Origin of the sequence: Pseudomonas sp. NBRC 111119, from assembly GCF_001320125.1 — a bacterium.
Classification (GTDB): domain Bacteria; phylum Pseudomonadota; class Gammaproteobacteria; order Pseudomonadales; family Pseudomonadaceae; genus Aquipseudomonas; species Aquipseudomonas parafulva.
This window is the reverse complement of record NZ_BCAV01000045.1, coordinates 1-57,671: the sequence shown is the minus strand read 5'-3', so window position 1 is coordinate 57,671 and position 57,671 is coordinate 1. Positions and strand designations below refer to the sequence as shown.

The 57,671-nt window shown below is 62.8% G+C and carries 49 protein-coding genes and 1 pseudogene (1 of these 50 running past the window's edge); 33 read left to right on the top strand and 17 right to left on the bottom strand.

Translation table 11 applies throughout. From position 1 onward, the window contains the following. Both APH25_RS17205 and pdeM read left to right on the top strand, forming a co-directional pair. Nucleotides 1-673: the end of a ligase-associated DNA damage response DEXH box helicase gene (locus APH25_RS17205; RefSeq protein ID WP_028633230.1), read on the top strand. It extends 1,772 nt beyond the left edge of the window; only the last 673 of its 2,445 coding nucleotides appear in the window; its start codon lies beyond the left edge, outside the window; it ends in the stop codon at nt 671-673. A gap of 76 nt (nt 674-749) precedes the next feature. Continuing rightward, nucleotides 750-1,403 (top strand): ligase-associated DNA damage response endonuclease PdeM, encoded by a 654-nt coding sequence (gene pdeM / locus APH25_RS17200; RefSeq protein ID WP_028633231.1) that lies wholly within the window; start codon nt 750-752, stop codon nt 1,401-1,403. A gap of 6 nt (nt 1,404-1,409) precedes the next feature. Here pdeM and APH25_RS17195 read toward each other — a convergent pair whose 3' ends face one another. Beyond that, nucleotides 1,410-1,637, bottom strand: a complete 228-nt coding sequence (locus APH25_RS17195) for a hypothetical protein (RefSeq protein ID WP_028633232.1) — start codon at nt 1,635-1,637, stop codon at nt 1,410-1,412. Nucleotides 1,638-1,733: 96 nt separating this feature from the next. Continuing rightward, complete coding sequence (dcd, locus tag APH25_RS17190; RefSeq protein ID WP_028633233.1) at nt 1,734-2,300, bottom strand: dCTP deaminase; 567 nt, start codon at nt 2,298-2,300, stop codon at nt 1,734-1,736. 339 nt (nt 2,301-2,639) lie between these two features. Between dcd and APH25_RS17185 the strand changes: the two genes are divergently transcribed. After that, nucleotides 2,640-2,849 (top strand): cold-shock protein, encoded by a 210-nt coding sequence (locus APH25_RS17185; protein ID WP_003254922.1) that lies wholly within the window; start codon nt 2,640-2,642, stop codon nt 2,847-2,849. Nucleotides 2,850-2,949: 100 nt separating this feature from the next. Here the strand turns inward: APH25_RS17185 and apbC are convergent, their stop codons facing one another. Further along, nucleotides 2,950-4,044, bottom strand: a complete 1,095-nt coding sequence (gene apbC / locus APH25_RS17180) for an iron-sulfur cluster carrier protein ApbC (RefSeq protein WP_060482771.1) — start codon at nt 4,042-4,044, stop codon at nt 2,950-2,952. A gap of 158 nt (nt 4,045-4,202) precedes the next feature. Between apbC and metG the strand changes: the two are divergent. From metG to APH25_RS25720, 3 genes and pseudogenes are all read left to right on the top strand, one after another. Then, nucleotides 4,203-6,241, top strand: a pseudogene (gene metG / locus APH25_RS17175) (methionine--tRNA ligase). Between the two features lie 137 nt (nt 6,242-6,378). Next, entirely contained in the window at nt 6,379-7,017 is a 639-nt protein-coding gene (nth, locus tag APH25_RS17170) for an endonuclease III (RefSeq protein WP_060482770.1), read from the top strand. 104 nt (nt 7,018-7,121) lie between these two features. Then, a complete protein-coding gene (locus tag APH25_RS25720) occupies nt 7,122-7,298 on the top strand; it encodes a PA3496 family putative envelope integrity protein (RefSeq protein ID WP_177331196.1) in 177 nt (58 codons plus the stop codon). 41 nt (nt 7,299-7,339) lie between these two features. Here APH25_RS25720 and APH25_RS17165 read toward each other — a convergent pair whose 3' ends face one another. Beyond that, a complete protein-coding gene (locus APH25_RS17165; protein WP_060482769.1) occupies nt 7,340-7,963 on the bottom strand; it encodes a response regulator transcription factor in 624 nt (207 codons plus the stop codon). 366 nt (nt 7,964-8,329) lie between these two features. Here APH25_RS17165 and APH25_RS17160 point away from each other — a divergent pair, with 366 nt between their 5' ends. Continuing rightward, entirely contained in the window at nt 8,330-8,809 is a 480-nt protein-coding gene (locus APH25_RS17160) for a hypothetical protein (protein ID WP_060482768.1), read from the top strand. A 64-nt stretch (nt 8,810-8,873) separates the two neighbouring features. Here the strand turns inward: APH25_RS17160 and APH25_RS17155 are convergent, their stop codons facing one another. Beyond that, on the bottom strand, nt 8,874-10,091 hold the full coding sequence (locus APH25_RS17155; protein WP_028633240.1) for an argininosuccinate synthase: 1,218 nt from the start codon (nt 10,089-10,091) through the stop codon (nt 8,874-8,876). A gap of 129 nt (nt 10,092-10,220) precedes the next feature. Next, on the bottom strand, nt 10,221-11,189 hold the full coding sequence (locus tag APH25_RS17150; RefSeq protein WP_060482767.1) for an OmpA family protein: 969 nt from the start codon (nt 11,187-11,189) through the stop codon (nt 10,221-10,223). Between the two features lie 130 nt (nt 11,190-11,319). On the opposite strand from APH25_RS17150, the gene pyrC reads away from it, so the two are divergent. Continuing rightward, nucleotides 11,320-12,366 (top strand): dihydroorotase, encoded by a 1,047-nt coding sequence (pyrC, locus tag APH25_RS17145; protein WP_060482766.1) that lies wholly within the window; start codon nt 11,320-11,322, stop codon nt 12,364-12,366. 59 nt (nt 12,367-12,425) lie between these two features. Then, the gene (gene rnt, locus APH25_RS17140; RefSeq protein ID WP_236403960.1) at nt 12,426-13,031 is read left to right on the top strand and encodes a ribonuclease T; all 606 of its coding nucleotides are present in this window, start codon (nt 12,426-12,428) and stop codon (nt 13,029-13,031) included. Nucleotides 13,032-13,139: 108 nt separating this feature from the next. On the opposite strand, the gene APH25_RS17135 is transcribed toward rnt, so the two are convergent. Next, nucleotides 13,140-13,742, bottom strand: a complete 603-nt coding sequence (locus APH25_RS17135; protein ID WP_012273884.1) for a peroxiredoxin — start codon at nt 13,740-13,742, stop codon at nt 13,140-13,142. 215 nt (nt 13,743-13,957) lie between these two features. Between APH25_RS17135 and APH25_RS17130 the strand changes: the two genes are divergently transcribed. Together APH25_RS17130 and bfr are read left to right on the top strand one after the other, a co-directional pair. Beyond that, entirely contained in the window at nt 13,958-14,176 is a 219-nt protein-coding gene (locus tag APH25_RS17130; protein WP_028633244.1) for a bacterioferritin-associated ferredoxin, read from the top strand. A 200-nt stretch (nt 14,177-14,376) separates the two neighbouring features. Continuing rightward, the gene (gene bfr / locus APH25_RS17125; protein ID WP_028633245.1) at nt 14,377-14,850 is read left to right on the top strand and encodes a bacterioferritin; all 474 of its coding nucleotides are present in this window, start codon (nt 14,377-14,379) and stop codon (nt 14,848-14,850) included. A 56-nt stretch (nt 14,851-14,906) separates the two neighbouring features. Here bfr and grxD read toward each other — a convergent pair whose 3' ends face one another. Together grxD and APH25_RS17115 are read right to left on the bottom strand one after the other, a co-directional pair. Further along, complete coding sequence (gene grxD, locus APH25_RS17120) at nt 14,907-15,242, bottom strand: Grx4 family monothiol glutaredoxin (protein WP_028633246.1); 336 nt, start codon at nt 15,240-15,242, stop codon at nt 14,907-14,909. 83 nt (nt 15,243-15,325) lie between these two features. Continuing rightward, nucleotides 15,326-17,434, bottom strand: coding sequence for a molybdopterin oxidoreductase family protein (locus tag APH25_RS17115; RefSeq protein ID WP_060482796.1), 2,109 nt, complete (start codon nt 17,432-17,434; stop codon nt 15,326-15,328). Between the two features lie 376 nt (nt 17,435-17,810). Between APH25_RS17115 and argF the strand changes: the two genes are divergently transcribed. Together argF and APH25_RS17105 are read left to right on the top strand one after the other, a co-directional pair. Continuing rightward, nucleotides 17,811-18,731, top strand: a complete 921-nt coding sequence (argF, locus tag APH25_RS17110; RefSeq protein WP_060482765.1) for an ornithine carbamoyltransferase — start codon at nt 17,811-17,813, stop codon at nt 18,729-18,731. Beyond that, nucleotides 18,728-19,837 carry an ABC transporter ATP-binding protein gene (locus APH25_RS17105; protein WP_028633249.1) on the top strand — a complete coding sequence of 370 codons (1,110 nt, stop codon included), beginning with the start codon at nt 18,728-18,730 and terminating at the stop codon, nt 19,835-19,837. Before argF ends, APH25_RS17105 begins: the two co-directional genes overlap by 4 nt. 31 nt (nt 19,838-19,868) lie before the next feature. Here the strand turns inward: APH25_RS17105 and ybaK are convergent, their stop codons facing one another. Further along, a complete protein-coding gene (gene ybaK, locus APH25_RS17100) occupies nt 19,869-20,339 on the bottom strand; it encodes a Cys-tRNA(Pro) deacylase (RefSeq protein ID WP_028633250.1) in 471 nt (156 codons plus the stop codon). Between the two features lie 153 nt (nt 20,340-20,492). After that, on the bottom strand, nt 20,493-20,645 hold the full coding sequence (locus tag APH25_RS25515; protein ID WP_154660062.1) for a hypothetical protein: 153 nt from the start codon (nt 20,643-20,645) through the stop codon (nt 20,493-20,495). On the opposite strand from APH25_RS25515, the gene APH25_RS17095 reads away from it, so the two are divergent. The 4 genes from APH25_RS17095 (at nt 20,644) to glpD (ending at nt 25,672) form a co-directional block, all read left to right on the top strand. After that, a complete protein-coding gene (locus tag APH25_RS17095; RefSeq protein WP_060482764.1) occupies nt 20,644-21,495 on the top strand; it encodes an MIP/aquaporin family protein in 852 nt (283 codons plus the stop codon). The genes APH25_RS25515 and APH25_RS17095 overlap by 2 nt on opposite strands. A 45-nt stretch (nt 21,496-21,540) precedes the next feature. Beyond that, nucleotides 21,541-23,040, top strand: coding sequence for a glycerol kinase GlpK (glpK, locus tag APH25_RS17090; RefSeq protein ID WP_060482763.1), 1,500 nt, complete (start codon nt 21,541-21,543; stop codon nt 23,038-23,040). A gap of 135 nt (nt 23,041-23,175) precedes the next feature. Further along, a complete protein-coding gene (gene glpR, locus APH25_RS17085) occupies nt 23,176-23,931 on the top strand; it encodes a DNA-binding transcriptional repressor GlpR (protein ID WP_028633253.1) in 756 nt (251 codons plus the stop codon). A 211-nt stretch (nt 23,932-24,142) separates the two neighbouring features. After that, on the top strand, nt 24,143-25,672 hold the full coding sequence (gene glpD / locus APH25_RS17080) for a glycerol-3-phosphate dehydrogenase (protein ID WP_060482762.1): 1,530 nt from the start codon (nt 24,143-24,145) through the stop codon (nt 25,670-25,672). 34 nt (nt 25,673-25,706) lie between these two features. Here the strand turns inward: glpD and APH25_RS26000 are convergent, their stop codons facing one another. Next, the gene (locus APH25_RS26000; RefSeq protein WP_256217576.1) at nt 25,707-26,804 is read right to left on the bottom strand and encodes an NEL domain-containing protein; all 1,098 of its coding nucleotides are present in this window, start codon (nt 26,802-26,804) and stop codon (nt 25,707-25,709) included. Continuing rightward, the gene (locus APH25_RS17075) at nt 26,805-29,828 is read right to left on the bottom strand and encodes a dermonecrotic toxin domain-containing protein (protein ID WP_256217575.1); all 3,024 of its coding nucleotides are present in this window, start codon (nt 29,826-29,828) and stop codon (nt 26,805-26,807) included. It lies immediately after the preceding gene. Nucleotides 29,829-30,170: 342 nt separating this feature from the next. Between APH25_RS17075 and APH25_RS17070 the strand changes: the two genes are divergently transcribed. The 7 genes from APH25_RS17070 (at nt 30,171) to APH25_RS17040 (ending at nt 37,044) form a co-directional block, all read left to right on the top strand. Beyond that, nucleotides 30,171-31,088 (top strand): glutamate/aspartate ABC transporter substrate-binding protein, encoded by a 918-nt coding sequence (locus tag APH25_RS17070; RefSeq protein ID WP_060482761.1) that lies wholly within the window; start codon nt 30,171-30,173, stop codon nt 31,086-31,088. Between the two features lie 142 nt (nt 31,089-31,230). Then, on the top strand, nt 31,231-31,977 hold the full coding sequence (locus APH25_RS17065; RefSeq protein ID WP_060482760.1) for an amino acid ABC transporter permease: 747 nt from the start codon (nt 31,231-31,233) through the stop codon (nt 31,975-31,977). Then, nucleotides 31,978-32,649 (top strand): amino acid ABC transporter permease, encoded by a 672-nt coding sequence (locus APH25_RS17060; RefSeq protein WP_033727986.1) that lies wholly within the window; start codon nt 31,978-31,980, stop codon nt 32,647-32,649. Further along, entirely contained in the window at nt 32,646-33,380 is a 735-nt protein-coding gene (locus tag APH25_RS17055) for an amino acid ABC transporter ATP-binding protein (protein WP_060482759.1), read from the top strand. The genes APH25_RS17060 and APH25_RS17055 overlap by 4 nt, the downstream gene beginning before the upstream one ends. A 72-nt stretch (nt 33,381-33,452) precedes the next feature. Continuing rightward, nucleotides 33,453-35,357: an ATP-binding protein gene (locus APH25_RS17050; protein WP_060482758.1), complete on the top strand. Its 1,905-nt coding sequence runs from the start codon at nt 33,453-33,455 to the stop codon at nt 35,355-35,357. Further along, complete coding sequence (locus APH25_RS17045; protein WP_060482757.1) at nt 35,354-36,682, top strand: sigma-54 dependent transcriptional regulator; 1,329 nt, start codon at nt 35,354-35,356, stop codon at nt 36,680-36,682. The genes APH25_RS17050 and APH25_RS17045 overlap by 4 nt, the downstream gene beginning before the upstream one ends. A gap of 26 nt (nt 36,683-36,708) precedes the next feature. Continuing rightward, nucleotides 36,709-37,044: a GlpM family protein gene (locus APH25_RS17040; RefSeq protein ID WP_028633262.1), complete on the top strand. Its 336-nt coding sequence runs from the start codon at nt 36,709-36,711 to the stop codon at nt 37,042-37,044. Between the two features lie 29 nt (nt 37,045-37,073). Here APH25_RS17040 and APH25_RS17035 read toward each other — a convergent pair whose 3' ends face one another. After that, nucleotides 37,074-38,069 (bottom strand): alpha/beta fold hydrolase, encoded by a 996-nt coding sequence (locus tag APH25_RS17035; RefSeq protein WP_060482756.1) that lies wholly within the window; start codon nt 38,067-38,069, stop codon nt 37,074-37,076. Nucleotides 38,070-38,265: 196 nt separating this feature from the next. On the opposite strand from APH25_RS17035, the gene metR reads away from it, so the two are divergent. Beyond that, a complete protein-coding gene (metR, locus tag APH25_RS17030) occupies nt 38,266-39,183 on the top strand; it encodes a transcriptional regulator MetR (protein ID WP_028633264.1) in 918 nt (305 codons plus the stop codon). Here the strand turns inward: metR and APH25_RS17025 are convergent. Continuing rightward, the gene (locus APH25_RS17025) at nt 39,167-39,580 is read right to left on the bottom strand and encodes an NUDIX domain-containing protein (protein ID WP_060482755.1); all 414 of its coding nucleotides are present in this window, start codon (nt 39,578-39,580) and stop codon (nt 39,167-39,169) included. The genes metR and APH25_RS17025 overlap by 17 nt on opposite strands. 119 nt (nt 39,581-39,699) lie before the next feature. Here APH25_RS17025 and APH25_RS17020 point away from each other — a divergent pair, with 119 nt between their 5' ends. From APH25_RS17020 to APH25_RS17000, 5 genes are all read left to right on the top strand, one after another. Next, nucleotides 39,700-44,028, top strand: coding sequence for a DEAD/DEAH box helicase (locus APH25_RS17020; RefSeq protein WP_060482754.1), 4,329 nt, complete (start codon nt 39,700-39,702; stop codon nt 44,026-44,028). A 29-nt stretch (nt 44,029-44,057) separates the two neighbouring features. Next, on the top strand, nt 44,058-45,677 hold the full coding sequence (locus APH25_RS17015) for an FMN-binding glutamate synthase family protein (protein WP_060482753.1): 1,620 nt from the start codon (nt 44,058-44,060) through the stop codon (nt 45,675-45,677). Nucleotides 45,678-45,796: 119 nt separating this feature from the next. After that, complete coding sequence (locus APH25_RS17010; protein ID WP_060482752.1) at nt 45,797-48,943, top strand: transglycosylase domain-containing protein; 3,147 nt, start codon at nt 45,797-45,799, stop codon at nt 48,941-48,943. Nucleotides 48,944-49,026: 83 nt separating this feature from the next. After that, complete coding sequence (locus APH25_RS17005; protein ID WP_060482751.1) at nt 49,027-49,569, top strand: PadR family transcriptional regulator; 543 nt, start codon at nt 49,027-49,029, stop codon at nt 49,567-49,569. Then, nucleotides 49,562-50,323, top strand: a complete 762-nt coding sequence (locus APH25_RS17000; RefSeq protein ID WP_060482750.1) for a siderophore-interacting protein — start codon at nt 49,562-49,564, stop codon at nt 50,321-50,323. The genes APH25_RS17005 and APH25_RS17000 overlap by 8 nt, the downstream gene beginning before the upstream one ends. Nucleotides 50,324-50,337: 14 nt before the next feature. Here the strand turns inward: APH25_RS17000 and APH25_RS16995 are convergent, their stop codons facing one another. After that, nucleotides 50,338-50,958: a Pr6Pr family membrane protein gene (locus tag APH25_RS16995; RefSeq protein WP_060482749.1), complete on the bottom strand. Its 621-nt coding sequence runs from the start codon at nt 50,956-50,958 to the stop codon at nt 50,338-50,340. 1 nt (nt 50,959) lies between these two features. Next, on the bottom strand, nt 50,960-51,181 hold the full coding sequence (locus APH25_RS16990) for a VF530 family DNA-binding protein (RefSeq protein ID WP_003252112.1): 222 nt from the start codon (nt 51,179-51,181) through the stop codon (nt 50,960-50,962). A 162-nt stretch (nt 51,182-51,343) separates the two neighbouring features. Here APH25_RS16990 and APH25_RS16985 point away from each other — a divergent pair, with 162 nt between their 5' ends. The 3 genes from APH25_RS16985 to APH25_RS16975 all read left to right on the top strand — a co-directional run bounded on the left by APH25_RS16985 (nt 51,344) and on the right by APH25_RS16975 (nt 57,395). Continuing rightward, nucleotides 51,344-53,389, top strand: a complete 2,046-nt coding sequence (locus tag APH25_RS16985) for a TonB-dependent receptor (RefSeq protein ID WP_060482748.1) — start codon at nt 51,344-51,346, stop codon at nt 53,387-53,389. 231 nt (nt 53,390-53,620) lie between these two features. Then, a complete protein-coding gene (locus APH25_RS16980; RefSeq protein WP_060482747.1) occupies nt 53,621-54,955 on the top strand; it encodes a carbohydrate porin in 1,335 nt (444 codons plus the stop codon). 28 nt (nt 54,956-54,983) lie between these two features. Next, the gene (locus APH25_RS16975) at nt 54,984-57,395 is read left to right on the top strand and encodes a glucose/quinate/shikimate family membrane-bound PQQ-dependent dehydrogenase (RefSeq protein ID WP_060482746.1); all 2,412 of its coding nucleotides are present in this window, start codon (nt 54,984-54,986) and stop codon (nt 57,393-57,395) included. Nucleotides 57,396-57,671: the final 276 nt, after the last annotated feature.

The window sequence follows — 57,671 nt, the reverse complement described above, 5'->3', positions numbered from 1 at the left end:
CCATTGGTCGTCATTGCCGACGTGTACAACGCTGCTGGCTGAGACGTTCAAATCCCGCCAGGGCTGGCACCTGTTCATGTACCCGTTCGCTGGTCGCATGGCCAACATGGGGCTGGCCAACCTGATCGCCTGGCGCGTGAGCCGTGAGCAGCCCTTGTCGGTGTCCATCGCCGTCAATGACTATGGCTTCGAGCTGCTCAGCCCCGGCCAGGTGGACTGGGCAACCTACCTGCCCCGCGCGCTCAGCCCGGAGCATCTGCTGGATGACGTACTGGCCAGCCTCAATGCCGGCGAAATGGCGCTGCGCCGCTTCCGCGAAATTGCCCAGATCTCTGGGCTGGTCTTCGGCGGGTACCCTGCAGCGCAGAAGAGCATGCGCCAGATACAGGCCTCCAGTGGGCTGTTTTACGAAGTATTTCGCAAGCACGACGCGGGCAACCTGCTGCTGGGGCAAGCGCGTGACGAGGTGCTCAATGAGGAACTGGAAATCGAGCGGCTGAATCGCCAGTTGTTGAAGATGGCAGGCCTGAAGCTGGACCTGCAGGTACTGAAACGCACCGGGCCGCTGGCCTTCGCGTTGCTGGTGGAAGGCATGCGCGAAACCCTTTCTACCGAAAAGCTGGCGGACCGCATCGCGCGGATGGTCGCCGAACTGGAGAGTGCAGCAGGTTGAGGCAATTGACGAATATCACGCGGTGTCGGGTTCTACGGTCTGTGACGTACACGGGCCGGCGGCCAAGGAGGCGGCCATGACCACCCATTGTGCAATCGAGTTGTGCGGCCAGAAACTTTGGTTGCTGCCGGACAAGGCGATTTACTGGCCCGCCCGCCGGGCGCTGTTGGTAGCCGACGTGCATATCGGCAAGGCCGCCAGTTATCGCGCCCTGCACCAACCCGTGCCACGGGGCACCACCCAGGCCACCCTGGCCAGGCTCGATACCTTGCTGGCTGAGCATGAATGCGAGCTGCTCATCGTGTTAGGGGACTTTCTGCATGCGCGTACGGCGCGCGCGCCTGCCACGCTGGCGCTGGTGCAGGCGTGGCGAGAACGCCATCCACAGCTAAGCATCGTGCTGATCCGCGGCAACCACGACCGCCATGCTGGGGACCCACCCGTTTCACTGGGGATCGATGTGGTTGATGAGCCTTGGATAATGGGGCCCTTTGCGCTGCAACACGAGCCCGAAGCGCACCCTACGCATACCGTGCTGGCAGGCCACGTGCACCCCGCATTCGTACTGCGTGGCAAAGCGCGCCAGCGCCTGCGCCTGCCCTGTTTCGTGATCGACAACGAGGTGTGCCTGCTGCCGGCCTTCGGCGAGTTTACCGGGGGCTGGGAAATTGAGCCTACCCAGGCCAGCCGTATTTATCTGGCTGGCGCAGGGCGCGTCTGGCCGCTGTAGCAGCCGTCAGGCCACGGGGGCGGGTGGCGCCTCATCCGGCAAGGTTGGCTCGCCGGGTTCCATGGGCGGCGTATCGCCAGGCTGACCCGGCTGGGGTGTATCCGGGTCGGGCTGACCCGGCACGCCCCCGGCATGCATGGGCAAGGGCTGAGCCAGCAGCGACCACGACAGCAATCCGATGTGATTGGGCTGCAGGCCTGCCAGCTTTGCACTGATGGTGGGATGGAGTTTCATTGGCACCTCCTGACATCAGCCGATAAGCGTCATGCATACCGGCACGGTTACAGGTTGGAGTGCCAAAGGCGCGTGAAATTCCCCGCGCCGGTCGGGTCAGGTGCGCGGCAGTGTCACACCGCGCTGGCCCTGGTACTTGCCGCCGCGGTCTTTGTAGGACACTTCGCACTCTTCGTCCGACTGCAGGAACAGCATCTGGGCCACGCCTTCGTTGGCGTAGATCTTCGCCGGGAGCGTGGTGGTGTTGGAGAACTCCAGGGTCACGTGGCCTTCCCACTCGGGTTCGAGCGGCGTCACGTTGACGATGATGCCGCACCGGGCATAGGTGCTCTTGCCCAGGCAGATGGTCAGCACGTCGCGGGGGATGCGGAAGTACTCCACGGTGCGGGCCAGGGCGAACGAGTTGGGGGGGATGATGCACACGTCGCTCTTGATGTCGACGAAGCTGCCCTCATCGAAATTCTTCGGGTCGACGGTGGCCGAGTTGATGTTGGTGAACACCTTGAATTCGTCGGCGCAGCGAACGTCGTAGCCGTAGCTGGACACGCCGAAGGAGATGACCCGGCTGTCTTGCTCACCGCGGACCTGGCGTTCGACGAACGGCTCGATCATGCCGTGTTCCTGCGCCATGCGGCGAATCCACTTGTCCGATTTGATGCTCATGGCGGGCTGTCCTGAAAGAAGGTGCAAGGTAAAAATACAGACGCGCATCTTACCGGTCCTGGCCCGGTCTTCAAAGTTTCATCCGTATCAGGGCTGCAATCCACGCAGGCCGGGGCTTGCAGCTGCCACCGATCTGAATTTGGGTAAAGCCGCTTCTGACCATTGGCAGGTTGCAGAAAGTGGGGTAAGGTGGCGCCACTGTGCTGCACGTGACACCGAGAATCTCTAGTTTGATGCACGATCCTGATCGGCCCATCGCTGAATTTTCTGCTCTCTTTGCGCTCAGTCCCGGGCAGGGTTTTTCCTGACCGTAATCAAATTGTCCAAGGAGACAGAAAAATGTCCAACCGTCAATCCGGTGTTGTCAAGTGGTTCAACGATGAGAAAGGCTACGGCTTCATCACCCCTCAGTCGGGCGACGACCTGTTCGTGCACTTCAAAGCCATCCAAGCTGACGGCTTCAAAACCCTGAAAGAAGGCCAGGCTGTTACTTTCGTCGCTACCCGCGGCCAGAAAGGCATGCAGGCTGAAGAAGTTCAGATCGCCTAAGTCGATCTAGCTTCCCGGCTTTCAAAAAAACCCGCCTCATGGCGGGTTTTTTCATGCCTGGCATTTGAGGGTGTGGCGCCGCTGGCGCGGCGCAGGTGGCTCAGTCGTCGCTAACGGTGATGCTCGGCATGGCAGGGGCTGTGGCTTCACGCAGCACGATGCGCGCACCCACCTGCCGGGCCAGTTCCTGGTAGATCATGGCGATCTGGCTGTCCGGCTCGGCAATCGCCGTCGGCTTGCCGTTGTCAGCCTGCTCGCGAATCAGCATCGACAAGGGCAACGAAGCCAGCAGGTCGACGCCGTACTGGGCTGCCAGTTTTTCACCGCCGCCCTCACCGAACAGGTGCTCGGCATGGCCACAGTTCGAGCAGATGTGCACAGCCATGTTCTCGACCACACCCAGCACCGGGATGTTGACCTTGCGGAACATCTCCACACCTTTACGCGCATCCAGCAGTGCCAGGTCCTGCGGGGTAGTGACGATCACCGAACCTGCCACCGGCACCTTCTGCGCCAGCGTCAGCTGAATGTCGCCGGTGCCCGGTGGCATGTCGATGACCAGGTAGTCCAGGTCGTCCCAGGCGGTCTGCGTGACCAGTTGCAACAGCGCGCCCGACACCATCGGGCCACGCCACACCATGGGCGTGTTGTCATCGGTCAGGAAGGCCATGGACATCACTTCGACGCCATGGGCCTTGATCGGCACGAACCACTTCTGCTCGCGAATCTGTGGGCGGGTGCCCTCGGCGATGCCGAACATCACACCCTGGCTGGGGCCGTAGATATCGGCATCCAGAATACCCACGCGCGCGCCTTCGCGGGCCAGCGCCAAGGCAAGGTTGGCCGCTGTGGTGGACTTGCCCACCCCCCCCTTGCCCGACGCAACGGCAATGATGTTCTTGACGTTGGCCATCGCGGGCACCTGGGCCTGGCCCTTGTGCGGGGCGATCACGCAATCGATGGCAACCTGGGCGCCGGCAACCCCCTCAAGGTTGCCGATGGCGGTCTGCAGCACCTGAGCCCAGCCCTGCTTGAACAGCCCGGCGGCGTAGCCCAGTTGCAACTGCACGTTGACCTGCCCGCCGTCGATCTCGATGGCACGCACACAGCCGGCGCTGACCGGGTCCTGGTTGAGGTAGGGGTCGGTGTACTGGCGAAGCACGCCTTCGACGGCGGCGCGGGTGACGGCACTCATGAACACTCCCATTGGCAAACTGAATGTAAAACAGGCGCCTATCCTAACCCGTCAATCGTCAACAGATGCGTGCGCGGGGTGAAATATCTTCGCCAGCCCTTTATAGTGGCCGATCATCCTCATTTTCACCCCGTCGCCAGGAAAGTAGCCGAGCCACCATGTCCGAGCCACGTCAGATTCTCGTCACCAGCGCCTTGCCCTATGCCAATGGATCGATCCACCTTGGCCATATGCTCGAGTACATCCAGACAGACATGTGGGTTCGCTTCCAGAAAATGCGCGGCAACCAGTGCATCTACGTCTGCGCTGACGATGCCCACGGCTCGGCAATCATGCTGCGTGCCGAAAAGGAAGGCATTACCCCGGAGCAGTTGATCGCCAATGTGCAGGCCGAGCACAGCGCCGATTTTGCCGACTTCCTGGTGGATTTCGACAACTTCCACTCGACCCACAGCGAAGAGAATCGCGAGCTGTCGAGCCTGATCTACACCCGCCTGCGCGAAGCCGGTCACATTGCCACCCGTTCGGTGACCCAGTACTTCGACCCAGAAAAAGGCATGTTCCTGGCCGACCGCTTCATCAAGGGCACCTGCCCCAAATGTGCGGCCGAGGACCAGTACGGCGACAACTGTGAAAAGTGCGGCGCTACCTATGCGCCTACCGAACTGAAAGACCCTAAATCTGCTATTTCCGGGGCCACCCCGGTGCTGCGCGATTCCCAGCATTTCTTCTTCAAGCTGCCTGATTTCCAGGCCATGCTGCAGCAGTGGACCCGCAGCGGCACACTGCAGGACGCCGTCGCCAACAAACTGGCCGAGTGGCTGGATGCCGGCTTGCAGGAGTGGGATATCTCCCGTGACGCGCCGTATTTCGGCTTCGAGATCCCAGGGGAGCCAGGCAAGTACTTCTACGTGTGGCTGGACGCACCGATCGGCTACATGGCCAGCTTCAAGAACCTGTGCGCCCGCCGCCCGGAGCTGGATTTCGACGCGTTCTGGAGCCAGGGCTCCAAGGCCGAGCTGTACCACTTCATCGGCAAGGACATCGTCAACTTCCACGCCCTGTTCTGGCCAGCCATGCTTGAGGGTGCGGGCCTGCGCAAGCCCACGGCAGTGAACGTGCATGGCTACCTCACCGTCAACGGCGCCAAGATGTCCAAGTCGCGCGGTACCTTCATCAAGGCCCGTACCTACCTCGATCACCTGCAGCCCGAGTACCTGCGCTACTACTACGCAGCCAAGCTGGGCCGTGGCGTCGACGACCTGGACCTCAACCTCGAAGACTTCGTGCAGAAGGTGAACTCCGACCTGGTGGGCAAGGTGGTCAACATTGCCAGCCGCTGCGCCGGGTTCATTCACAAAGGCAACGCCGGTGTGATGGTGGCCGGCGATGCGGCGCCCGAGCTCACGCAGGCCTTCCTGGCGGCAGCCCCGTCCATCGCCGAAGCCTACGAGGGCCGCGACTTCGGCCGCGCCATGCGCGAAATCATGGCCCTGGCCGACCGCGCCAACGCCTGGATCGCCGACAAGGCCCCCTGGTCGCTGGCCAAGCAGGAAGGCAAGCAGGACGAAGTGCAGGCTATTTGCGCCCAGGGCGTGAACCTGTTCCGCCAGCTGGTGATTTTCCTGAAACCGGTACTGCCGGTGCTGGCGGCGGACGCCGAGGCCTTCCTCAACGTGCCACCTCTGGCCTGGGGCGACCATGCCACGCGCCTGGAAAACCACACACTGAACCCGTTCAAGGCGCTGATGAGCCGCATCGAACCTGCCAAGGTCGAAGCCATGGTCGCAGCCAGCAAGGAAGACCTGCTGGCCGCCGAGGCCAAGGTTACGGTCGGTAATGGCGAGCTGGCCAAGGACCCGTTGCCGCCGAGATCGAATTCGATACCTTTGCCGCCGTCGACCTGCGCGTGGCGCTCATCGTCAAAGCCGAGGCGGTTGCCGGCGCCGACAAGCTGCTGCAACTGACCCTGGATATCGGCGACGAGCGCCGCAACGTGTTCTCGGGTATCAAGTCGGCTTACCCAGACCCGTCCAAGCTCGAAGGCCGCCTGACCATGATGGTGGCCAACCTCAAACCCCGCAAAATGCGCTTTGGGGTGTCTGAAGGCATGGTCATGGCTGCCGGCCCTGGCGGTGAAGAGATCTACCTGCTGAGCCCCGACAGCGGCGCCAAGCCAGGCCAGCGCATCAAGTAACTGTCGACCGGGGCCGCTGATGCGGCCCCACTCTCAAACAGCGGGCAGTGGCCAGGGGCGCTGGCCGCCATCACGCATTACGTGGCTGATGCCTGGCTCATCTGCCCATCAACGCCTTCCAGGAACACCTCGACACCATGAATGCCGCCAAACGCCTGGAAATTTTCCGCCGGCTGCACGAAGACAACCCCGACCCCAAGACAGAGCTCGCCTACACCACGCCGTTCGAGCTGCTGGTGGCGGTAACCCTGTCGGCCCAGTCCACCGACGTGGGGGTCAACAAGGCCACCGCGCGCCTGTTTCCAGTGGCCAACACCCCCGAGGCCATCCATGCCCTCGGCGTTGAAGGCCTTAGCCAGTACATCAAGACCATCGGCTTGTACAACAGCAAGGCCAAGAATGTGATCGAGGCGTGCCGCCTGTTGATCGAGCGTCATGGCGGCCACGTGCCAGAAACCCGCGAAGCCTTGGAGGCCCTGCCCGGTGTCGGGCGCAAGACGGCCAACGTGGTACTCAACACGGCCTTCCGCCAGCCCACGATGGCCGTGGACACCCACATCTTCCGGGTCAGCAACCGCACCGGCATCGCACCGGGCAAGACCGTACTGGAAGTGGAAAAGAAACTGGTCAAGTTCGTGCCCAAGGACTACCTGCTCGACGCCCACCACTGGTTGATCCTGCACGGGCGTTACGTCTGCCAGGCCCGCAAGCCGCGTTGTGGAAGCTGCCGTATCGAAGACTTGTGCGAATACAAGCACAAAACCGGCGACGATTGAGCCGATAGCTGAAAACAGCCCGTCTCGATTGAAAAAATCTTTTTTACCAGTGTGCGCTTTCTGGTTATAAGGTCGGCCATCGGCCCCTTGGCTTGGAGCGACGCATGAGTACCGACAAAGACGACCTGTCGATCGAAGATGATTTTGTTGCCACTGAAGATGATGCAGAGCCTCAAGTGGAACCGGCAAAGACCAACCTGAGCAAACGTCGCACCATCGATAACCTGCTTGAGGAACGCCGCCTGCAGAAGCAGTTGGCTGATTTCGACTACGACTTCTAGCCTTGGTAAAGCCTCCCTGCAGGAGGCTTTACCCATGGGGGTCAGTTCAGCCCCTGCCGCTGCGCCAGTTCGATAAGGTCCACCAGGGAACGTGCATTGAGCTTGAGCAACAGGCGAGACTTGTAAGTGCTGACCGTTTTGTTGCTCAGGTACATGCTGTCGGCTATTTCCTTGTTGGACCGCCCCCTTGCCAGTTGCTGCAATACCGTCATCTCGCGCGCCGAGAGGCGGTTGACCATCTCTGTTTCGCTACCCCCGCCCCTGCCACGCGAGGCATGCAGTGCCTGGTTGGGGAAATAGCTGTAGCCCGACAGTACAGCCTTGATGGCGCTGAGCAACTCGGTGAGTTCCTGCTGCTTGCACACATAGCCTGCCGCCCCCGCCTGCATGCAGCGCATGGAGAAGTTACCCGGCGCCTGGGAGGTCAGCACCAGCACCTTGCTGCCCGGGCTGGAGCTGGCCATGCGCGCGATTACCTCAAGGCCATCGAGCTTGGGGATACCAATGTCCAGTACCACGATGTCCGGGAGATGCTGCCGGGTGAGCTGCAGGGCCGCCACCCCGTTGTCGGTCTCTGCGACGACGTCATACCCATGTCGCTCCATCAGCATGCGTACGGCCAGACGTATCACCGGATGATCGTCCACGATAAGCACTTTGTTCATGCGATATCCATTCATTGCTGTTGCGTTAGTGCGCCACGATAACCGACAGAAGTAAGGATGGCGCGGGGTTTTATCTTGGAAATAGATGAACAGAAGGGCCTTACAGCACTTACAGAAATTTCCTACAACTAATAATTATAGTTGTAACAAGACTATTATCTAGACCTGTAAGTTAGCGTAACAGCGCCACCCACTCGATACGATTGGAATAAGTAACAATGGCTTGGGCGACAGTGGAAACTATCAAGCCGAAAATGAGGTTCATCGGGCAAATCTGGCGATATTTCCCAGCCGGGGAAACAGTGCAGGCTTCTACGTGAACAGCCGTATAGGGTAATCATGGGTCCACTCCGCAGGAGACGGCCCATGCCCCAAGCACAACCAGTTGCCCCGCTGACCATCATCGCCATCTTCGCCGGCATTATCGAAGCCTCCGCGCTCGCCACACTGCCGTTCTTGAGCGAGGCCAGCCAAAAGCTCTACACGTGGTTCCTGGTCGGCTTCCCGTTTTTTTTAACGGCATTGTTCTTCTTGACGCTGAACTTCAATTACAAGTCGTTCTACAGCCCCGCCCTTCCCCGGGCGGTCTCGGTTGATGGGGCACCCACACGCGATACGGATTCAAAAACGGCAGCGCTGAACAATGAACCGATAAACGCCGAGCAGGTGACCTTCATGTTTTCCGGGCCAGATGCCTGCCAATTACTGGAAAAGCAACTGCTGCTCACGTTGGCCGAGCCCGCGGAACCGGCACGCACCTGGCAATTCTGCAACCTGCAAACATGCCAACGCATTCGCCTTTCCATCAGCCCGATGAACACGCCGAGCCCCGCTGTGGCGAGCTGAGCGCGCTTTCACGCATAAAAAAACCCCCGCACAGGGCGGGGGTCCTTCAGGCAGCCGTTGAGGCTTAGAGCATCGAGCGACCTTTGTTCGCCGCAATGCGCATGCGCAGGGCATTGAGCTTGATGAAGCCGGCAGCGTCCTCCTGGTTGTAGGCGCCCCCGTCTTCTTCGAACGTCGCGATGTTGGCATCGAACAGCGAGTCGTCCGATTTGCGGCCAACCACGGTCACGTTGCCCTTGTACAGCTTCAGGCGAACCACGCCATTCACGTTCACCTGCGAAGCATCGATCATTTTCTGCAGCATCAGGCGCTCTGGGCTCCACCAGTAGCCGGTGTAGATCAGGCTGGCGTACTTGGGCATCAGCTCATCCTTCAGGTGAGCCACTTCACGGTCCAGGGTGATCGACTCGATGGCACGGTGTGCCTTGAGCATGATGGTGCCGCCAGGAGTCTCGTAGCAGCCGCGCGACTTCATGCCCACGTAGCGGTTCTCGACGATATCCAGACGGCCGATACCGTTGGCGCCGCCGATGCGGTTGAGGTCGGCCAGCACGGTCGCAGGGGTTTTCTCTACACCGTCGATGGCGACGATGTCACCGTTGCGGTAGGTGAGTTCGATGTAGGTCGCCTGGTCCGGGGCACTTTCCGGGGACACGCTCCAGCGCCACATGTCTTCTTCGTGCTCGGTCCAGGTGTCTTCCAGCACACCGCCCTCATAGGAGATGTGCAGCAGGTTGGCGTCCATCGAGTAAGGCGACTTCTTCTTGCCATGGCGCTCGATCGGGATGCCGTGCTTTTCGGCGTAGTCCATCAGCTTCTCGCGGGACAGCAGGTCCCACTCACGCCATGGCGCAATCACCTTCACGCCTGGCTTGAGAGCATAGGCACCCAGTTCGAAGCGAACCTGGTCGTTGCCTTTGCCGGTAGCACCGTGGGAAATGGCATCGGCGCCGGTTTCGTTGGCGATCTCGATCAGGCGCTTGGCGATCAGCGGACGGGCGATGGAAGTACCCAGCAGGTACTCACCCTCGTAGACGGTGTTGGCACGGAACATCGGGAACACGAAGTCGCGAACGAACTCTTCGCGCAGGTCGTCGATGTAGATCTCCTTGACGCCCATCGCCTGAGCTTTGGCGCGCGCCGGCTCGACCTCTTCGCCCTGCCCCAGGTCAGCGGTGAAGGTCACCACTTCGCAGTTGTAGGTATCTTGCAGCCACTTGAGAATCACCGAAGTATCAAGGCCGCCGGAATACGCCAGTACGACCTTTTTTACGTCCGCCATGCCATCACTCCACGGGGTTGTACGGAAAAGGCCCGATTCTAACGGCGTTGCGTGCGGATTTACAGTGGCGCGACAGCTTCTGACGACAAAGCGACAAGAAATTATGGCGGCGCGACGGAGTTTCAGGCCTCAGGGTGCCTTGGCAGCCGGTGCCTGGGCAGGTGCTGCAGCGCCAGCGCCCGTCGCAGCAGGTGCCACGGCAGGTGCCGCCTGCTGCGCGGGTTTCTCAGCCGGCTTTTCAGCCACGGCAACGCGCTCCAGTTCGATACTGACGCGTCGATTGCGTGCTCGGTTCGCGGCCGTGGAGTTCTTCGCCAGCGGATAACGTTCGCCGTGGAAGCGCACCGTGATGTGTTCCTCCGGCACGCCGTGAGCAATCAGGTAATCCGCCACGGCCAAGGCACGACGGCGCGACAGGTCGCGGTTGGTCAGGCGGTTGCCGCTGTTGTCCGAGTGGCCATTGAGTTCCACCTGGTTGACCGTGGGGTCGGCCTTCATATAGTCCAGGATCACGTCCAGGCGCGCCTTGGCGTTCTGGTCCAGGTCGATACCCCCGCCTGGGAAGCCGACCTGGGTCTGGCGCACCTGGTCGTAATTGACCGGCAGCAGCTTGGCCGCACACACCTGGTAATCGCCATAGGCCTTGGCGAAACTGACCGGCAACACGCGCACCTCCATCGGCCTGCCGGCCTCGCCGGTAAAGTTGCGCACCACGGTGCTGCGCCCGTCCAGCAGGCCGTTTATCAAGCGGCTGGCCTGGCCTTGGGACGAGCTGAACAACAGCCCCGTGCGCGCCAGCCGCACATTGCCCAGGTTGATGTCACCCCGCCCGGGCTGCCACGGCGCCGCCGCTGCCAGCAGGCTGGCGCCGCCGGCGCCCAATGCGTTGGTGTCCGAGCGCAACTGGAAGACCGGTTGTTCGCCGGCACGGCGCACGAACTCGCCACTGCCGAAACCCTCGATGGGCTGGATGAGCCGGCATTCGAACAGGTCACCTTCGACCTTCCAGGCGATATTCTCCATGCGCGTCTGGAATGTCAGCGCGCCGGCCGGCAGGCTGGCGCACAAGGTGAACAGGGCTAGGTAACGCTGGCGCACGGGTGGCTCCACAGAGTTCGACAACTTACTTTCAGGCTATCGGACAGCACGCGGAAAACTTGATACCCGTGCTCGCCCGGGGGTTTTCCGGTAGCATTGCGCCTTGAGTTCGACCCGCCTGGAATCCTCAATGTCCGATCGCCTGACCCTCCTGCGCCCCGACGACTGGCACATCCATCTGCGTGATGGTGCCGTCCTGCCCCACACCGTTGGTGATGTGGCGCGTACCTTCGCCCGCGCCATCATCATGCCCAACCTGGTACCACCGGTGCGCAATGCCACTGAAGCCCAAGCCTACCGTGAACGCATCCTGGCGGCGCGGCCGGCCGGCAGCCGGTTCGAGCCCCTGATGGTGCTGTACCTCACCGACCGCACCAGCCCCGAGGACATCCGGGCCGCCAAGGCCAGCGGCTTCGTGCATGCGGCCAAGCTGTACCCGGCAGGCGCCACCACCAACTCCGATTCGGGCGTGACCAGCATCGACAACATCTTCCCGGCCATCGAGGCGCTGGCAGACGTCGGCATGCCGCTGCTGGTGCACGGTGAAGTCACCCGCAGCGAAATTGACGTGTTCGACCGCGAGAAGCGTTTCATCGACGAGCACATGCGCCGTCTGGTCGAGCGCTTCCCTACCTTGAAGGTGGTGTTCGAGCACATCACCACCGCGGATGCCGCCCAGTTCGTCACCGAGGCCTCGGCCAACGTCGGCGCCACCATCACCGCGCAGCATTTGCTGTACAACCGCAACCACATGCTGGTTGGCGGTATCCGCCCGCACTTCTACTGCCTGCCCATCCTCAAGCGCAACACCCACCAGGTGGCGTTGCTGGATGCTGCAACCAGCGGCAACCCAAAGTTCTTCCTGGGTACCGACTCGGCGCCCCATGCCCGCCACGCCAAGGAAGCCGCCTGCGGTTGTGCTGGCTGCTACACCGCTTATGCCGCCATCGAGCTGTATGCCGAGGCGTTCGAGCAGCGCAACGCACTGGACAAGCTCGAAGGCTTTGCCAGCCTTCATGGCCCGGCGTTCTATGGCCTGCCGGCGAACACCGACACCATCACCCTGGTGCGTGACGAATGGACCGCCCCTGACAGCCTGCCGTTTGGCGAGCAGACCGTGATTCCGCTACGCGCCGGAGAAAAGCTGCGCTGGCGCCTGCTGGAGGAACGCGCGTGAGCGAAGACCTGTACGAAGACGACCTGGACACCCAGGGCAACACGGGCTCACGCCACCCCATGGCCGAGCGCTTCCGCGGTTACCTGCCCGTGGTGGTGGATGTGGAAACAGGCGGCTTCAACAGCGCCACCGACGCCCTGCTGGAAATTGCAGCCGTCACCATCGGCATGGACGAAAAAGGCTTCCTGTTCCCGGAGCACACCTACTTCCACCGCGTGGAACCGTTCGAGGGTGCCAACATCGAGGCAGCGGCCCTCGAGTTCACCGGCATCAAACTGGACCACCCATTGCGCATGGCGGTCAGCGAAGAAGCGGCACTCACCGACATCTTCCGCGGCATCCGCAAGGCGCTGAAGGCCAACGGTTGCAAGCGTGCCATTCTGGTCGGCCACAACAGCAGCTTCGACCTGGGCTTCCTTAACGCTGCAGTAGCGCGCAACGACCTCAAGCGCAACCCGTTCCACCCCTTCTCCAGCTTCGATACCGCCACCCTGGCGGGCCTGGCCTACGGTCAAACGGTGCTGGCCCGTGCCTGCCAAAGCGCCGACATCGATTTCGACGGTCGCGAGGCCCACTCGGCCCGCTATGACACGGAGAAAACCGCCGAACTGTTCTGCGGCATCGTCAACCGCTGGAAGGACATGGGCGGCTGGCGCCAGGGTTGATACCCGGTACCGCCGACCCTGCGGCAAAAAAAAACCGATGCCCATTTGCGAGCATCGGTTTTTTTGTGCCCCCAGGGCAGGTTCAAGCCCTTGGGCAAATGGCTGGCATTACAGCTTGCCGGCGTTCTCGCTCAGGTAGGCAGCAACGCCTTCTGGCGAAGCGTTCATGCCCTTGTCGCCTTTTTTCCAGTTGGCAGGGCAGACTTCGCCGTGCTCTTCGTGGAACTGCAGGGCATCGACCAGACGCAGCAGCTCGTCCATGTTACGGCCCAGCGGCAGGTCGTTGATGATCTGCGAGCGAACCACACCGTTGGTGTCGATCAGGAACGCGCCACGGAACGCCACGCCGCCTTCGGACTCAACGTCGTAGGCCTTGCAGATTTCGTGGGTCATGTCGGCAGCCAGGGTGTACTTCACCTGGCCGATACCGCCATTGTTGACCGGGGTGTTACGCCAGGCATTGTGGGTGAAGTGCGAGTCGATCGAGACGCCGATCACTTCCACGTTGCGGGCCTGGAAGTCTGGGATGCGGTTGTCCAGCGCGATCAGCTCGGACGGGCAGACAAAGGTGAAGTCCAGCGGGTAGAAGAACACCAGGCCGTACTTGCCCTTGATGGCCGAGGCCAGGTTGAAGCTATCGACGATTTCGCCATTGCCCAGCACGGCCGGTACAGTGAAATCGGGGGCTTTCTTGCCAACGAGTACGCTCATTGTAATCTCCTGATGAGGGTGAATAACCTGTTGCCGGGCCCTGCCCGACATCCAGCAAAGGTTGACCATCATACACGGCTTCTCATGACAGGCCGACTCCGGTGATGAGCGACCGTCGGTCGCCTTCGGCAAATGCCTTCTGAAACAACTTTGACAAGCATTCTCATTCACATTAAGCTCCACCCCATCGATCCCGCCAGCGATGGTCAGCCCTTATGTATGTGTGTCTTTGTGTCGGCGTCACCGACGGACAGATCCGCGATGCGATCTATGAAGGATGCTGCAGCTACAAGGAAGTCCGTGCCGCGACCAATGTCGCCAGCCAATGTGGCAAATGTGCGTGCCTGGCCAAGCAGGTGGTGCGCGAAACGCTGACCGACCTCCAGGTCAGCCAGGCGGCGCTGCCCTACCCCGTGGAATTTACCACTGCCTGAATACCACCGTTTCCCGAAACCGGACCTCGTGTCCGGTTTTTTTATGCTCATAATTCAATAAGTTAGGGCTCCAACGCGGTTCACAAACATTCTTATTCCTATTAATTTTCATTTATTATTCAATAACTTAGGTTTGACAGGCCCGGGCATCCAGCTCAAACTTCGCCGTATTGGCACACTTCGACAGGGCAGGAACACCCATGAAAGGCGACATCAGCGTCATCCAGCATCTCAACAAGATCCTCGGAAACGAGCTGGTCGCCATCAACCAGTACTTCCTGCATGCCCGCATGTATGAAGACTGGGGCCTGAACAAACTCGGCAAGCACGAGTACAAAGAATCCATCGACGAGATGAAGCACGCTGACAAACTGATCAAGCGTATTCTGTTCCTCGAAGGCATTCCCAACGTTCAGGACCTGGGCAAGTTGCTGATCGGCGAGCACACCAAGGAAATGCTCGAATGCGACCTGAAGATCGAGCAGAAAGGCCTGCTGGACCTGAAAGCCGCCATCGCCCACTGCGAAACGGCCGGGGACTTCGGTTCGCGTGACATGCTCGAAGACATCCTCGAATCCGAGGAAGAGCACATCGACTGGCTGGAAACCCAGCTGAGCCTCATCGACAAGATCGGCATTGAGAACTACCTGCAGTCGCAGATGGGCGAGGAATGATCCCAACGCCATAAAAAAACCCGCCATTGGCGGGTTTTTTTATGGCTCGCTGCCTATCAGGCTTCGGCAGCCTTGGCCTTGGCGGCGGCATCCTTGATGAGCGTCTGCAGCTCACCGTTTTCGAACATTTCCAGCACGATGTCGCTGCCGCCAACCAGCTCGCCACCCACCCAGAGCTGGGGGAAGGTTGGCCAGTTGGCATATTTAGGCAGGTTGGCGCGGATTTCCGGGTTCTGCAGGATGTCGACGTAGGCGAACTTCTCGCCGCAACCCATGACTGCCTGGGAAGCACGCGCAGAAAAACCGCATTGCGGTGCATTCGGCGAGCCCTTCATGTAAAGCAGAATGGTGTTGTTGGCAATCTGCTCTTTGATCGTTTCGATGATATCCATGTAGCACCTCGGCTTAACTTTGCGACGTCGTCGTCGGCACGGTGAGGCATTGTAACGGAAAGCCGAGCGGCATGCTCGTGCCCTCAGGCGGCCTCTACCTGCACGGGGACGCCATTGAGCGCTGCGTTGCCCGACACCGGGTCACGCAGGCGTTCGTCGGTCAGGTCGTTGGCGCTGGCACCTGGCTGGCGCTGGGCTACCTGCATGTGCACACCCTTCAACCCATGACCATAACCGTGTGGCAGGCTGACCACGCCGGGCATCATGTTGTGGCAACCCCGCACCTCAACTTCCACGGTGCCGGTGCGGGAACTCACCCGAACCTGCTGGCCATCCTGCAAGCACCTGTGCTGCATGTCATCAGGGTGCATCAGCAACTGGTGCCGTGGCTTGCCTTTGACCAGCCTATGGAAGTTGTGCATCCACGAATTGTTGCTGCGCACATGCCGACGGCCGATCAGCAGCAGTTGGCCTGGCGCCGGAAGGGCCTGCAGGGCCAGGCGCTGCAAGTCCTGTAGCAACACCTGGGGTGCCGCCTGGACGGTGTTTTCGGCTGTCGCCAGGCGCGCGCCCAGGTTGCGCTGCAGCGGGCCGAGGTCGAGGCCATGAGGGTGGGAATCCAGCGCCTCCAGTGACAGCTTCCAGGGCGTGTCATGGCCATAGCGGCCGCTGCGCAACGCCAGGTCGATCATGTGCGCGGGCGGCACGGTGGGTTTCAGCGGCTGCTGTGCACGTGCGGCAAATGCCTGGGCAAGGCCTACGAAGATTTCCCAGTCGTGCAGCGCCCCTTCGGGCTTGGGCAGAATGGCGCGGTTGAAGCGGGTGACGTTGCGGACGGCCAGCAGGTTGAACGTGCTGTCGTAATGGTCGTTTTCCAGCGCCGACGTCGACGGCAGGATCAGGTCGGCATGGCGCGTGGTTTCGTTGATGTACAGGTCGATGCTGAGCATGAACTCCAGCCCCGCCAAAGCGCCGTCTAGTTGCCGACCGTTAGGCGTTGACAGTACCGGGTTGCCGGCCACCGTCACCAGTGCGCGCACCTGCCCCTCACCCGGCGTGAGCATCTCCTCGGCCAAGGCGGCAACCGGCAACTCGCCGCCATATTCGGGCAGCCTCGACACCCGGCTTTGCCAGGCATTGAAGTGACCACCCGAGGTGGCCGCCACCAGGTCGACGGCAGGCTCGGTGCACAATGCGCCGCCTGGGCGGTCGAGGTTACCAGTGACCAGGTTGATCAACTGCACCAGCCAGTGGCAGAGCGTGCCGAACACTTGGGTGGAAACGCCCATGCGGCCATAGCAAACGGCCTTGTCGGCAGCCGCGAAGTCACGTGCGAGCTGGCGGATGCCTGCTGCAGGGATGCCACAAAGCGGGCTCATGGCCTCGGCCGTCATAGGGGCTATCGCCGCCTGCACGGCCGGCACGCCGCTCACGGGCAGGTGTGTGCCTCTGGCCAGGCCTTCTTCGAACAGGGTGTTGAGCAGGCCGCACAACAGCGCGGCGTCGCCGCCGGGGCGAATGAACAGATGGGTGTCGGCTATCGCCGCCGTTTCACTGCGCCGCGGGTCCACCACCACCAGGCGCCCTCCCCGTGCGCGCAGGGCCTTGAAGCGCTTTTCCACATCCGGCACGGTCATGATGCTGCCGTTGGAGGCCAGCGGGTTGCCACCGAGAATCAGCATGAAGTCGGTATGGTCGATGTCGGGAACCGGCAGCAGCAGCCCGTGGCCGTACATCAGGTGGCTGACCAGGTGCTGGGGCAATTGATCTACCGAGGTGGCAGAAAACCGGTTACGGGTTTTGAGCAGGCCAAGAAAGTAGTTGCTGTGGGTCATCAAGCCATAGTTATGCACGCTCGGGTTACCCTGATACACCGCCACGGCATTGCGCCCGTGAGCCTGCTGCACCGCCCAGAGGCGCTCGGCTGCCAGGGCGAAGGCTTCCTCCCAACTGATCGCCTGCCACTGCTCCCCAACCCTGCGGTGGGGCTGGCGCAGCCGATCAGGGTCGTTCTGGATGTCCTGCAAGGCCACTGCCTTGGGGCATATGTGGCCGCGGCTGAAGGGGTCCAGCGGGTCGCCCTTGATCGAACTGATCTGCGCCGTGCCATCAGCGCCGTGGCTCAATTCGATGCTCAAGCCGCAAATGGCTTCACACAGGTGGCAGGCACGGTGGTGCAAGGTCTTGTTCATGGCCGCTTTTGCCTGGGTCAGGAAAGAAGCCAAGACTATGGCGCCGCCTTGCCGCCCGGGCCAGCGTGCTTCGTGGCGTGAATCCAGCGACATCAGGCGCACGATTCACGACAGTGGTTTGCCAAATCGCCAGCAAGCCGTGTACAAAACCCCTGTAGCAAATAAAAAACAGCTACAGGGGCAACGCCGACACCCTTTGCAACACCCTGTGCAGGTGGCCGTTGTTTCCCCCCCTTGGTTTCAGGCGACATTTAATTATAGTATTGCGCCTTTCCCCATTTCGTCCGCCCCGTGCGGCTTACGCCGCAGGTCACTCCCGTTGTTAAAAAAAACCACACGGTGGGCCTGCATACTGTTGCAGATAAGGTAGTCAATCATGAGCGCTAGGCACTTTCTCTCCCTGCTGGACTTCACCACCGACGAATTGCTCGGGGTGATCCGCCGCGGCATCGAGCTGAAGGACCTGCGCAAGCGAGGCGTGCTGTTCGAGCCCCTGAAAAACCGCGTGCTGGGGATGATCTTCGAAAAGTCCTCCACCCGCACCCGGGTCTCGTTCGAGGCCGGCATGATCCAGCTCGGCGGCCAGGCGATCTTCCTGTCCCCGCGTGACACGCAACTGGGCCGTGGCGAGCCCATTGGCGACAGTGCCATTGTGTTGTCGAGCATGCTCGACGTGGTGATGATCCGCACCCACGCCCACAGCACGCTCACCGAGTTCGCCGCCAAGTCCCGCGTGCCGGTCATCAATGCGCTGTCGGACGAATCCCACCCGTGCCAATTGCTGGCCGACATGCAGACCTTCCTGGAGCACCGTGGGTCCATCCAGGGCAAGACGGTTGCCTGGATCGGTGACGGCTTCAACATGTGCAACTCCTACATCGAAGCGGCGCGCCAGTTCGGCTTCCAGCTGCGCATCGCCTGCCCCGAAGGTTACGAGCCCGATCCGCGTTTCATGGCTATCGGCGGCGACCACGTGCAGATCGTGCGCGACCCGCTGCTGGCCGTGCAGGGTGCTCATCTGGTTACCACAGATGTCTGGACTTCCATGGGCCAGGAAGAGGAAACTGCTCGCCGCCTGGCGCATTTCGCGCCCTACCAGGTCACGCGGCAAATGCTTGACCTGGCGGCACCCGACGCCCTGTTCATGCATTGCCTGCCTGCCCACCGTGGCGAGGAAATCAGCCATGACCTGCTTGACGACCCACGTTCGGTCGCCTGGGACCAGGCTGAAAACCGCCTGCATGCACAGAAGGCCCTTCTCGAATTCCTTGTCGAACCGGCTTACCACCACGCATGAGTCAACCTCTACTGCTCAACCTGCGCAACCTCGCCTGCGGCTATGGCGATCAGCGCATCGTCCAGAACCTCAACCTGCACCTCAATGCCGGCGACATCGGTTGCCTGCTGGGTGCGTCCGGTTGCGGCAAAACCACCACCCTGCGCGCCATCGCGGGTTTCGAACCGGTGCATGACGGTGAAATCCAGCTTGCAGGCGAGGTCATCTCCCGGGCCGGCTTCACCTTGGCGCCGGAAAAGCGCCGTATTGGCATGGTGTTTCAGGACTACGCCCTGTTTCCGCACCTGACCGTTGCGCAGAACATTGCCTTCGGCATTGCCAAGCATCCCCGCCAGGCGGCGGTGATCGAAGAAATGCTGGAGCTGGTCAAGCTTGGCGGCCTGGGCGGGCGATACCCGCACGAGCTGTCTGGCGGCCAGCAGCAACGTGTAGCCCTGGCCCGGGCGCTGGCACCTGAACCTCAGTTGCTGTTGCTCGACGAGCCGTTCTCCAACCTGGATGTGGAGCTGCGCAGGCGCCTGAGCCATGAGGTGCGGGACATCCTAAAAAGCCGTGGCACCAGCGCCATCCTGGTCACCCATGACCAGGAAGAGGCCTTTGCGGTCAGCGACCAGGTGGGCGTGTTCAAGGAAGGCCGGCTGGAGCAGTGGGACACCCCCTACAACCTTTACCACGAACCGCAGACCCCTTTCGTGGCCAGCTTCATCGGCCAGGGGTACTTCATTCGCGGGCAGATGATCAGCCACGAAGCGGTCAGTACCGAACTGGGTGAGCTGCGTGGCAACCGTGCCTACACCATGACCTCGGGCAGCTCGGTGGATGTGCTGCTACGCCCCGATGATATCGTGCACGCACCCGACAGCCCGTTGCGGGCCAGCATCGTGGGCAAGAGTTTCCTGGGGGCCTCCACCTTATATCGCCTGCAACTGCCCACCGGCAGCCAACTGGAGGCAATCTTCCCGAGCCATGTCGATCATCAGCTTGGGGCGGACGTAGGCATTGCAGTGAAAGCCGATCACCTGGTGCTGTTCGCTGTCCCCGGCAGCGTGGCAGCACAGGCGTTGCAGCAGCACAGCGGCGTGCGCCGTCACAGCTCCGCGCACTGAGGACGCTGCAGGAGGTCGCCTGGCGGCCTCCCTACCCCCTGCCGATCGGCGCAAATATGCCTTGGGTATATTCGGCCAGCACCGCTGCCGCCAACTCCACTTCCAGCCCCCTGCGCCCGGCACTGACATGGATGCTGGCAAAATTCTGCGATGAGTCGTCGATAAAAGTGCGCAGCCGCTTTTTCTGCCCCAGCGGGCTGATCCCCCCCACCAGGTAGCCTGTAGCCCTTTGCGCCTGGGCAGGGTCTGCCATTTCGCACTTCTTCACCCCGGCAGCATGCGCCAGGGCCTTGAGGTCCAGTGAACCCACCACCGGCACTACCGCGACCAGCAACTCGCCCTTCTCGCTACTGGCCAGCAAGGTCTTGAACACCTGTTGCGGGTCCAGCCCCAGCTTCTCTGCAGCCTCGAGCCCATATGACGCCGATTTGGGGTCGTGTTCGTAACTGTGCACACGGTGCTCGGCGCGGTGCTTCTTCAACAGGTCCAGGGCAGGTGTCATGCAGGGGCTCCGGTGTAAGACGAATCGGCGGCTACTTTAGGACAATTCACACATCCCAGCCAGCACGGCGCAATGGCGCCGCTCTAGCTCGCGCAGTCGCGCCCGAATTAACTGCCCAAAACGTGACTGATCGTTCACTTTCGACCTTTGACATCAGCGTTTCTTGTCTATATTTTTTCGTTTCTGAATAAAGGGTGCACTTTTACGGTGCATTTCATAGAGGTGCCCGGGGTCGATGGGGATAGGCGCCGGGCTTTTGCTGTCGAGCGCCACGCGACTCACAACAAAAACAATGAGGTCATACATGACAATTGCTCAAGGCCAACCCACCCTGCCCAGCCAATGCCTGGCCGAGTTTCTCGGCACTGCGTTGCTGATCTTTTTCGGGACCGGCTGCGTTGCCGCGCTCAAGGTGGCGGGCGCCAGCTTCGGGCTGTGGGAAATCAGCATCATCTGGGGCGTAGGCGTCAGCATGAGTATCTACCTCACCGCCGGCATATCAGGTGCGCACCTGAACCCGGCCGTGAGCATCGCCCTTGCCCTGTTCGCAGGCTTCGACAAACGCAAGCTGCCCTTCTACATGCTGGCCCAGGTGTGCGGCGCCTTTTGCGGCGCTGCATTGGTATACACCTTGTACAGCGCCCTGTTCTTCGATTTCGAACAGGCGCACGCCATGCTGCGCGGTAGCGAAGCCAGCCTGGAGCTGGCCGCAGTGTTCTCCACCTACCCGCACCCGGCGCTGTCCACCGGCCAAGCGCTGTTGGTGGAGGTGATCATCACAGCCATCCTGATGGCCGTGATCATGGCACTGACCGATGACAACAACGGCCTGCCCCGTGGCGCCATGGCACCGCTGCTGATCGGGCTGCTGATCGCCGTGATTGGCAGTGCCATGGGCCCACTGACCGGCTTTGCCATGAACCCGGCCCGGGACCTGGGGCCCAAGGTGATGACCTTCCTCGCAGGCTGGGGCGAAATCGCCTTTACCGGCGGCCGTGATGTGCCTTACTTCCTGGTGCCGGTATTCGGGCCTATCATCGGCGCCTGCCTGGGTGCTGCGGCGTATCGCGGGCTCATTGCCCGCCACCTGCCGGACGTACCTGCTGCCACCACCCGCACGGGCGATGATCGCCAAGGCGATACCCAAGTCAATTGATGGCGGCTTCCAGCCCAGACCCCTATTTTTGCAAGGCCTAAGACCATGACAGATACCCAGGACAAGCACTACATCATCGCCCTGGACCAGGGCACCACCAGTTCGCGCGCCATCATCTTCGACCGCGATGCAAACGTGGTAGGTACCTCACAGCGCGAGTTCGCCCAGCATTACCCGCAAGCGGGCTGGGTAGAGCACGACCCGATGGAAATCTTCGCCACCCAGAGCGCGACCATGGTCGAAGCCTTGGCCCAGGCCGGCATCAGCCACGCCCAGGTGGCCGCACTGGGTATCACCAACCAGCGTGAAACCACCGTGGTATGGGACAAGGAAACCGGGCGCCCGGTCTATAACGCCATCGTCTGGCAGTGCCGGCGCAGCACAGAGATCTGCGCCCAGCTCAAACGCGACGGCCACGAAGCCTACATCCGTGACACCACCGGCCTGGTCACAGACCCCTATTTCTCCGGCACAAAGCTGAAATGGATCCTGGATAACGTCGAAGGCGTGCGGGAGCGGGCCGAACGCGGTGAGCTGCTATTCGGCACCATCGATACCTGGCTGATCTGGAAGTTCTCCGGTGGCAAAGTGCATGTCACCGACTACACCAACGCCTCGCGCACGCTGATGTTCAACATCCATACCCTGCAGTGGGACGAGAAACTGCTGCAAATCCTGGGTATCCCCGCCCAGATGCTGCCGCAGGTCAAACCGTCGTCGCAGGTGTACGGCCATACCAAGAGCGGTATCGCCATCGCTGGCATTGCCGGTGACCAGCAATCGGCGCTGTTCGGGCAAATGTGCGTGGAGCCGGGCCAGGCCAAGAACACCTACGGCACCGGGTGTTTCCTGCTGATGAACACCGGTGACCAGGCGGTCAAGTCATCCCACGGCCTGCTCACCACCATCGCCTGCGGCCCACGCGGCGAGGTGGCTTACGCACTTGAGGGTGCGGTGTTCAATGGTGGTTCCACCGTGCAATGGCTGCGTGATGAACTGAAGATCGTCAACGACGCGCTGGACACCGAATACTTCGCCAGCAAGGTCAAGGACAGCAACGGCGTGTACCTGGTGCCGGCATTCACCGGGCTGGGCGCCCCCTATTGGGACCCGTATGCACGGGGTGCCTTGTTCGGCCTGACCCGCGGGGTCAAGGTGGACCACATCATCCGCGCTGCACTGGAATCCATCGCCTACCAGACCCGCGACGTGCTCGATGCCATGCAACAGGACAGCGGCAAGCGCCTGTCTGAATTGCGGGTGGATGGCGGCGCAGTAGCCAACAACTTCCTCATGCAGTTCCAGGCCGACATTCTGGGCACCTGCGTGGAGCGGCCGAAAATGCGTGAAACCACTGCCCTGGGTGCGGCCTACCTGGCTGGCCTGGCCTGTGGCTTCTGGAGCGGCCTTGACGAGTTGCGCGACAAGGCGATCATCGAACGCGAGTTCAGCCCCCAACTGGACGAAGCCCAGAAAGAAAAGCTGTATGCCGGCTGGCAGAAAGCCGTGGACCGCACCCGCGACTGGGAAGACCACGACGCCTGACCTCGCACCGGGGGCGGCCTGTGGCCGCCCTCCCTTTACACCCTCGATGAATCCTCTTGCCGATAGTCCGCTGGCTGTCGTCCCTTTCCTACGGCATCATTGCAGCATTTGTCAGGCAGCCCCAAAGGACCGCCCATGAATCTGCCCCCCCGCCAACAACAAATCCTCGAACTGGTGCGCGAGCGCGGTTACGTCAGTATCGAAGAAATGGCGCAGTTGTTCGTCGTCACCCCCCAGACCATTCGCCGCGACATCAACCAGCTTGCCGAACTCGACCTGCTGCGGCGCTACCACGGCGGAGCGGCCTACGATTCCAGTATCGAAAACACCGCCTACGCCATGCGTGCCGACCAGATGCGTGACGAAAAGCAGCGCATCGCCGACGCAGTGGCCCGGCAGATTCCCGACCATGCCTCACTGTTCATCAATATCGGTACAACCACCGAATCGATTGCACGCGCCCTGCTCAACCATAACCACCTGAAGATCATCACCAATAACCTGCACGTGGCGTCCATTCTGGCTGCGAAGGACGATTTCGAAGTGCTGGTGGCCGGTGGCACGGTACGCCGCGACGGTGGCGTGGTCGGCCAGGCCAGCGTCGACTTCATCAACCAGTTCAAGGTCGATTTTGCGCTGGTGGGCATCAGCGGCATTGATGAAGACGGCAGCCTGCTGGACTTCGATTACCAAGAGGTGCGGGTCTCCCAGGCGATCATCGCCAACGCACGCCAGGTAGTGCTGGCCGCCGACTCCAGCAAGTTCGGGCGCAACGCCATGGTGCGCCTGGGCTCGATCGGGCTGGTGGATTGCCTGGTCACCGACCAGCCGCCCACCCCAGCCCTCACCCAGCTACTCAATCAGAACAAGATACGCCTCGAAGTGGTGTAGCACCGACCGTTGTGCTGCGATCACGCCAATGTGGCGCCAAACCTCCCCGGCGCCACGTGGCGGTGCATGTTCGTAAATGTTCATATTCTTGTAATCCGATCAGTTTTTTCTATAAAGACTCACTGGCGGGTGCGCTGCGGTTGCGCTAGTATTTTCGGAAACGAACATTAATGTTCATATTCGATGCAAACTGCTTCAGGAGGCCTTGCCCGTGTCCCAGCCCGATTCGACCCGCCCCTCGCTGCCCGACTGCTATGACCTGGTTGTGATCGGCGGCGGCATCAATGGTGTCGGTATTGCCGCCGACGCTGCCGGGCGTGGCCTCAAGGTGTTCCTTTGCGAAAAGGACGACCTTGCCCAGCACACCTCCTCGGCCAGCAGCAAGCTCATTCACGGTGGCTTGCGCTATCTGGAACACTACGAGTTCCGCCTGGTGCGCGAGGCCTTGGCCGAGCGCGAAGTGTTGCTGGCCAAGGCGCCCCACATCGTCAAGCCGATGCGCTTCGTACTGCCGCACCGCCCGCACCTGCGCCCCGCCTGGATGATCCGCGCCGGGTTGTTTCTGTATGACCACCTGGGTAAACGCAAACGCCTGGGTGCTTCGCGCAGCCTGCGCTTTGGCCCTGGCTATCCGTTGAAGCCAGCCATCAGGCGGGGCTTTGAATATGCCGACTGCTGGGTCGACGACGCCCGCTTGGTGGTACTCAATGCCATGGCCGCTCGGGAGCAGGGTGCACACATCCATACCCGCACCCTGTGCCTGGGTGCCAAGCGTGTACAAGGTTTGTGGGAAGTGGATGTTCAGCATGCCGACGGCAGCGTGCACAAGGTGCGTGCGCGAGCGCTGGTGAATGCCGCAGGGCCGTGGGTCGCGAAGTTCATCAAGAACGACCTCAAGCTGGATGCCCCCTACGGCATTCGCCTGATCCAGGGCAGCCACCTGATCGTGCCCCGCCTGTACGAGGGCGAGCAGGCCTACATTCTGCAGAACGAAGACAAGCGCATCGTGTTCTGCATCCCCTACCTGGACCGTTTCACGCTGATTGGCACCACCGACCGGGAATACAGCGGCGACCCGTCAAAAGTCGCCATTACCGAGCAGGAAACCGACTACCTGCTGAACGTCGTCAATGCCCACTTCAACCATCAGCTCAGCCGTAGCGACATCTACAGCACTTATGCTGGGGTAAGGCCACTGTGCAACGACGAGTCGGATAACCCGTCGGCCGTGACCCGGGACTACACCTTGGCCCTGTCGGGAACCGCCGGCGAAGCCCCGTTGTTGTCCGTGTTCGGCGGCAAGCTCACTACCTACCGCAAGCTGGCCGAATCGGCCATGGCCGAACTCAAGCCTTTCTTCAGTGCCATGCGCGGCAGCTGGACCGCCAGTGCTACCTTGCCAGGCGGTGAAAGCATGACCACCCCGCACGCACTGGAGCAAGCGTTGCTGGCCCGGCACGGCTGGCTGGCTCCGGCCATTGCCAAACGTTGGGCGCTGACCTATGGCAGCCGTGCCTGGTCGCTGCTGGAGGGCGCCGAAGGGCCGCAGGACCTGGGCCAGCCGATTGGTGCAGGGTTGTTTACCCGTGAGGTGGATTACCTGCGCGAACACGAGTGGGCCAGCAGCGCAGATGACATCCTCTGGCGCCGTACCAAGCTTGGCCTGTTCACCACCCAGGCTGAACAGCATGCCCTGGCGGACTACCTTCAGCAGGTCAAGCTGCACAGCAACGCAGCCTGACGCCTCGGGCGGCCCGGTCGCGGCCGCCCTTGCTTTAACCCCGCTCGTTCGCCTCGGTGGCCAGAGCAAGGTACAGCGCCTGCTCCTGGGCATTGAGTTCAGCCATCATGGCCGCGGCCTGGTCCAGATAGGCCTGTTCGCCCGTTTGTGCTGTTTCTTGCTCACTGGCCTCAAGCCTCTCGTGAAAGGGCGCCGCGAGCGCCTCGAAACGTTCCCGATAACGGCTGCGGACGAACGCCTGCCAGAACTCTCGGTGCGCCAGCGAAGCACTGAGCGCTGCGCGGCTTTCCCCCGCCAGCACCGTGTCACCGGCCAGGCGGATTTGCCGGCTGCTGACGCCACTGAACTCGGGAAAATTCATGTAAGCCGGTTGTACGGGAAGGCCAAGGCGCTGGGCCAGGTTTACCCGATAGGCGAGGTAGACTTCAATATCATCCACCAAGGCGTAGGGGTCCCGGCGCATCTGCCGGATATGCACCGCAGCGATACGGTCAACTTCATCCAGCCTGTAAAGTGAACGCCCCAAGCGCACCAGCGCAGATTCAGTCTGCGCTTCGCCGATACCCGCCGTGTGCAGGGCAATGTGCAATCTCAGCTCGAGCTGGCTCAGCAGTAACAGCAAGCGATCATCGCAGGTTTGTGGGCCCTGCACCTGCAGGAACACGGCCTCACGCACATCGGTGTTTTCGCTGCACAACTCGAGGATGCGCCAGATCCTGGCGCGGTAGTAATGCGCGCGTTCGTTGAAATCTTCGGACTCGGCAAAATCGGCGAGGAACCTGAACAGGTCTGCAGATTCGCGTTCCTCGATCAAATCTGCCCAGATCTGCCTATACCGACTGCTCACCTCGGCCGTGGCTTGGCCGATCCAGCGATCACGCAGTTCGTTGTCAGCGATCATGTGCACCGGTGACGCGCGACCGGCACCCTCCCCCATACCGCTGGCTTCATTGAGCAACCGTCGGCTGACCTCATCCAGCGGGTTGTCATGCAAATACAGTTGCTGCAGCCGGCCACCCAGCGTCTGTAGCTGCGCGCTGACCTCACGGATCTGGTTTTCCCGGAAGTCCGCCAGCCCGCGCCACGGCAACTGTGCACCGTCGCCCAGGTCCTGCAGCCCAGTGCCGCGCAACTACACTTCCCGCAGGCCGCGCAAACCGGACAAGTCGGGCATCAAACCCAAGGGGTTGCTACTGAGGTCCAGGACTTCCAGCTGGGCTAGCCTGCCCAGCGTCTCAGTGGCACGGGGGCCTAGTGCGATGCGATTGCGCCCCAACCGCAGAACGCGCAACTGCCCGAGCAGTTCGAGGCCCGCAGGTAACTGGGTGAGCTGATTCTCGCGCAAGTCGAGCTCGTGCAACTGGGGGAAGCGCAACAGAAACTCCGCGCGAATCTGCTCCAGCCCAAGGTTGCGTAGCGTCAGGCGGCGAACGTGCTGAAAGTCGATATCTGCGGGCAAACTGGGCAGGCTGCCTACGCGTTCGTCCACCACATGCAGCACGTAGTCCCCGCGCTCGCCCTCCCCGGTCTTGCGTCGCCAGGCCCGTCGAATCTGTGTGGCAACTCGACGGCGGCGGCGCCCATCGAGAAAGCTGATGCGCTGACGTTCCCAAGCTTCCAGGGCCTGCCGCAAGCCATGAAGACGCAGCTCCAACTCACCAAGATGATCCCACAAGCCAACCCCCTGATCGATAAGCCGCTGGATGTAAGCATCCAGCTGAGCATCGCTGAGCATTGGATAAATGGCACGGATACCGTAGCGCAGGGCTTGTCGGCTGCTCTCCCCCCTGCCGCTCAACGGATAACCCACACGCCCGTCCTGCAGCCGCCGGGGTGGCCTGAAACGTCCGCCAAAGGCAGCCAGCCCCATCGCCTGTGCAGCCGCGGCCCGGTCTACCGAGGCCTGGCGCAGCAAACCATCCCCCAGGTCGCCCGCAGTTGCCTGGGCGCCACCAAAGGCGTTTTTCTGAGGGCCGTCCAGCGTCATCAGCAGGCAGTCCAACAAGGTCTGGTCCGTGGCCTGGGGACCTCCCCCTTCAAGATGGAAGCCGTCGCTGGTCCGTACGATCACCCACGTGGGCAGGCTACCCGGCGCCCCTCTGCATGCCAGCACACGCCCTTGGGGCTCGCCTTGGCGCACTTCCACCCGCACGCTTTCCATCCACGGGGCGATCTGATCCAGCAGCGCCAGCGCCAGGCGCAGGGTGTCCTCATTGACGGCCGTAGCGTGTTGGAGCCCCATGAGCGCGCGGTCCAGCCGGCTTTCCCGCACCGCCCAGCGGGCCCGCTCGGCCAAGGCGAGCGGCACCTTGCCGCTGCCCAGCGTGGCAACTTGCTCGCCGGTGGCATGGTGCAGGATCTCTTCGGCAACCTGCACCGTCAGCCCGGTGAACGTGTGCATCAACTGCGCAGCCGCAGGGCTGGGCGCTTGCGTCTGCGCCATCAGGGCACGCTCAACGGCGGCGGGCCGCAGCAGGGGTTCAAGGGAGTGAAGCTGGTTGCGTGCATGGGCATCAACCAACCGGGCGGGTGCCGGCTCGCCCTGCAGGTGCAGGCCCCTCAACCCCTCGCACGTCAGGCCGGTGATGTGCAGCAACGCATTGGCGGCATCGTCGGAGGTGTCGGCCAGTGCGCCTGCGAACTTGCGAACCAGAACGCCTGCATCATCCAGGTAATGGGGCGACTCGGGCAGCTGTCGCAAGCGAAAACGGCACTGGCCTTCGTACACCGGGGTCAAGGCATCAACGAAACCGAAGCGCTCGAGGGCGTACCCCGCCCCAGCCTGGCCCACCCCCTGCAACGCGCCGATGGCGAAGGTCTGCGCCACATTGAACAAGTGGTCCAGCGCCCCTTGCCGATCACCAAGCCGCCAGGCCTCATAGCCGCCATATACCTCACCGGCGATGTCCGCAGCCGCCGCAACCAGCATCGCTTCGCCCAGCCCGGGGATGAACAGCGCTGCCAGGTTGACGAGCTCAAGCCCTGCGCCTTTGAGGGCTTCGAGGCGCTGATGCCGCTCCAGAATGGTCTGATCCTCGGTAGGCACAGCCAGCACACGGGCATCGTCCAGCATTTTCTGCATCAGCCGCCCCCGCAGGTAGGCGAAGACGGGCTCCTCGATTGCAAAGTGCCGCCCGTCGAGCTCAAGCGGCTGGTGGCTGTTGCCCGTCTTGATCAAGCGCTCCAACTGGGTGGTGAATGCAGGTCGGTCCCGCTCGGTAATGAAGCGCGCGAAATAGCGGGCATACCCTGGCTTGCGCAGGCGCACGCCCATATCATCGAACAACGCGTCCCAGCAGGTGTGCTGGGTTATCGCCCGCACCGGGTCTGCCGGCAGCCAGCAGACCAGGTTCTGCAGAGGGCCTTCGGCCGTTTCGCGCAGCTCCAGTACAAGCCCCCCTTCCACGCACTTGCCCAGCAGGTACAACTGGCGCGGCATCACAGTCCCTGGCCCCGCAGCAGTGACGGGTTGCCGGGCGATCAGCGGTAGCAGGCGCAGGTACGGCGCTTCATCCAGCTGGCCCCTGATCCTGGCCATTCGCACGGCCACCTCCAAGCCGGCCCGCTGATACTCTTCGAATGACCGGCGGACCGCCGCCTGAGCGAAGTCTGCAGAGGCGGGGGGTCGACTTTTAGGGAACAACCGCGCCCGCAGCAGTTGCTGATACTGGCCACCCAGGTCAAGCTGCCGGCACAGGCGTGCGAACGTCTCGAAGGGCAGCGCCAGCACCTGGCCCTGGGCATCGAGCAGGTGCGCACGGCGGTGCAACGCGGCAAAGGTTTCACTTTCGTGAAAGTTGTGCAGCGCAGCCGCCAGCAGTGACTGGCTACTGTGCAGCGTCTGCAGGGGCTCATGCAGGCGTGGAGCCGCGCTGGGCAACGCCACTTTCTGCTCGATGACCACGCGGGCAGCCAGCACATCGATCCCGGGCAACCCCTGTGCGCTCAGGGCCGCCTCCAGCAGCGGCTGGGCAAATGCGTCCAGCCCAGGCAGGCCGTCGAGCCGTTTGCGCACGCTATCCGCTGCAGCCTGCTGGTAGCGCAGTGCACGTTGGAAGGTCAGTAGCAGGTCGATATCGACACCGCGCAGCCACGAGGGCAATTGGCGCGCCACCAGGGCATCGACAGAGTCGGAAGGGATCAGGGTATCGGCCACGGCGTTAGCTCCTCGCAGAAAAACGCCGAGCACAACATGCAGTTGTCACCACCAGGTGTTACTTATGGCTGGGTACTGAACACGCATGACACCCAGGCATTCGTTCGGGTTACCGAACGCAAAACGGGGTAGCCATTCGAATTACCGATCAACCTTTGTCAGCAGAAAACCTGCCTATGGGGGTTACGCCCAGCGTTTTCGCGGGGCTACCATCAGTTGGGGGGCTTGGCACGACTCATGCTCTGTTCTGTTCACCGGATGCACGCGCAGCTGCTGTATTCGTTGAACGAAAGAGTCTGCCAACGGCTCCATAAAAAAAACAAACACGTCGAGGAAAATTTGATGCGTATCGTTCGTCAATTGCTGGGCGCCGCCATCGCGGCCGCTGTGATCGCTTCGCCAGCCATGGCTGAGGAGCTGACCGGCACCCTGAAGAAGATCAAGGATTCGGGCACCATCACCCTGGGCCACCGCGACTCCTCCATCCCGTTTTCCTACCTGGCTGGCAAGCCCGAGCCGGTGGGCTATTCCCATGACATCCAGCTGGCCGTTGTCGATGCCCTGAAAAAGCAACTGGGTACGGACATCAAGGTCAAGTACAACCTGGTCACCTCCCAGACCCGTATCCCGCTGGTGCAGAACGGCACCGTCGACCTGGAATGCGGCTCCACCACCAACAACGTCGAACGCCAGCAGCAAGTCGGCTTTACCGTGGGCATCTTCGAAGTGGGCACGCGCCTGCTGACCAAGGTGAAAGACGGTCAACCTGCGTACAAAGACTTCCCTGACCTGGCGGGCAAGAACGTGGTGACCACCGCTGGCACCACGTCCGAGCGCCTGCTCAAGGCCATGAACGCCGACAAGCAGATGAAGATGAACGTGATTTCCGCCAAGGACCACGGTGAAGCCTTCAACATGCTCGAAAGCGGCCGTGCGGTGGCCTTCATGATGGACGACGCCCTGCTTGCCGGTGAAATGGCAAAGGCCCGCAATCCTAAAGACTGGGTGATCACCGGTACCCCGCAGTCGTACGAAATCTACGGCTGCATGGTGCGCAAGGATGACGCGGCCTTCAAGAAAGCCGTCGATGACGCCATCGTGGGTTACTTCGAGTCGGGCGAAGTCAACAAGAGCTACGACAAGTGGTTCCAACAGCCGATCCCGCCGAAGGGCCTGAACCTGCAGTTCCCGATGAGCGATGAGCTGAAAAAACTGATCGCCGAGCCTACTGACAAAGCGGCCGACGACAAACAGTCCTGACCCCCAGCCCGGGGCCTGCAGCGCTGCACAGCGCCAATTAACCCTGCAGGCCTCCCGTTAGTGTCTAACCTTTCATCCGAGGGCCCTGCGCTCTCGGATGCTGGAAGGTGCCCGTGAAACAACCGTCTGAGGGGAAATCCCGATGAATTACAACTGGGACTGGGGCGTATTCTTCAAGTCCACCGGCGTGGGCAGCGAAACCTACCTGGACTGGTACATCACCGGCCTGGGGTGGACCATCGCCATCGCCATTTCCGCCTGGATCATCGCCTTGCTGCTGGGGGCGGTGCTGGGTGTCATGCGTACCGTGCCGAACCGCCTGGTATCCGGCATTGCCACCGCCTATGTCGAGCTGTTCCGCAACGTGCCTTTGCTGGTGCAGCTGTTCATCTGGTACTTCCTGGTACCCGACCTGCTGCCCGAGGGCTTGCAGGAATGGTTCAAGCAGGACCTTAACCCCACCACCTCCGCGCTCATCAGCGTGATCGTGTGCCTGGGCCTGTTCACCGCCGCGCGGGTGTGCGAGCAGGTTCGCACGGGTATCCAGGCCTTGCCACGGGGCCAGGAGTCCGCAGCCCGGGCCATGGGTTTCAGCCTGTCGCAGATCTACACCAATGTATTGCTGCCCCAGGCCTTCCGCATCATCATCCCGCCGCTCACTTCGGAATTCCTGAACGTGTTCAAGAACTCTTCCGTGGCCTCGCTGATCGGCCTGATGGAGCTGCTGGCGCAGACCAAACAAACCGCCGAGTTCTCGGCCAACCTGTTCGAAGCGTTCACCCTGGCCACCCTGATCTACTTCACCTTGAACATGGGCCTGATGCTGCTGATGCGTCTGGTCGAGAAGAAAGTCGCCGTGCCTGGCCTGATCTCCGTGGGGGGTAAATAAATGGACATGGATTTCAGCGGCATCATCCCTGCCCTGCCTGCCCTGTGGGACGGCATGGCCATGACCCTCGAACTGATGGTCATGGGCGTTGTAGGCGGTATCGTGCTGGGCACCCTGCTGGCCCTGATGCGCCTGTCGTCCAACAAGCTGCTGGCCAACGTGGCCGGGGCCTACGTCAACTACTTCCGCTCCATCCCGCTGCTGCTGGTGATCACCTGGTTCTACCTGGCGGTACCGTTCGTGCTGCGCTGGATCACCGGCGAAGACACCCCGATCGGTGCATTCACCTCCTGCGTGGTCGCCTTCATGATGTTCGAGGCCGCGTACTTCTGTGAAATCGTCCGGGCTGGCGTGCAGTCGATCTCCAAGGGCCAGATGGGTGCCGCGCAGGCGCTGGGCATGACCTACAGCCAGACCATGCGGCTGATCATCCTGCCCCAGGCGTTTCGCAAGATGACCCCGCTGCTGCTGCAACAGAGCATCATCCTGTTCCAGGACACCTCGCTGGTCTACACCGTGGGCCTGGTGGACTTCCTCAACTCGGCACGCTCCAACGGCGACATCATCGGGCGCTCCCATGAGTTCCTGATCTTCGCCGGTGTCGTGTACTTCATCATCAGCTTCTCCGCTTCGTGGCTGGTCAAGCGCCTGCAAAAAAGGATCACCGTATGATTTCCATCAAGAACGTCAACAAGTGGTACGGGGACTTCCAGGTACTGACCGACTGCAGCACCGACGTCAAGAAAGGTGAAGTGGTCGTGGTCTGCGGGCCGTCCGGCTCGGGCAAGTCCACCCTGATCAAGTGCGTCAACGCCCTGGAGCCGTTCCAGAAGGGCGACATCGTGGTGGATGGCACTTCAATCGCCGACTCCAAGACCAACCTGCCCAAACTGCGCTCCCGGGTGGGCATGGTGTTCCAGCACTTCGAGCTGTTCCCTCACCTGACCATCACTGAAAACCTCACCATTGCCCAGCGCAAGGTACTGGGCCGCAGCGAGGCGGAGGCCACCAAGAAGGGCCTGGCGCTGCTCGAGCGCGTAGGCCTCAGCGCCCACGCCAAGAAGCACCCGGGGCAGTTGTCTGGTGGCCAGCAGCAGCGTGTAGCCATCGCCCGTGCGCTGTCGATGGACCCTATCGTCATGCTGTTCGACGAACCGACCTCCGCACTGGACCCAGAGATGGTCAACGAAGTGCTGGATGTGATGGTGGAACTGGCCCACGAAGGCATGACCATGATGTGCGTGACCCACGAAATGGGCTTCGCCCGCAAAGTGGCAAACCGCGTCATCTTCATGGACAAAGGCCACATCATCGAGGATTGCCAGAAGGAAGACTTCTTCGGTAACCCAAGCGGCCGCCACGAACGTACCCAGCACTTCCTCAGCAAGATCCTGCAACACTGATTTTGCCCCATCGAACCGGCCGGCACCGCTGCGCATTCGGGCAGCGGTGCTGGCCGTGACAGGGCCACTGTGATGAAATGCGACCCCTCGCTTCTTCTCCCTGCCAAGCCTGCCGTGAACGCCCGTCTTCTTCGTCAACTGCTGCTGCCGCCCCTGATCATCCTGCTGATGGTCGGCTTGGGGATGGCTGGTTTTGTGATCAGCGAAAACAACGGCATCCGCACCCTCAGCGAAACCGGCGAGCGCCAGCTGGAGCTGCACGCGCGCACCGTGGAAAGCGAGATCAGCAAGTACACCTACCTGCCGAGCCTGCTGGAGCTGGAAGACAGCGTGTCGCACCTGCTGACCGACCCTGACGGCGAATCGCGGCAAACCGTCAACGAGTACCTCGAAGGCCTGAACCGGCGTAGCCGCAGCCGGGCGATCTTCGTCCTGGACACCAATGGCCGGGTACAGGCCACCAGCAACTGGCGCGACGCCGACTCGTTCCTTGGCGAAGACCTGTCGTTCCGCGCCTATTTCCAGACTGCTGTGCGCGGGGAGCCCGGGCGCTTCTATGGCATCGGCAGCACCACCGGTGAAGCCGGTTACTACCTGGCGCATGGGCTGGAAGAGCACGGCAAGGTCATTGGCGTGGCCGTGATCAAGGTGCGCCTGGATACCCTCGAAGAACGCTGGCAACGGGCCCGCCTGGAGGCGTTCGTCAGTGACGAGAACGGCATCATCATCTTGTCTAGCGACCCGGCGCGGCGCTTGAAGTCGGTGCGCCCACTGACGCCCCAGATCAAGGAGCGTCTGGCCCGCAGCCTGCAATATTACTGGTGGCCGCTGAACGAGCTGCAACCGCTGGGCCGTGAAACCCTGGCCGATGGCGTAGAAAAACTCACCTTCCCGGCCAACAGCGAAACCGCTCAGGGCAAGCCTCACGAAGTGGCATACCTGGCCCAGACAAGGCGCCTGGCGGACACCCCCTGGCACTTCACCCTGTTGACCCCTTTGCAGGACCTGCGCCGCGAGTCCATGGTGCAGGGCATACTGGTGGCTGTCGCGTTTGCCCTGCTGGCCATTCTGGGCATCGCCTGGAACGAACGGCGCAAGGTCATCGCCACCCGCCTGGCCGCCCGCGAGGCGCTTGAAGAAGCCAACAGCCAACTGGAAAGGCGCATCGCCGAACGCACCGCCGACCTGCGCGCCAGCAACGAGCGCCTCAAGGGGCAGATACGCGAACGCCGGCACGCCGAACAGACCCTGCGCCATGCCCAGGACGAACTGGTGCAGGCCGGCAAGCTGGCGGCGATCGGGCAGATGTCCACCAGCATCGCCCACGAGCTCAACCAGCCCCTGGCAGCGCTGCGCACGTTGTCTGGCAACACGGTGCGCTTCATCGAACGCGGCGCGCTGGAAACTGCCAGTGCCAATTTGCGCACCATCAATGACCTGGTTGACCGCATGGGGCGCATCACTGCCAGCCTGCGCTCGTTCGCCCGGCGCGCCGATGACAATGGCCCCGCGTCCCTGGCCAGCGCTGTCGATGCCAGCCTGCAAGTGCTGGCCGACCGCATCAGCAATTGCCACTTGCAGTTGCATCGGCAGTTCGAGGATACACTGCTGGCGATCGACCAGACCCGCCTTGAGCAGATTCTGGTGAACCTGATTGGCAATGCCCTGGATGCAATGGCCGCCCAGCCGCTGCCGGCGCTGTGGCTGGACGGTGAACTGCAGGGCGACAAATACCGCCTGCAGGTGCGTGACAATGGCCACGGCATCGACGCCGAAGCCCGCAAGCACCTGTTCGAACCCTTCTTCACCACAAAACCAGGCGAACATGGCCTGGGCCTGGGCCTGACCTTATCAGCAAGCCTTGCCGCCGCGGCCAAAGGCAGCCTCAACGTCGAGCACCCCGCCACTGGCGGCACGGCATTCGTGCTGACCCTGCCATTGGCTTCTCCCCCCAGCGAATTGGCAGAGCACACATGAACCCAGCACCTCTTTCCGTCCTGATCGTCGAAGACGACCCGCATGTGCTGCTTGGCTGCCAACAGGCCCTGGCGCTGGAGGACATCGCCTGCGAGGGCGTGGGCAGCGCCGAGCAGGCACTGGAGCGCATCGGTGATGACTTTGCCGGCATCGTGGTCAGTGACATCCGCCTGCCGGGTATCGATGGCCTGGAATTGCTCAACCGCCTGAAAGCGCGCGACCGCAGCCTGCCCGTGGTGCTGATCACCGGGCACGGTGATATCGACATGGCTGTCGGCGCCATGCGCAATGGCGCCTATGACTTCATGGAAAAACCCTTTTCACCGGAGCGGCTGGTGGGCGTGGTACGCCGCGCGCTGGAGCAGCGCGGCCTGTCCCGCGAGGTATCGGCCTTGCGCCGCCAACTGGCCGGCCAAAGCAGCCTGGAGGGCCGCATCATCGGCCGCTCGCCGGCCATGGAGCACCTGCGCGAGCTGATCGCCAACGTCGCCGACACCTCGGCAAATGTGCTGATCGAGGGCGAAACGGGCACTGGCAAAGAGCTGGTCGCCCGCTGCCTGCACGACTTCAGCCGCCGCCAGGGCCAGCCGTTCGTCGCCCTGAACTGTGGAGGCCTGCCGGAGAACTTGTTCGAAAGCGAGATCTTCGGCCATGAGGCCAATGCCTTCACCGGTGCCGGCAAACGCCGCATCGGCAAGATTGAACACGCCAACGGCGGCACGCTGTTCCTCGATGAAGTGGAGAGCATGCCGATCAATTTGCAGATCAAACTGCTGCGCGTGTTGCAGGAGCGCACCCTGGAGCGGTTGGGGTCGAACCAGAGCATTGCCGTGGATTGCCGCGTAATCGCCGCCACCAAGGCCGACCTCGACACCTTGGGGCAGAGCGGGCAATTTCGCAGCGACCTGTACTACCGGCTGAACGTGGTGACCCTCGAGCTGCCACCCTTGCGTGAGCGCCGTGAGGACATCCTGCAGTTGTTCGAGCACTTCCTTCATCAATCGGCACTGCGCTTCGACCGTGAAACACCCGTACTGGACAGCCAGACCCTGTCACGCTTGATGTCCCATGACTGGCCGGGCAATGTGCGGGAGCTGCGCAACGTGGCGGAGCGGTACGCGCTGGGGCTTCCGGCATTCAAGAAGGGCCCGAGCGGTGGCGCCAGCCAGGGCCTGGGTTTTGCCGAGGCGGTGGAGGCGTTCGAACGCAACCTGCTCAGCGATGCCTTGCAACGCACCGGGGGCAACCTGAGCCAGGCCAGCCAGGAGCTGGGCATGGCAAAGACCACGCTGTTCGACAAAGTGAAAAAATACGGCCTCGGCTGACCTTCTACCCGATCAGGAAATACAACGTGGACCTGGTATTCAAAGCTGCGCTGGGGGCTGGCGTGGTCGTGCTGCTGGCGATGCTGTCGAAAACCCGTAATTACTACATTGCCGGGTTGGTGCCGCTGTTTCCGACCTTTGCCCTGATTGCCCATTACATCGTCGGCAAAGGCCGCAGCATCGCCGACCTGAAGACCACCATCCTGTTTGGCATGTGGTCGATCATTCCGTATTTCGTGTACCTGGCCACCTTGTATGTACTGGTCGACCGGCTGCGGCTGGAAGCTTCGCTGGCACTGGCGACCGTGGCCTGGCTGATGGCCGCTACGGTACTGGTCACGCTGTGGGTGCGGATGCACTGAACATGGCCGACGACCGCCTCTTACCGGGTTCACAACCCGGCGATATGCGTCACATCCTGACGGTGCGCTCGCAGATACGGCAGTACCGCACCCAGTAGCGGCGCCTTGAAGGGCTCCTGAAAGCGGTGCGCCAGCCCGGGAATAAGGCGCAACTGGCTGCCCTGTATGTGCGCCGCCAGGTGCACCCCGTGCATCACCGGCAACAGCCGGTCCGCCGTACCATGCACCACCAGCGTTGGTACCCGAAGCCGGTTCAGTAATTCCACGCGGCTCGGCTCGGCCAGTATTGCCATGATCTGGCGCTTGGCCCCGTCCGGGTTGAATGCACGGTCATAGGCCAACGCGGCCTGGTGCAACAGCACCGCACGGTCGTCACGTACCTCGGGGCTACCCAGCGCCGCCAGCAGGTCAGCCTGCTGTTCAATGGCCACTGCCCGACTTGGCGCGCTGCGCCGGGCCAACAACTGCACCAGCGCTGGGTCGGGCCCCGGCAGCCCGGCGGCGCCCGAGCTGGACATGACCAGCGTCAGGCTGCGTACACGCTCGGGGGCCATCGCAGCCAGATGTTGGGCGATCATGCCGCCCATGCTCACACCCAGCACATGAAACTCACGCACACCCAGGGCGTCCATCAGGCGCAAGCCATCATCTGCCATATCGGTCAGCGTATAGGGCGCGGCCACCGGCAGGCCCAGTTTGTAGCGCAACAGTTCAACCGTCAGGTTTGCCGACGGCGGTAGCTGGTTCCAGCGCGACAGGCCCACGTCACGGTTGTCATACCGAATCACCCGAAAGCCCTGGCGGCACAACGCCTCGACCACATCATCGGGCCAATGAATCAGTTGCCCGCCCAGGCCCATGACCAACAGCAAGGCCGGGTCACGGGGTGCCCCCACACTTTGGTAGACCAGGCTGACCGCGCCCAGCTCGGCGCGCTGCACCGGCACCTGTGCGTCACAACGCGGTGCGGCAAAGCTGGCTGGAACACTGAAAACGAAGAGAAGAAAAATCCAAAAAGCCCGCATGAAAGAAACACCAGAATGCAAATCCCCACTGAAGCGCGAGTCTGATGAATTTCGTAGCGGCGCGCTGCCACAGTTCAGTGACAGTTTCATGACCAGTGCCAAACGGTAGCACCTGTGAGCAGTCGACACAGGGAGCAACATGAGGGAAACTCAACTCCATTGCCCGCCCCTTTCAATCCATACACCGGAGTTATGTGTGCTGGAGATCCGTCACCTGAAAACCCTTCATGCCCTGCGCGAATCTGACAGCCTGGTAGAGGCCGCCGAGCGGCTGCACCTGACGCAGTCGGCGTTGTCGCACCAGTTCAAGGAGCTTGAAGAACGCCTGGGGATGGCACTGTTCGTGCGCAAGACCAAGCCCATCCGCTTCACCAGCGCCGGGCTGCGCCTGCTGCAACTGGCCGATGCCACCCTGCCGCTGCTGCGCGGTGCGGAACGAGACATCGCACGCCTGGCAGGCGGCACGGCCGGGCGCCTGCACATGGCTATCGAATGCCACAGCTGCTTCCAGTGGCTGATGCCTACCATCGACCAGTTTCGCGATGCCTGGCCCGAGGTGGAGCTGGACCTGGCCTCGGGTTTTGCCTTCGCACCCCTGCCGGCTTTGGCACGGGGCGACCTGGACTTGGTCGTCACCTCCGACCCACTGGACCTGGCCGGTATCACCTACGTGCCCCTGTTCACCTACGAAGCCATGCTGGCGGTCGCCAACCAGCACCCGCTGGCGAGCAAGCCCTACATCGTGCCACACGACCTTACCGACCAGACCTTGATCACCTACCCGGTCGAGCGTGACCGCCTGGATATCTTTACCCGGTTCCTGGAACCGGCAGACATCGAGCCGGCCGCCGTGCGCACCTCAGAGCTGACGGTCATGATGATGCAGTTGGTGGCCAGCGGCCGTGGTGTCTGCGGTATGCCGCACTGGGCGCTGCACGAGTACAGCTCGCGGGGCTACGTGAAGGGCAAGCGGCTGGGTGAAAAAGGCCTGTTCGCCACGCTGTACGCCGCAGTGCGCACCGACATGCTCGATGCACCCTACATGCGCGACTTTTTGCTGACGGCCAAGGACACCTCGTTCGCCACCCTGGACGGGGTCAGCGCGGTGCGCTGACCGCCTGACGGTACAGCGGCAGGATCAGGTCCCGGGTCAGCGGCGCCAACGCCATGGCCGGGGCCTGTTCGGCGCCCAGCCAGACCACTTCTTCGATTTCGGCGGCCGGCGCTACCGGTGCAGCGCTATTGACCCGAAACAGCTCCGCCTGCACCTCGAAGCCCGGCTCGTTGGCCGCCGGTGCGCTGAACCTGCCCAGGTGCAAGGCCTGGGAAGGGTCGATGCGCAGGCCCAGCTCCTCGAACAGTTCACGCACCAGCGCCTGCACCGGCGTCTCACCGGCATCGATCTTGCCACCGGGTTGCATGAAGGCCTCCGTGCCCCGTTTGCGCACCAGCAAGGTACGGCCCTGGGGGTCGATGAGCAGGGCGGCGGCGATGCGGATCACATTGGGCATGCGGGTAGGCTCCGTGGAAATGGCGGGGGAGCATCCCATGGGTGACCGAGCCATACAAGGCCGGCTGGGCAGACGAACGGCTACTTGCCAAGCGACCGCCGACCCGCCATAACCACGCTATGAACCTGCCCGCCCATCAACACCCCGCGCTCGAGCTGTTCCACCCGGCTGTCGCCACCTGGTTCCGTCGCCAGTTCGCCACGGTCACGGGCGCCCAGGCCCAGGCCTGGCCGCTGATCCACGCCGGGCAGTCGACCCTGCTCGCCGCCCCCACCGGCTCGGGCAAGACCTTGAGTGCGTTTCTGGCAGTGCTCGACGGGCTGTTCCGCGAGGGGCTGGAACACCAGGGCCAACTGCCTGCCCGTACCCAAGTGGTGTACGTGTCGCCCCTCAAGGCGCTGTCCAACGATATTCGCCTGAACCTGCAGATGCCTCTGGAAGGCATTCGCCAGGCGCTGGAAGAACAAGGCCTGCAACCGCCGCACATCACCACGGCGGTACGCACCGGCGATACCCCGCAGAAAGCGCGCGCGGCCATGCGCCGGCTGGCGCCGCACATTCTGGTGACCACCCCCGAATCGCTGTACGTGCTGATGGGGTCGACATCGGGCCGCGAGGGGCTGCGTAGCGTGCACACGGTGATTGTCGACGAAATCCACGCCCTGGCCGGCAACAAGCGCGGGTGCCACTTGGCGCTTACCCTGGAACGCCTGCAGGCCCTGTGCAACCGCCCCTTGCGCCGCATTGGCCTGTCCGCCACCCAGCGCCCGGTTGAACGGGTGGCGCAATTTCTGGTGGGCAGCCAACGGACCTGCGCCATCGTCGATGTGGGCCATGCGCGCCAGCGCGACCTGGCCATCGAGATCCCGCCGGTACTGTTGGGTGCCGTGCTGGCTAACGATGCCTGGGGCCTGGTCTATGATCGCCTGGCTGCGCTGGCGAGCGAGCACCGCACCACGCTGGTGTTCGTCAACACCCGCCGGCTGGCAGAGCGCATCACCCGCCACCTCAGCGACCGGCTGGGCAAGGATGCAGTGGCCGCCCACCATGGCAGCTTGTCCAAGGAGCTGCGCCTGGACGCCGAACAGCGCCTCAAGGCTGGCCAACTGCAAGTACTGGTCGCCACTGCCTCGCTGGAACTGGGCATCGACATCGGCGACATCGACCTGGTCTGCCAGATTGCCTCACCGGGCTCGATCGCCGCGTTTCTGCAGCGGGTTGGCCGTGCGGGCCACCAGGTGGATGGCGTGCCCAAGGGCCGCCTGTTCGCTACTTCACGCGACGACCTGATTGAATGCGTAGCCCTGCTCGACTGCGTGCGCCGGGGCGAACTGGACGAGCTGCATGTGCCCCGTGCGCCGCTGGACGTGGTGGCCCAGCAGATCGTTGCCGAAGTCAGCAACCAGGCGTGGCATGAGCAGGCCCTGTTCGACTGCCTGCGCCAGGCGATGCCGTTCGCCACCCTTGACCACGACCACTATCAAGCGCTGTTGCGCATGCTGGCCGAGGGCTACAACGGTCGCCAGGGGGTACGCAGTGCCTACCTGCACCGTGACGCGGTCAGCGGCATGCTGCGGGGGCGGCGCGGCAGCCAGCTGACTGCACTGACCAGCGGCGGCACCATCCCTGATAACGCTGACTACGCGGTGCTGCTCGAACCCCAGGCGCTGAACATCGGCAGCGTCAACGAAGACTTTGCGGTCGAGAGCATCGCCGGCGATATCTTCCAGCTGGGCAATGCGTCCTATCGCATCCTGCGCGTCGAGGCCGGGCGCGTGAGGGTGGAGGATGCCCATGGCTTGCCACCGACCATCCCTTTCTGGCTGGGCGAAGCGCCGGGGCGCAGCAACGAACTGTCCGCAGCGGTGGCCAGGCTGCAAGGGCAGATCGACGAGCAATTGCAGCGTGCTGAAGGCGATACGCTCGTTGTACAGGCGTGGCTGCAACGCACCTTCGAACTGGAAGAGGCCTGTGCGCAGCAGTTACTGGATTACCTGGGCCGTACCTGGGACGTGCTCGGGGCGTTGCCATCGCGCGACACGCTGATCATGGAGCGCTTTTTTGACGAGTCTGGCGGCACCCAACTGATCATCCACTCGCCCTACGGCAGCCGCATCAACCGGGCCTGGGGGCTGGCGCTGCGCAAGCGGTTCTGCCGCACCTTCAACTTCGAACTGCAGGCTGCCGCCAGCGAGGACGCCATTGTGCTGTCGTTGTCTGCCGGCCACAGTTTCGAGTTGGCCGATGTATGGTGCTACCTCAACAGCCGCAGTGCCGAGCAACTGCTGGTGCAGGCCGTGCTCGATGCCCCGCTGTTCGGCGTGCGCTGGCGCTGGAATGCCGGGGTGGCCATGGCGCTCCCGCGCTTTGCAGGGGGGCGCAAGGTGGCGCCGCAGGTCCAGCGCATGAAGAGCGAGGACTTGATCGCGGCCGTGTTCCCCGACCAGCTCGCCTGCCTGGAAAACCTGGCCGGTGAGCGGCAGGTGCCTGACCACCCATTGGTCGAGCAAACCCTGGACGACTGCCTGCACGAGGCCATGGACAGTGACGGCTGGCTGGCGCTGTTGCAGCGCATGGAGCAAGGCGCCGTGCGCCTTTTGAGCTGCGACTTGCCCGCCCCGTCACCGTTGGCAGCGGCCATCCTCAATGCCCGGCCCTACGCGTTTCTGGATGACGCCCCACTGGAGGAGCGACGCACCCAGGCCGTGCTCAACCGGCGCTGGAGCGATGTGACCAGCGCGCACGACCTGGGCGCGCTGGACGCCGATGCCATCGCCGCAGTCGCCGCCGAGGCCTGGCCGCAGCCAGGCAATGCCGATGAAATGCACGAGGCGCTGATGAGCCTGGGTGCCATTCACCGCGATGAAGCCCAGGCTGAGCCCCGCTGGCGCACACTGCTGGCACAGCTGGCCAAAGCCGGGCGCGCCCTGTATCTGGAAGGCCAATCACTGTGGTTGGCCCGCGAGCGTCTGGCCCTGTTGCGAGCGGTCTACCCAGGCTGCCAACCCACTCCTGCACCCGATGTGCTGCCGGGTTTCGATGAACCGGTAGCACCGGAGCAGGCACTCAGCGAGCTGCTGCGCGCCCGCTTGAGCGGCCACGGCCCGAGCACCGCAACGCAACTGGCTGCGCCGCTGGGCAAGCCGGCGGGCGACATGGAGCAGGCGCTGGCCCGCCTGGAGAGCGAAGGCTATGTGCTGCGTGGGCATTTCAGCCCAGGTGCCGATGACATGCAGTGGTGCGAACGCCACCTGCTGGCCCGTATCCACCGCTACACGGTCAAGCGCCTGCGGCGGGAAATAGAACCGGTCAGCCTGCAGGACTTCATGCGCTTTCTGTTCGACTGGCAGCACCTGGCACCGGAACAGCGGCTGCGCGGCCCGCAGGCAGTCACCCAGGTACTGGCTCAACTGCAGGGGTTCCCCAGTGCCGCTGCAGCCTGGGAAGCCGATGTGCTGCCCGCCCGCATCCAGGATTACACCCCGCACTGGCTCGACGATGCCTGCCGCAGCGGCCAGTTTGCCTGGAGCCGGTTGGCCGCGACGGTGTCGGGCAGCACCCTTGCCAGCACGCCATTGGTGTTGCTGCCGCGCGAGCAGGTGAACACCTGGCGCAGTCTTGCGCCCACCGTCGCCGTCGATGACCTGGGGCTACGGGCGCAGAAGGTGCATGGTGCACTGAAAGCCCACGGCGCACTGTTTTTCGACGAACTCAGCCAAGAGGCGCGCCTACTGCCCAGCGAACTGGAAGCAGCGCTGCAGGAACTGGTGGGTGCCGGCCTGGTGGGCGCTGATAGCTTCACCGGCCTGCGCAGCCTTATCACCCCCACCGCCAGGCGCAGCGCTCGACGCCCCCGTTTCGGCCACGTGCCAGTTTCTACCAGCATGGCCTATGCCGGGCGCTGGGCACTGCTGCGTCGAAGCGATGCCCTGCCCGATCAGCAGCAACGCCTGGAGAGCATCGCGCGCGCCCTGCTGCAACGCTATGGGGTGATCTGCTGGCGGCTGCTGGAGCGCGAAAGCGATGTGCTGCCGCCCTGGCGTGAGTTGCTGCGTTGCTATCACCGCCTGGAGGCACGTGGCGAGATCCGTGGCGGGCGTTTTATCGCCGGGCTGGCGGGCGAACAGTTTGCCCTGCCCGAGGCAGTGGCAGTGCTGCGCCATGTACGGCGGCGCGAGGCCCAGGGTACGTTGCAGGTGGTGAGCGCCAGTGACCCGCTGAACCTGATCGGGTCGCTGTTGCCCGGCGCCAAGGTACCGGCCGTGGGCGGCAACCGACTTTTGTACCGCGACGGGGTGCCCGTGGCGGTGCGTGTGGGCAAGCGCTACACCTGCCTGGTCGACGCGCCGGCAGCGCAGCAGGAAGGTTGGCGGCAGTTGCTGCTGCGCGACATGCCCTTTGCAGCGGCGGGCAAGTTGGCTATGGTCGGTGCTGAACCCAGGCCCTGAGCCTGACCGCGCCATCACAAGGACCCTGTATGAGCCTGTCACTTCTCAGCCGCTATGCCGTGTTTGCCGCCTGCGTACTGTTCACCCTGGCCAGCCTGCCATTCATGCACCACGAATGGTTGTGGCCCTTCACCCTCACCACGGCGGTGCTCAGCCTGATCGGGCTGTTCGACTTGCTGCAGAAGCGTCATGCGGTGCGCCGTAACTACCCGATCCTGGGCAACATCCGTTACCTGGTGGAAGGCATACGCCCGGAGATCCGCCAGTACCTGCTGGAAGCCGACAGCGACGCCCTGCCGTTTTCCCGCGCACAGCGGTCGCTGGTGTATTCACGGGCGAAGAACGAAGCGTCGGACAAACCGTTCGGCACGCTGATCGACGTGTACGCCTCGGGCTTCGAGTTCATCGGCCATTCCATGCGCCCCGCCCCCCTGGCTGACCCGGCGAGCTTTCGCATCGACATCGGTGGCCCCCAGTGCACCCAGCCCTATTCAGCGTCCATCTTCAACATTTCGGCCATGAGCTTCGGCTCGCTCAGCGCCAATGCCATCCGCGCCCTGAACCAAGGCGCCAAACTGGGCAACTTCCACCACGACACCGGCGAGGGCAGCATCAGCCCCTACCACCGCGAACACGGTGGCGACCTGGTATGGGAACTGGGCAGTGGCTACTTCGGTTGCCGCACCCCGGACGGGCGCTTCGACCCGCAACGGTTTGCCACCCAGGCCAGCAGCCCGCAGGTGCGCATGATCGAAATCAAGATGAGCCAAGGTGCCAAACCTGGCCACGGCGGTATCTTGCCCAAGCACAAGGTAACCCAGGAAATCGCCGAAACCCGTGGGGTACCCCTGGGTGAGGACTGCATCTCGCCGTCGCGCCACAGTGCGTTTTCCACGCCCATCGAAATGATGCAGTTCGTTGCCCAACTGCGCGAGCTGTCAGGCGGCAAGCCGGTGGGGTTCAAGCTGTGCCTGGGGCACCCGTGGGAATTCATGGGCATCGCCAAAGCCATGCTGGAAACCGGCATTCTCCCCGACTTCATCGTGGTGGACGGCAAGGAAGGCGGCACGGGTGCAGCGCCCGTGGAGTTCACCGATCACATCGGTGTGCCGCTGCGCGAAGGGTTGCTGTTCGTGCACAACACATTGGTAGGCCTGAACCTGCGGGACAAGATCAAGCTTGGCGCCAGCGGCAAGATCGTCAGCGCGTTCGACATCGCCAGCGTACTGGCCATCGGCGCCGACTGGGCCAATGCCGCGCGCGGCTTCATGTTTGCCATCGGCTGCATTCAGTCGCAGAGCTGCCACACCAACAAGTGCCCCACCGGCGTCGCCACCCAGGACGCCCTGCGCCAGCGTGCACTGGTGGTGCCCGACAAGGCGCAACGCGTGTTCAACTTCCACAGCAATACCCTGCGCGCCCTGGCCGAGATGCTGGCCGCAGCAGGCCTGGAGCACCCGGCCCAGTTGGAGGCCAAGCACCTGGTACGGCGCATCTCGGCCACTGAAATCAAACTGTTCTCGCAGATGCATGTCTTCCTTAAGCCAGGCCAGTTGCTGACCGGCAACGTCGACGGCGAATTCTATTCGCGCATGTGGCAGCTGGCCCGCGCCGACAGTTTCGAACCTCACAGCGAAGCGGCGGCCTGAATGCCCCGACCTGTGCGGTGGGGTGCTGTACAGGTCGAATCGACATTTTTTTCACATGACCCGCTCAACGTCTAAGCTTGAGTCAAGCAAGACGTAAATACCTGGCCGGATAGAAGATTATGGGCGCACTGTGGCAAACGGATCCAAGCACAACGGAAGCACCCGAACAACCTCCTGCCGAGACGCCACCCCCCAAATCCCCCCGTCAGCGCCGGCTGTGGTGGCGGTTGATCATCCTGATCCTGCTGGTGGCGGCGGGTGCCGTCGGCTACGCCGCCTATGTGGAATTCCGTACCTCCGAGTGGCAGTCACGCGAGTTTTCCAAACTGGCCAGCACCCTCACCTACTCGCTGCAGCCAGGCCCCAGCGATGCCATCGTTTATCCGGGTGAAGGGCCATTCGACAAGCGCCTGGGCTACAGCGCCCTGGGCGAGTTTTTGCCGCGGTTGCTCAAGCGTGACTACCTGATCAGCGAACAGGTGAGGTTCTCGCCGGCGCTTGTCAATTACGTTGACCACGGTTTGTTCGCCCCGTACATCGAGAAGGTCCAGGCCGGGTTGTCCATCACCGACTGCCGGGGCGATACCCTCTACGAGTACAAGTACCCCCAACACCTGTACCCGGATTTCGCAGCGATTCCACCGGTAATGGTCAACAGCCTGCTGTTTATCGAAAACCGCGACCTGCTCGACACCCAGGACCCACGCAATAACCCGGCGGTGGACTGGCCACGGTTCGCCAAGGCGGCCTACAGCCAGATCGCCCGTTACCTCGCCCTGCCTGGCCAGTCGGCCGGCGGCAGTACCCTGGCCACCCAGCTGGAAAAGTACCGCCATTCGCCGGACGGGCTGACGGTGTCCGGTGCGGAAAAAATCCGCCAGATGATCTCGGCCAGCGTACGCGCCTACCAAGGTGGGCCAGACACTACCGAGGCGCGCCAGCGTATCGTGCGCGACTACCTCAACAGCGTGCCCCTGTCCGCAGTGCCCGGCCACGGTGAGGTACATGGCATGGCCGAGGGCCTGCGGGTGTGGTACGGCGCCGATTTCGATCAGGTGAACCAAGCCCTTACGGCCACCACCACCGACCCGCAAAGCCTGGCCGCCCGTGGCCTGGCCCTGCGCCAGGTGCTGTCGCTGATGATCGCTCAGCGGCGCCCGTCCCATTACCTGTCCAAAGGCCGCAATGAGCTGGCTGACCTGACCGATGCCCATGTGCGCGTACTGGCAGCCAACCACGTCATCGAGCAACCGCTTGCCGATGCGGCACTGGCCAGCAAGGCGGTTTACCGGGACTGGGTCGCGCAACCCACCATCGTGCCGATCGTCACCAACAAGGGCATCAGCCTGGCCCGTAACCGCCTGGCGGCCATGCTCAACCGCCCGCTCTACGACCTTGACCGCCTGGACCTGTCGGCCACCAGCACCTTGCAGGCCGATTTGCAGATCCAGGTGAGCCAATACCTGAAAAACCTCGCCGACCCCGTCTTTGCCGGGCAGATCGGCCTGATCGGTGAACGTTTGCTCACCGCAAAGACCACCGACCAGGTCAGCTACAGCTTCACCCTGTTCGAACGTACAGCCGACGGCTCGCGGGTGCGGGTGCAGACCGACAGCACCAACCAGCCCTTCGACATCAATGAGGGCAGCAAGCTGGAGTTGGGTTCCACCGCTAAGTTGCGGGTGCTCACCACCTATCTGGAGATCATCGCCGAGCTGCATGACAAGTACGCCGGCAAGCCGGTGGCAGCGCTTAACAAGGTAGACGTTGCCGAGCTGGACAGCATCAGCCGGTGGTCGCTGGGCTGGCTGGCACAGAACAGCAAAAACCAGAGCCTGGATGCCATGCTCGATGCCGCGCTGGAGCGCAAGTACTCCGCCAGTACCGGTGAAGCTTTCTTTACCGGTGGCGGCATGCATGTGTTCAATAACTTCCGCAAGGAAGACAACGGCCGGATCCCTACCCTCAAGGACGCCCTGCGCGAATCCATCAATTTGCCGTTCATCCGCCTGATGCGCGACGTGGTGCGCTATGTGACCTACCAGCAACCGTTCAACCGGGTGCCGTTGCTCAAGGACGATGCCGACCCGCGCCGCCAGGAATACCTGGCCCGCTTTGCCGACAAGGAAGGCAGCAACTACCTGATGCGCTTCTGGAAGAAGTACCAGCGCAAAACCTCCCAGCAACGCCTGGACACCTTCCTCGACAGCATGCGCGTAACGCCGCAGCGCCTGGCGGCCGTGCACCGCTACCTGTTCCCCGAAGCCGGCCAGCAAACCTTCAATGCATTTGTACGGGCCCACCTGAAGGGCGACAAGGCAGCCCTCGGCAAGCTTACCGATGGCCGGCTGGCCGAGATGTACGACAGCTATGGGCCTGGCAAGTACGACCTGCCTGACCAAGGCTATATCGCCAAGGTGCACCCCCTGGACTTGTGGCTGCTGGGCTACCTGCTGAAGAACCCCGGTTCGACCTTGAGCGAGATGCTGAACGCCAGCCGTTTCGAGCGCCAGGAAGTGTACGGCTGGCTGTTCAAGAGCCGCCACCAGGGCGCCCGCGACAGCCGCATCAGAACCATGGTCGAAATCGAAGCCTTCACCGACATTCACCAGCGCTGGAAGCGCGTGGGTTACCCGTTCGACCACCTGGTACCGTCCCTGGCTACCGCCATTGGCAGCTCGGGTGACCGGCCTGCGGCGCTGTCCGAACTGGTCGGCATCATCCAGAACGACGGCGTGCGTCTGCCGACGCTGCGCATCGATACGCTGCATTTTGCCGCCAACACGCCCTATGAAACCAAGCTGCTAAGCGACCCTGACCGTGGGGTTCGGATTTTGCCCGTGGAAGTGGCGCGGGCACTCAAGGGGGCCATGTCGCAGGTAGTGGATGCAGGGACTGCACGGCGTATCTCGGGCAGCTTCAAGCTGCAGGACGGTACGCCACTCGTGATGGGTGGCAAGACCGGCACCGGCGACAACCGCATCGAAAGCTTCGGTGCCGGCGGCCGCCTGATCGGCTCCCGCTCGCTGAACCGCACCGCCACGTTCGTGTTCTTCCTCGGCGACAACCACTTTGGCACCCTGACGGCGTTCGTACCGGGGCGATCAGCAGAGACCTTCAAGTTCACCTCGGCGCTACCGGTACAGGTATTGAAAGGCATGGCGCCTATCCTCATGCCCTATCTGCAGCCGGGTAACCCCAATGAGTGCAAGCCGCCTGAACTGGCAGCCAACCTACCCACCAACGCTAAATCATCGATTCAATAGATGATAATCATCAGCATTCAGGGTTTACCTGTGATCTATCTTGAGTACTATCTTGAGATATATCTCAACAGGGAGCCCCGACCATGCGCGAACCTGCCCATGATCCTTTCGACCGACGACCCGGCCGTGGCGAACGCGGCCCTCGGGTGTTCGCACCCGGCGACCTGAGGCTGCTGTTACTGGCGCTACTGGCTGACCAGCCTGGCCATGGCTACGACCTGATCCGCCAGATCGAAAAGCTGTTCGACGCCAGCTACACGCCCAGCCCGGGGGTGATCTACCCCACCCTGAACTTCCTCGAAGAAGCCGAACTGATCAGTGGCCAGCCCCAGGGCAGTAAACGCCTTTACGTCATTACCGATGCCGGCCGCAACGCACTCGTCGAGCAGGCCGTGGCCCTGGAGGGGGTGCGCATGCGCATCGAGGTGAGCAAACGCGCCTTGCGCGGGCATGACCGACCACCCGAAATCCATGAGGCGGTCAGCAACCTGCGCCATGCCCTGCACATGCACCATGGCCGTTGGACGCCCGATGAAATCGAACGTGTCCGCGACCTGCTCAACCACACCGCCAAGGCCATCGCCAGCGGGCCCACCGAGTTTGCCAGGGAGACCTCAGATGAGTGATACCATCCACCGCGTCAACCACGAAATCCGCCAACGCCGCCTGCAGGTCCTGCGGGTGACCGAACTCACCCCGCGGATGCGCCGCATCACCTTGGGCGGTGAAGAACTGCAGGGGTTCACCAGCCTGGGCAGCGACGACCACATCAAGCTGCTGTTTGCCGAAACACCCGAACAGCAGCAGGCGCTGGAAGCCCGCGAAATGGCCCGTGAGGGCGGCGCCCGGCCAACCATGCGCGAATACACCCCTCGGCGCATCGACCTGGTGGCCAACGAGCTGGACATCGACTTCGTGCTGCACGGCGATGGCCCGGCCTCCACCTGGGCAGCCCAGGCAACACCAGGGCAGTACCTGGATATCGCCGGGCCACGTGCCTCGCTGGTGGTGCCGGATATGTTCGACAGCTACCTGCTGATTGGCGACGAGACCGCCCTGCCTGCCATCGGCCGTCGCCTCGAAGGCCTGCCTGCAGGGCGTCGCGTGGTCGCCGTCATCCAGGTAGAAGACGTCCATGAGCAGCAGCCATTACCCAGCCAGGCCCAGGTAGACGTGCAGTGGCTGATTCGCGGGCAGGACGACGTGCTTGCGCGGGTGCAACACATGCCACTGCCCGAGGGCCGCGTGTACGCGTGGGTCGCGCTGGAGAAGGCCCTCACCCGTCAGGTAAAGGCGGCATTACTGGAAAAAGGCGTGCCCGACGATGCGCTCAAAGCGGCTGCCTACTGGCGCGCCGACGGCACTGCGGACGATGCCTGACGCGCCCGAGCGCTTCACTGGCGCCACCGGTCCAGCGCCAGCAGCACCAGGCCAATCGCCCAGAACCCCGCCAACACGCCAAGAGCGTTGACCAGCACCTGGCCGTAGCCAAGGCTGGCTACATCGATGAAGGGGTAGGCGTAAGCCCCGATCTCACCCCCCCGCCACAGCGCGTAGGCAAAGTACATGGCCGGGTACACCGCCCAGGCGGCCAGATGCCTCACGCGCAAGGTGCCTTTGGGCACCTCGAACCACCAGTACAGGGTGTACAGCGCGGGCATCACGTCGTGCAGCAGCTCATCCGCCAGCCACTGCCAGCCTTCTGGTTGCCAGAGGTGGCGCAGCAGGATGCTGTAGGCCAAGGCCACCAGCAGGATGCTGACCGCCACTGCCGATGCCACCACCGGTGACAGGAAAAACCGCTTGCCTGCCCCCTCACGGCCAAATGCCGCATAGCTGAGCACCGTGGCCACCAGCAGGTTGGTGAGCACCGTGAAATACCCGAACACGTTGATCAGCCCGCCGATCAGGCTGGCCTGCGCCTGCCAGCGCCCCCACAACACCAGGTACACCTGCACGGCCAGGCCGAACCACCCCAGCAGCGCGATGCCGGTCAACCAGGGACGGCGAGGCACCTCAAGCTTGCCGCTGCAGTTTCACGTACAACTGCTCGACCTTTTCCCGAGCCCAGGGGGTTTTGCGCAAAAAGGTCAGGCTGGACTTGATCGTGGGGTTGCTCTTGAAGCAGCGCACGTCGATGCGCTCGGCCAGGCCTTGCCATTGGTAGTGGGCCACCAGCTCGGTGAGGATCTGTTCAAGGGTCTTGCCGTGCAGCGCGTTGTGTTGGGCCGTGCTCATGCCAGTGCTCCGGTACAAAGATGCGCACCTTACACCACCCCAGGGTGGGGTGTGCCGCGAGTAGAGGCAGAAAAACACTGGCCAGTGGCAAAATCTCTGTGCTGAAATACGTATGTTATATAGTAACAATACAATCTTTCTGCCAAGGAACGCTCTTCTCCCATGTTGTACTCACCGCTCCGCCTCTCCCCTCTCGCCGTCGCGCTCTGGTTAGCCGCCTCACCTAGCCAGGCCGTGGAACTCGACCCCCAGGTCATTACTGCCAACCCGTTGGGCAAGCGCCAGCTGGCGGCGCCCAGTACCGTGCTCGAAGGCGACGACCTGCTGCAGCAGCAGCATGGCAGCCTGGGGGAAACCCTCAACAAGCAACCGGGTGTCGCCTCGACCTGGTTCGGGCCAGGTGCCAGCCGCCCGGTCATCCGTGGCCTGGATGGCGACCGCATCCGTATTCTGCGCAATGGCGTGGGTGCTCTGGACGCCTCTTCCCTGTCCTACGACCATGCCGTGCCGCTGGACCCGGTCACGGTCGATCGCATCGAAATCGTCCGCGGCCCTGCTGCACTGCTGTATGGCGGCAACGCCATCGGCGGCGTGGTGAACACCTTCGACAACCGGATCCCGGACAGCCCCATCGACGGCATCCAGGGGGCCGGTGAGCTGCGCTATGGCGGTGCCGACACCACCCGCAGCAGCGCCGGCAAGCTGGAGGCCGGCAACGGTGCTTTCGCCCTGCACCTGGACGCCAATAGCCGCCAGTTCAACGACCTGCGCATTCCGGGCTACGCCCGCAGCGCCAAGGTGCGCGATGCCGACGACCCCGGCAGCAAGCACCGCCTGGAAAACAGCGACGGCCGCCAGGACGGCGGCGCACTCGGCGGTGCCTACCACTGGGACCACGGTTACGCCGGGCTGTCCTACAGCCGCTATGACAGCAACTACGGGTCGGTTGCCGAACCCGGCGTGCGCCTGGACATGCAGCAGGATCACTACGCTTTCGCCTCAGAAGTGCGCGACCTGGAAGGCCCGTTCAGCTCGGTCAAGGTCGATGCCGGCTACACCGACTACCAACACCGCGAAATCGAAGAAGGTGAAGTGCACACCACGTTCAAGAACAAGGGCTACGAAGCCCGTATCGAAGCCCGTCATCAGCCGTTGGGCCCGGTAGAAGGTGTGGTCGGGGCGCAGGTTAGCCGCAACGAATTTTCGGCACTGGGTGAGGAAGCCTTCGTCCCGCACACCAACACTGACAGCCTGGCGGTCTTCTTGCTGGAGCAATGGCAAGCCACCGAACGCCTGGACCTGAGTGTGGGCGCACGCCTGGAACACACCCGGGTGGACCCGGATGCCAAGGGGAACGAGAACTTCACCGACGCCGACAGCGCCAGCAGTTTCAATGCGTTCAGCCTGTCTTCCGGTGCCGTGTACCAGCTGGACCCGATCTGGTCGCTGGCGGCCAACCTCGGCTACACCGAACGGGCACCGACCTTCTACGAGCTGTACGCCAATGGCGCTCACGTTGCCACCGGCGCCTATGAAGTGGGCGACGCCAGCCTGAACAAGGAAAAGGCCATTTCAGCCGACCTGGCGCTGCGCTTCGACAACGGCACGCACAAGGGCAGCGTGGGCGTGTTCTACAGCCATTTTCGCAACTACATCGGCCTGATTGGCACAGGCAACCTGCGCGAGGGGCATGACCATGATCACGGCGAGGATGACCATGATCACGACCATGACCACGGCGGCTTCCCGGAGTACGAATACCAGGGGGTACGCGCGCGCTTCTACGGCATCGAGGCCCAAAACCGCTGGCAACTGGCGCAGAACCGCTACGGCAGCTTTGCCCTGGAACTGTCGGGGGACTACACACGGGCCAAGAACCTCGACAGCGGTCAGCCATTGCCGCGCATTGCGCCGCTGCGCCTGAACAGCGGGCTGGTGTGGGAACTGGACCGTTGGCAGGCGCGGGTGGACGTGCAACATGCCGCTTCGCAGCACCGTAAACCGGCCAACGAAACCAGCACCGATGGCTACACCACCTTGGGCGCCAGCGTGGGCTACCGCTTTGATATCGGCCACAGCCAGTGGCTGGCTTTCGTGCGTGGCGAGAACCTCACCGACCAGACGGTGCGCTACGCCAGTTCGATCCTGCGCGACATCGCCCCGGCGCCGGGGCGCAGTGTGGAGGTGGGGTTACGGACCACGTTCTGACGGTACTGACAGTGTAGAAGGGGCTGCCCAGCAGCCCCGCTCACGCCACTATTACCCAGCAGGCAACAATGCACTGCGACAATTTGTCTTTTTTTCTGATCGCTTCCTCTATATCCTCCCCGCCGCAAGCTGAATCGCTTTACCCAACCTCCCTGACGCCATTTCCATCGATGGATCACCGCCATCGATGCGCTTGCCGTATTTTCAATAATCAGAAGACAGCGCTATCCCATGCTTCAACTGCCAAAACCCTGCTTCATCGCCCTTGCCCTGGCTGCATCGGTATCCCCAGCCTGTGCCGGCGATATGTTCGCCAGCGATTCGCCCTGGATGTTCGGCGACTGGGGCGGTACCCGCAGCGCCCTGCTGGAGCAAGGCTACGACTTTACCTTCGGCTACACCGGCGAGATGGGCAGCAACCTGCACGGCGGCTATGACCACGACCGCACTGCGCGCTACAGCGACCAGTTCACCTTTGGTAGCCACCTGGACCTGGACAAGGTGCTGGGCTGGAAAGACGCCGAATTCCAGCTCACCGTCACCGAGCGCCACGGTGACAACATCAGCAATGACCGCATCAACGACCCCCGCGTCGGTGGCTTCACGTCGGCCCAGGAGGTCTGGGGACGCGGCGAAACCTGGCGCCTCACACAGTTGTGGGTGCGGCAGAAGTACTTCGACGGCGCCCTGGATGTGAAATTCGGCCGCTTTGGCGAGGGCGAAGACTTCAACAGCTTCCCGTGCGACTTCCAGAACCTGGCGTTCTGTGGCTCGCAAGTGGGTAACTGGGTGGGGGGCATCTGGTACAACTGGCCGGTCAGCCAATGGGCACTGCGTGTGCGCTACAACCTCGGCGATGCCCTGTTCGCCCAGGTGGGCGTGTACGAACAAAACCCTTCCAACCTCGAATCCGGCAATGGTTTCAAGCTCAGCGGCAGCGGCACCCAGGGCGCCGTGATGCCGATCGAACTGGTATGGAGCCCGCGTATCCAAGGCTTGAAAGGGGAATATCGCGCTGGCTACTACTACAGTAATGCCAATACACAGGATGTTTACAAGGACGACAACGGCAGGCCGGCAGCACTCAGTGGGGCCGCCTACCGCAGCAGCTCAAGCAAACACGGGTTCTGGCTCGGCGCCCAGCAGCAGGTCACTGCCTTGGCCAGCGACCAGTCCCGTGGCCTGAGCCTGTTCGCCAACGCCACGGTGCATGACAAGAAAACCAATGCCATCGATAACTACGTGCAGGCAGGGCTGGTATTCAAAGGGCCGTTCGACGCCCGCGCCAAGGACGACGTCGGCTTCGCCCTGGCCCGCGTGCACGTCAACCCCGCCTACCGCAAGAATGCCCGCCTGGCCAACCAGGCCGCAGGCGTGGACGACTACGCCAACCCGGGTTTCCTCCCGGTACAAGACACTGAATACAGCGCCGAACTGTATTACGGCATTCACCTGGCCGACTGGCTCACCGTACGCCCCAACCTGCAGTACATCCGCCACCCAGGCGGGGTGTCCCAGGTGGACGATGCGGTGGTCGCCGGCCTGAAGATCCAGAGCACGTTCTAACCCTAATTCATTCAACGGAGAACATACGATGAGCACTGAAGGTGCCAAGAGTGGAAGCCGCTGGCTACCCCGCCTGATGGGCGTCTTGCTGCTAGTGATGGGGCTGGCGCTGCTGGCCGGCGGCATCAAGCTGAGCCAGGTGGGCGGTTCGCTGTATTACCTCATTGCCGGTATCGGCTTCGCCCTGTCGGGCATTCTGCTGCTGGCCCAACGCCGTATCGGTCTGGGCCTGTATGGCCTGGTTCTGCTGGGCAGCACGGTATGGGCGCTGCTGGAAGTGGGCCTGGACTGGTGGCAACTCGTGCCGCGCCTGGCCCTGTGGTTCGCCATCGGCCTGGTGCTGCTGCTGCCTTGGGCCCGCCGCCCGCTGACCGGCCCGGCCAGTAAAGCCAACACAGCGCTGCTGAGCGTTGCCGTGATCGCCTCGGGCGCCTGCGCCGTGGCCAGCCAGTTCACCCACCCCGGTGAAGTGTTTGGCGAACTGGGCCGCGACAGCAGTGAAATGGCCAGCGATGCCCCTGCAATGCCCGATGGCGAGTGGCAGGCGTATGGGCGCACCGAGCACGGTGACCGGTACTCCCCGCTGCGCCAGATCACCGCGCAAAACGCCTACCGCCTGGAAGAGGCCTGGCGCATTCGCACGGGTGACCTGCCCACCGACAACGACCCGGTGGAACTGACCAACCAGAACACTCCGTTGAAGGTCAACGGCATGCTCTATGCCTGCACCGCGCACAGCCGCCTGCTGGCGCTGGACCCGGACACCGGCGCAGAAATCTGGCGCTTCGACCCGCAGGTCAAGAGCCCGGTCGGCACCTTCAAGGGCTTCGCCCACATGACGTGCCGCGGTGTTTCGTACTACGACGAAAACCGCTACGTAAGCCGTGACGGCAGCCCCGCGCCGAAGATCACCGACGCCGGCCAGGCCGTGGCCCAGGCTTGCCCGCGCCGGCTGTACCTGCCCACCGCCGATGCCCGCCTGATCGCCATCAACGCCGACAACGGCAAGGTGTGCGAAGGCTTCGCCAACCAGGGCACCATCGACCTGACCAAAGGCATCGGGCCGTTCACCGCGGGGGGTTACTACTCCACCTCGCCGGCAGCCATTACCCGTGACCTGGTCATCATCGGCGGCCACGTTACCGATAACGAGTCGGTCGACGAGCCATCGGGCGTGATCCGCGCCTACGACGTACACGACGGCCACCTGGTCTGGAACTGGGACAGCAACAACCCGGACGACACCAAGCCACTGGCCCCGGGCAAGACCTACACCCGCAACTCGGCCAACATGTGGTCAATCGCCAGTGTCGACGAAGACCTGGGCATGATCTACCTGCCGCTGGGCAACCAGACCCCGGACCAGTGGGGCGCGGACCGTACCCCGGGTGCCGAGAAGTACAGCGCCGGTGTCGTCGCCCTGGACCTCGCCACCGGCAAGGCGCGCTGGAACTACCAGTTCACCCACCACGACCTGTGGGACATGGACGTCGGCAGCCAGCCCACGCTGGTTCAGCTGAAGACTGACGATGGCGTGAAGCCCGCGATCATTGTGCCGACCAAACAGGGCAGCCTGTACGTGCTGGACCGCCGCGATGGCACGCCGATTGTGCCGATCCGTGAGATCCCGACCCCGCAAGGTGCAGTGAAGGGCGACCACACCTCGCCCACACAGGCCCGTTCGGACCTGAACCTGCTGGGCCCTGAGCTGACCGAGCAGGCCATGTGGGGCGCTACACCGTTCGACCAGATGCTGTGCCGCATCCAGTTCCGCGAGCTGCGCTACGAAGGCCAGTACACGCCGCCGTCCGAGCAGGGCACCCTGGTCTACCCGGGCAACGTGGGTGTGTTCAACTGGGGCAGCGTGTCGGTCGACCCGGTACGTCAACTGCTGTTCACCACGCCTAACTACATGGCGTTCGTGTCGAAGATGATTCCACGCGAGCACGTGGCCGAGGGCAGCAAGCGCGAAAGCGAAACCAGCGGCGTGCAGCCTAACGCCGGCGCCCCCTACGCCGTGACCATGCACCCGTTCCTGTCGCCGCTGGGTGTACCGTGCCAGGCGCCAGCCTGGGGCTATGTGGCAGCCATTGACCTGTTCACCAACAAGGTGGTCTGGAAACACAAGAACGGCACCACCCGTGACAGCACCCCTGTGCCGATCGGCCTGCCGGTTGGTGTACCGAGCATGGGTGGTTCCATCGTAACTGCCGGTGGCGTTGGCTTCCTCAGCGGTACGTTGGACCAGTACCTGCGTGCCTATGACGTGAACAATGGCAAGGAGCTGTGGAAGGCGCGGCTGCCAGCGGGTGGTCAGGCAACGCCGATGACCTACACGGGCAAGGACGGCAAGCAGTACGTGTTGGTGACTGCGGGTGGCCATGGGTCGCTGGGTACCAAGATGGGTGACTACATCATCGCTTACAAGCTTCCAAACTGATTGGAGGGGCGCTTATCCCGCGCAGACATTCTTTTGCGCGGGTGGCGCATAGTCACCTTTCCGCCCTTACGGCGGGTTACTTGGGTCTTGGCCCAAGCAACCAAAGCCGCCGGCTCCCGTCCTCCGGCCTCCTGAAGTCGCAATCTGTGTTGCCTGAACTATCGCGCGCTTAGAGGCATTAGCATCCGAGTTCGTCGAGTCAGTGCATGGATATATTTAAGTTCGCTGTTGCTGTTGCTGTTGCTGTTGCTGTTGCTGTTGCTGTTGCTGTTGCTG

Coding starts and splice junctions, on each gene's coding strand:
- APH25_RS17060 (WP_033727986.1), top strand. CDS start 31,978: ATGGACATGGATTTCAGCGGCATCATCCCTGCCCTGCCTGCCCTGTGG.
- APH25_RS25515 (WP_154660062.1), bottom strand. CDS start 20,645: ATGTATGACCTCATTGTTTTTGTTGTGAGTCGCGTGGCGCTCGACAGC.
- pyrC (WP_060482766.1), top strand. CDS start 11,320: ATGTCCGATCGCCTGACCCTCCTGCGCCCCGACGACTGGCACATCCAT.
- apbC (WP_060482771.1), bottom strand. CDS start 4,044: ATGAGTGCCGTCACCCGCGCCGCCGTCGAAGGCGTGCTTCGCCAGTAC.
- APH25_RS17095 (WP_060482764.1), top strand. CDS start 20,644: ATGACAATTGCTCAAGGCCAACCCACCCTGCCCAGCCAATGCCTGGCC.
- glpR (WP_028633253.1), top strand. CDS start 23,176: ATGAATCTGCCCCCCCGCCAACAACAAATCCTCGAACTGGTGCGCGAG.
- APH25_RS17005 (WP_060482751.1), top strand. CDS start 49,027: ATGCGCGAACCTGCCCATGATCCTTTCGACCGACGACCCGGCCGTGGC.
- grxD (WP_028633246.1), bottom strand. CDS start 15,242: ATGGATATCATCGAAACGATCAAAGAGCAGATTGCCAACAACACCATT.
- APH25_RS17055 (WP_060482759.1), top strand. CDS start 32,646: ATGATTTCCATCAAGAACGTCAACAAGTGGTACGGGGACTTCCAGGTA.
- APH25_RS16985 (WP_060482748.1), top strand. CDS start 51,344: ATGTTGTACTCACCGCTCCGCCTCTCCCCTCTCGCCGTCGCGCTCTGG.
- APH25_RS17020 (WP_060482754.1), top strand. CDS start 39,700: ATGAACCTGCCCGCCCATCAACACCCCGCGCTCGAGCTGTTCCACCCG.
- APH25_RS17000 (WP_060482750.1), top strand. CDS start 49,562: ATGAGTGATACCATCCACCGCGTCAACCACGAAATCCGCCAACGCCGC.
- APH25_RS17130 (WP_028633244.1), top strand. CDS start 13,958: ATGTATGTGTGTCTTTGTGTCGGCGTCACCGACGGACAGATCCGCGAT.
- APH25_RS16980 (WP_060482747.1), top strand. CDS start 53,621: ATGCTTCAACTGCCAAAACCCTGCTTCATCGCCCTTGCCCTGGCTGCA.
- APH25_RS25720 (WP_177331196.1), top strand. CDS start 7,122: ATGAGTACCGACAAAGACGACCTGTCGATCGAAGATGATTTTGTTGCC.
- APH25_RS17070 (WP_060482761.1), top strand. CDS start 30,171: ATGCGTATCGTTCGTCAATTGCTGGGCGCCGCCATCGCGGCCGCTGTG.
- argF (WP_060482765.1), top strand. CDS start 17,811: ATGAGCGCTAGGCACTTTCTCTCCCTGCTGGACTTCACCACCGACGAA.
- APH25_RS16975 (WP_060482746.1), top strand. CDS start 54,984: ATGAGCACTGAAGGTGCCAAGAGTGGAAGCCGCTGGCTACCCCGCCTG.
- APH25_RS17015 (WP_060482753.1), top strand. CDS start 44,058: ATGAGCCTGTCACTTCTCAGCCGCTATGCCGTGTTTGCCGCCTGCGTA.
- glpK (WP_060482763.1), top strand. CDS start 21,541: ATGACAGATACCCAGGACAAGCACTACATCATCGCCCTGGACCAGGGC.
- APH25_RS17165 (WP_060482769.1), bottom strand. CDS start 7,963: ATGAACAAAGTGCTTATCGTGGACGATCATCCGGTGATACGTCTGGCC.
- rnt (WP_236403960.1), top strand. CDS start 12,426: ATGGCCGAGCGCTTCCGCGGTTACCTGCCCGTGGTGGTGGATGTGGAA.
- APH25_RS16990 (WP_003252112.1), bottom strand. CDS start 51,181: ATGAGCACGGCCCAACACAACGCGCTGCACGGCAAGACCCTTGAACAG.
- APH25_RS17155 (WP_028633240.1), bottom strand. CDS start 10,091: ATGGCGGACGTAAAAAAGGTCGTACTGGCGTATTCCGGCGGCCTTGAT.
- APH25_RS17010 (WP_060482752.1), top strand. CDS start 45,797: ATGGGCGCACTGTGGCAAACGGATCCAAGCACAACGGAAGCACCCGAA.
- APH25_RS17135 (WP_012273884.1), bottom strand. CDS start 13,742: ATGAGCGTACTCGTTGGCAAGAAAGCCCCCGATTTCACTGTACCGGCC.
- APH25_RS17185 (WP_003254922.1), top strand. CDS start 2,640: ATGTCCAACCGTCAATCCGGTGTTGTCAAGTGGTTCAACGATGAGAAA.
- APH25_RS17045 (WP_060482757.1), top strand. CDS start 35,354: ATGAACCCAGCACCTCTTTCCGTCCTGATCGTCGAAGACGACCCGCAT.
- dcd (WP_028633233.1), bottom strand. CDS start 2,300: ATGAGCATCAAATCGGACAAGTGGATTCGCCGCATGGCGCAGGAACAC.
- APH25_RS17050 (WP_060482758.1), top strand. CDS start 33,453: ATGAAATGCGACCCCTCGCTTCTTCTCCCTGCCAAGCCTGCCGTGAAC.
- APH25_RS17195 (WP_028633232.1), bottom strand. CDS start 1,637: ATGAAACTCCATCCCACCATCAGTGCAAAGCTGGCAGGCCTGCAGCCC.
- APH25_RS17035 (WP_060482756.1), bottom strand. CDS start 38,069: ATGCGGGCTTTTTGGATTTTTCTTCTCTTCGTTTTCAGTGTTCCAGCC.
- pdeM (WP_028633231.1), top strand. CDS start 750: ATGACCACCCATTGTGCAATCGAGTTGTGCGGCCAGAAACTTTGGTTG.
- APH25_RS17065 (WP_060482760.1), top strand. CDS start 31,231: ATGAATTACAACTGGGACTGGGGCGTATTCTTCAAGTCCACCGGCGTG.
- nth (WP_060482770.1), top strand. CDS start 6,379: ATGAATGCCGCCAAACGCCTGGAAATTTTCCGCCGGCTGCACGAAGAC.
- APH25_RS17160 (WP_060482768.1), top strand. CDS start 8,330: ATGCCCCAAGCACAACCAGTTGCCCCGCTGACCATCATCGCCATCTTC.
- bfr (WP_028633245.1), top strand. CDS start 14,377: ATGAAAGGCGACATCAGCGTCATCCAGCATCTCAACAAGATCCTCGGA.
- APH25_RS17025 (WP_060482755.1), bottom strand. CDS start 39,580: ATGCCCAATGTGATCCGCATCGCCGCCGCCCTGCTCATCGACCCCCAG.
- ybaK (WP_028633250.1), bottom strand. CDS start 20,339: ATGACACCTGCCCTGGACCTGTTGAAGAAGCACCGCGCCGAGCACCGT.
- APH25_RS17105 (WP_028633249.1), top strand. CDS start 18,728: ATGAGTCAACCTCTACTGCTCAACCTGCGCAACCTCGCCTGCGGCTAT.
- APH25_RS17115 (WP_060482796.1), bottom strand. CDS start 17,434: ATGAACAAGACCTTGCACCACCGTGCCTGCCACCTGTGTGAAGCCATT.